This window comes from Achromobacter sp. GbtcB20 (assembly GCF_019091095.1).
GTDB classification, from domain to species: Bacteria; Pseudomonadota; Gammaproteobacteria; order Burkholderiales; family Burkholderiaceae_B; genus Achromobacter; species Achromobacter mucicolens.
Genome location: NZ_JAGXJZ010000009.1, coordinates 1 through 55,184, shown reverse-complemented (window position 1 = coordinate 55,184; position 55,184 = coordinate 1). Strand labels below are relative to the sequence as shown.

The window sequence follows — 55,184 nt, the reverse complement described above, 5'->3', positions numbered from 1 at the left end:
GTACCATCCATACAATACGGCCCCGAATAGTCCGTAATTCAGAAGCAGCTGCAGGATGGAGTTATGCGTCCCCCAGACGTCCTCGATGCCCGGGTTGGCCTCGATGAACGTCCGGAATGTATTGGGGCCAATGCCAAACCAAGGGTGCTGAAGCCAAAGGTCGAAGCTGAACGCCCACAGCAACATGCGATTTACCGCGGAGCTCAGTTCGCTGGCAAACGGCCCACCATAGTCACGAAGCTGGTTTTGACCATCAATCGAAAAAAATAGAATCGCCAACGCGAATCCGATTACTGGCACGACCCACACGAGCCACAGCAGCCGCTTCCTGTCCATCATTAGCGCAACGAGGTACAACGCCAATATGATGGCACCGCCGCGGGACATCGTGCACAAAATGGCGATCGCAAAAAGCCACCGCAGCACGCGCATTCTAGCCGACGCAAGTGCAAACAAAAATACGAGAAAGGCGGCAAGATAATTCGATCTGCCAAGCGGCGTCGCGATGAACAACTTACGCGCGTAATAATCGCCCGGACTATACGCAGCGATGTAGAACAGCACGATGACGGCGAGTGCCAGCACGACGCCTCCGGCCAGCATCATGCGCACGATCCAATCCTGCTTGATGAACTGGTGAAACTGCGCGTAAAAAATCAACGTGCAAATTGCATAGATCATCGGCAAGGCGCCGGCGGCCGCCCGCATATGTGCGCCCTCGGGCGTCATCGCCACGCCAACCGCCCCAAAAACTACCGCTCCCGCCAGCAATATGGCGGGCGCGGGAATCACAATCCGGGGAAGCGCAATTGCGGTGAGCAGCAGCGGAAGGACAATGAATAATCCCATCGGGACGGTCATCGTGCTTACGCCAACGGGCACCTGTATATCGCCGACAAACAACAGAAAGAACGGAAGCAGGATGACAAACAACGCAAGCCGCGTGTCGAAACGGTAAGGCAACGCCATATCCTGAGTCATGCCCTGCTCCCACGGCCGAAACGCGCGCTGCCGCGCATAGCAATCAACAGCACCAATGCGACAACCGCAACCAGCCAGGCGGCACGGACGGATGGACTTGGCACGAGCGCTCCCACGAACCCCACTACTGCCAGGCCTGAAACCGAAAGGAGTCGGAGTTTCGCACTGGTGAACATCGAACGGTTCAGCACAAGCTTGACGCCCCAGAACATCAAAATGGCGTCAACCGCGACACGGAGAAACCACGCGATGGCGGCCCCTGTCAAGCCATAATTCCGCGCGAGAAGAAGCAACGCTCCCAGAAATAGCGGCACCTCGATCATATGAAATATGGCTGTCAAATGCGATTTTCCGGCCCCTTGAATGACGGTGAAGGGTATTTGAGCAATACAGGTAATAAACATGCCAGCCGAGAATATTTGCAGCAGCACATAGCTTTGCGACGCAAAGGATTCACCCACCCACAACGTCAAAAGCTCTTTGGCAAAAATCGCGATGGCCACCGTAATGGGCAACAGGGTCAGGAAAATCCAGCCCACTGCCTTGTTTATCAACGGCATTACCGCTTTGTCTTGCCGGGCAATCTGCGCCGCCAAAGCCGGGAACAACACGGCCGTCAAGGCGCCAGGCAGAATCGACAATTTGGTGATCAACTCTTGCGGCGTAACATAATAAGCAACGGCGGCCGACGAGATAACAGCGCCCACAATGAATCGATCAGCGTAACTCATGACGGGGCTGACGATATTGCTGATTGTCATCCACCCCCCTGAACTGCATAGCGGCCGAATCAGTGACTTGTCGAACTTGAAGGGCCCCACATCGTCCGGCAGGTAGCGCTTCGCGTACCACGCATGCAATGCGCACGTCACCACACGCCCACCGGCCAGAACCATCGTTATCACGTCCAGCCGGGGCGGGCCATAAAGCACCACGGCCAGAGGCCCCAAAAAGGTCAACAGGCCCATCGGCAGCCTGATCAGATTGATGACCGCGAATGCGTGCCTGGCCTCCAGAATCCCTCGAAAGCCCGCAGTCAACACGACAGCGGGCATGGCCAGCGCCATGATCCAGATGGCATTGAGCACTTCCGCCTGGTCCGGCACGGCGCTGATGAATCCCAGCCCCCAGGGGCCCACCGCAGCCATCAAGGCGCCCGCAACGATGCTGAAAAGCGCGATCACTGCGATGGCGGTAACCACCAGGGCGCCCACTCGCCGCCGCTCCTTGCCTTCGAGCATCACCGCAAGATGCTGCGTCAACGCACGGCCGAGTCCCAGGTCAAACAGGCTCAGGTAGCTGACGACTGCCCAGATCAGCGTCAACAACCCAAACCGTGCATCCCCCAATTCGCGGATGAGAACCGGAATGCTGAATACTGCGGTGAGTAGCGGAAGCCCCAGGCCGAGCAGGTTGTAAACGGAATGTCGGATTAATTTCACGGATAGACCAAAGGAAGTTTCCGTAACATAAAGGATGCTCTAGGGCTGACATTCGAAGCCCTTCCAGGCAATCTTCATTGCTACGAACCCACAAGCCGTCAAGGATGCCGCAGGCGCCGCGTCAAGACGTCCACTGCTACTTTAAGAGAACAAAACGCGTCTTGCCTCGAATAACCAAAAAGATGAAGCCGCACAAAATCCCCAGCAACATCGCCGGAGGCAGCAGATTTCTCAGTCTTGGAAATACCGGCTGCACAAGGATTTCGGCCTGGGCGACATCCGCCGAATAGTGCCCTGCCAAAGCAATGCGATCATCCAACTCGTCTATGGATCGGCGCAAAATTCCGATCATCAGTTCGCTCTGGGAAATTTCGGCTCTTAATTGCGGAGCAAGCCAGAGCGACACATCAGGATCACCCCGCACAACGTAGTTGTACTTGCGGCCCAAGCTCTCAAATTTTCTTCCCTCCGCCGCGACCTCGCCATCATATTTATTACGTAAGTCAATCAGCGCTTCCAGGCGCGCGTCCATCACCTTGTCGTGAGACGCGCGTACCTGCTTTTCAATTGCGTTGACATAGACCTGCAGTTGGTGGTGCGAGTATCCCAGGTAATCCACTCTAAGCAGTTGGGTGCCGGGAATCGGCCTTACAGTCAGCGACTCACGAAAGAGTTTAGCGTCGCGCGATGCGCCGCCACCCTGGCCGGGCGACGCAGCATTTGCCGACGACACCACCGCGTCAACGAATTCGTGGCTTTTCATCCACTCCGAAGTCAGCGAGACCTGTTCCAGCAATTCGGGTTTTAGGTCATGTCCTGCTTTGACATCGCCGACACGGACGATAAGAATCGCCGGCCATTTTTTCGGCACAAAAAAATAAGCCGCAACGCCGCAGGCGACTCCAAACACTGCAGCGATTGCCAGTGTTTTCCAGTTGCAGAATAAACGCCCCCAAAAAATTTCCCTTGGATAATCGCCACGCGGCGTCACCGGCGCGTCAGCACCGTTTTCCCGGGCCGCGGCGTTAATCAAGTTATTGTCGCGCACTATCGATGTTCCTTTTTCGCAGCATTTTAGGCCAGTGACGGACCATTTTTTCAGAACAATCGGTTGACCGCCGAAGAGGCTATCAGAGAGTCACGTCCGGGGCAAGCGGCAGCGCCGCTCCGGACACAAGGCAAAGCCCGGAATAGTTAAACAATCGGCGCAATCCATATATAGAATTCACATTGTTACCAATATCCACCAACCATTGCGTAACCCGTGAAATTATTACCTTGCAGCTATAGATGTAATTTAGGTCTGGTAAGCCGTCGTGCGGAGGGTCCGTTCCGCTGGCAGATGCGCACATTTTTGTTCCACCAAAACCGGTGAAGTCCAGACTTGGTGGCAGAACTTAATCGGAATGCGTGAAATTCAACCGCTACACAGCATGGTTGATACCCGAGATGCAGGTAAGCAAGTTCGTAGACCTCTCCGCCCGCCCTTCGAGACGAAAAAAATGGCGGACCCGAAGGTCCGCCATTTTTGGCCGAATTGAAATTCGCTCAGAACGGAATATCGTCGTCCATGTCCGCCAGATTGGCGCCGCTGCTGGCCGGGGCCGCTGCGGGAGCCGCCGGGCGCTGCTGGGGCGCGGGGCGCTGCGCCGGGGCGGCGCGTTGCTGGCGCGGGGCGTCGTCGTAGCCGCCACCGCCACCGTAGCTGCCGCCACCGCCGCCGCCATCTTCGCGGCCACCCAGCATTTGCATCTGGTCAGCGACGATTTCGGTGCTGTAGCGGTCGGCGCCGGTGTCCTTGTCTTGCCACTTGCGCGTCTTGAGGCGGCCTTCGATGTAGACCGAGCGGCCCTTCTTCAGGTATTCGCCGGCGATTTCAGCCAGGCGGTTGTACATGACGACGCGGTGCCATTCGGTTTCTTCGCGCTTTTCGCCGCTGGCCTTGTCCTTCCAGGACGAGGTCGTGGCGATCGACATGTTGCAGATTGCGGCCCCGTCGGGGCTGTAGCGGACTTCCGGGTCGCGACCCAGATTGCCCACGAGTATGACTTTGTTAACCGATGCCATGCCGATGTCCCTCTGTTGTTGACAGCCTGCGATTCGCGTTGCCGCGAGCGCGCCGGCAACAACATAAAAAAGCGATGTTGAAGACCGGCTTCATGAAAGTCGCCGGTCAGCGAAGCGATGACCGGCGATTGCTCAGGTGAAGCCTGTGTTGATGCGTATTATCGACGAAAGCGCTCGCCGCGCCAAACGGGTTCGGTGACAAATCGATCACCGCTGGCAAACCATTTCGACGCTGTTGGACGCCGTTTGCGACCAGATCGGCGACTTTCCTCACGCTGCGGGAAAGTCCCAGCGATCACGCCAGAGGCCGCAGCGCCCAGGTGACCGCCAGCCAGATCGCCGACAGCACCGCCGCGGCCACGAACACCGCGCTGGCGCCCGAATGCGCGGCCAGCCATCCGCCCAGGGCTCCGCCCGCAAACAGCCCTGCCGCCTGCGCCGTGTTGTAAAAGCCCAGCGCCAGCCCCTTGTAGGCCGCCGGCGCCACGCGCGACACGAGCGAGGGCTGCAAAGCCTCCAGCACGTTGAAGGCGACGAAAAAGCCGGTCAGGGCGATGGCCAGCGTGTAGAAGCCGTGACTGGCGGCCGGCAGCAGCGCGCACACCAGCACCAGCCCGGCCACCGACGCCCGCAGCGCGCCGCGGTGCGCGCGCCGCTTTTCCGCGACGAACACCACCGGCACCATCAGAACGAAAGACACCAGGATGACCGGCAGGTAGACCTTCCAGAGGTCGCGCGCGTCCAGCCCCCCGACCTTGGCCAGCAGCGCCGGCACCACGACAAAGAGCGACACCTGGATCAGATGCAGCACGAACACGCCGAAATTCAGCCGGAGCAGGTCACGATGGGTCAGGACCTCGCGCGGCCTGGCCGCCTGCATGGTGCGGGCCTGCGTGCGAGGCACCACCGGCACCACCCAGCGCGCCACGGCCAGGCAGACGACGCCCAGGCAGGCGATCGTCCAGAACAGTCCCGACAGCCCCCACCAGCCCACCAGCACGGGCGAAAGCACCAGCGATACGGCGAACGACAGGCCGATCGATCCGCCCACCATCGCCATGGCGCGCGTGCGCACCTCGTCGCGGGTGGCGTCGGCCAGCCAGGCGGTGACGGCCGCGGAAATGGCCCCCGCCCCCTGGATGGCGCGGCCGATCGTGATCCAGAACACATCGGTCGCCTGCGCACAGACGACGCTGCCGATGACGAATAGCAGCAGCCCGAAAAGCACCACGGGGCGGCGCCCCCACCGGTCGGACGCGAGGCCAAAGGGAATCTGCATGAAAGCCTGGGTCAGCCCGTACATCCCCAAGGCGAGGCCGACGCGGGCGGGATCGTCGCCGCCCGGCATGCCGCTTGCGGCCACTGCAAAGACCGGCAGCAACAGGAACAGTCCCAGCATCCGCGCGGCAAACAGGCCGGCCAAGGCCACGCTGGCGCGGCGCTCGGAAGGGGTCAATTTCAGTTTGGTGTCTGCCGGCATGCGGAAATTTCAACGATGACTAGGGCGGCGCGCATGCATCTGACGTCATACGCTCACGGTCTGATTCTGGCGGTGCGGCGCCGGCCCCGGTTCCGTCCCACCAGATGGAGGACCTTGAACGCGAGGGGATTCGGCGCGCTATAGTACCAAGTTGGCCTTTGAAACCGCTTAAATGCGCCCAAAGGGTGCGCGGGATCAAAGGCGTCTTCGACGCAACTGGACGTTACCCATACAGACGTGAGCATACGCATCCGGGGTGCCCGCACCCACAATCTCAAGAACGTCTCGCTGGACCTGCCGCGCCACAAGCTGGTGGTGGTCACAGGTCTGTCCGGGTCCGGCAAATCCTCGCTGGCGTTCGACACGCTGTACGCGGAGGGCCAACGGCGCTATGTGGAAAGTCTTTCCGCCTACGCCCGCCAGTTCCTGCAACTGATGGACAAGCCTGACGTGGATCTCATCGAGGGGCTGTCGCCGGCCATCTCGATCGAGCAGAAGGCCGCGGGACACAATCCCCGCTCCACGGTCGGCACCATCACCGAGATCCACGACTACCTGCGCCTGCTCTACGCGCGGGTGGGCACGCCCTACTGCCCCGATCACGGCCTGCCGCTGCAGGCCCAGAGCGTCAGCCAGATGGTCGACGCGGTGCTGGGCTGGACGCCCGAGACGCGGCTGGCCGTGCTGGCCCCCATCGCGCGCGGCAAGAAGGGCAGCTTCGAGGACGAATGCGCCAGCCTGCAGGCGCAGGGCTATGTGCGCCTGCGCGTCGACGGCCAGATGTTGGAAATCGACGGCATGGGGCCGCTGAAAAAGACTGAGAAGCACGACATCGACGTCGTCATCGACCGCCTGCGCATCCGGCCCGAGAGCAAGCAGCGCCTGGCCGAGAGCTTCGAAACCGCCCTGCAGCTTGCAGAAGGCCGCGCCCTGGCGCTGGACATGGACAACGAGCGCGAGCAGGTCTTCTCCAGCCGCTACGCCTGCCCGGTGTGCAGCCACAGCCTGCCCGAGCTGGAGCCACGCCTGTTCAGTTTCAACAATCCGATGGGCGCCTGCCCCAGCTGCGACGGCATCGGCCAGGTGGGCTTCTTCGATCCGAAGCGGGTCGTCGCCTTTCCGGAACTGAGCCTGGCCGCCGGCGCGATCCGCGGCTGGGACCGCCGCAATGCGTTCACGCACTCGCTGCTGACCAGCCTGGCCGCCCATTACGAATTCGACATCGAGGCGCCCTTCGAGGAGCTGCCCGAGGCGCTGCGCGACAAGGTCCTGTACGGGTCCGGCGAAGAAGAGATCTCGTTCCTGTACCTGAACGAAAAAGGCCGCAGCACCGTCAAGCGCCATACGTTCGAAGGCGTCATCCCGAACCTGGAGCGCCGGTGGCGCGAAACGGACTCAGCGACGGTGCGCGAGGAACTGGGCAAGTACCGCAACATCAAGACCTGCCCCGACTGCGCGGGCTCGCGGCTGCGCCCCGAAGCGCGCAACGTGCTCATCGGGCACGACCCGCGCGGCGGCGAGCGCCACGGCCAGGCCATCTATGAAGTCGAGTCCATGCCGCTGTCCAGCTGCCTGGAATGGTTCCGCAATCTGAACCTGACCGGCGCCAAACAGGAGATCGCGCAGCGTATCGTGCGCGAGATCGAGGCGCGGCTCAGCTTCCTGAACAACGTGGGCCTGAACTATCTGTCGCTGGACCGCAGCGCGGACACGATCTCCGGCGGCGAAGCGCAGCGCATTCGTCTGGCCAGCCAGATCGGTTCGGGCTTGACGGGCGTGATGTACGTGCTGGACGAGCCCTCCATCGGCCTGCACCAACGCGACAACGACCGCCTGATCGGCACGCTGCAACATCTGCGCGATCTGGGCAACAGCGTCATCGTCGTCGAGCACGACGAAGACATGATCCGCATGGCCGACTGGGTGGTGGACATGGGCCCCGGCGCCGGCGAACACGGCGGCGAAGTCGTCGCCCAGGGCGACCCCGAGACCGTGCAGCGCGATCCCAATTCGCTGACGGGGCAGTACCTGAGCGGCGCGCGCGCCATCGCCATCCCGAAGCGCCGTCCCGTCGACGACGAACTGCCGTGGTTGACGCTGACCGGCGCCACCGGCAACAACCTCAAGAACGTCGAACTGCGTGTGCCGGCTGGCCGTCTCGTGTGCGTGACGGGCGTGTCCGGTTCGGGCAAATCCACGCTCATCAACGATACGCTGGCCGTGGCCGTATCGCGCCAGCTGCACCACGCGCAGAGCGAGCCCGCCCCCTACGTGTCGATGCAGGGGCTGGAGAACTTCGACAAGATCATCAGCGTCGATCAAAGCCCCATCGGGCGCACGCCGCGCAGCAACCCGGCCACCTATACGGGCCTGTTCACACCCATCCGCGAGCTATTCGCGGGTGTGCCGGAAGCGCGCACGCGCGGCTACGATCCGGGCCGTTTCAGCTTCAACGTGAAGGGCGGCCGGTGCGAAGCCTGCCAGGGCGACGGTGTGGTCAAGGTCGAGATGCATTTCCTGCCGGACATGTATGTGCCTTGCGACGTCTGCCACGGCAAGCGCTACAACCGCGAGACGCTCGAAATCCGCTACCGCGGCCGCAACATCAGCGAAGTGCTGGACCTGACCGTGGAGCAGGCGCTCGAGTACTTCGAATCGGTGCCCGCCATCTCGCGCAAGCTGCACACGCTCATCGACGTGGGCCTGTCGTATATCCGCCTGGGGCAAAGCGCGACCACGCTGTCCGGCGGTGAAGCGCAGCGCGTGAAGCTGTCGCAGGAGCTGTCGCGCCGCAGCACCGGCCGCACGCTGTACATCCTGGACGAACCGACCACGGGCCTGCACTTTCGCGACATCGAGCTGCTGCTGCAGGTGCTCAATCAATTGGTGGACGCCGGCAATACCGTGCTCATCATCGAGCACAACCTGGACGTCATCAAGACCGCGGATTGGCTGGTCGACATGGGCCCCGAGGGCGGTGACGGCGGCGGCCGTGTCGTGGCGCAAGGCACGCCGGAGACGGTTGCGGCGGCCAAGGCCAGCCACACCGGCCAGTACCTGGGCAAGCTACTGCGCCGCAAGCCGGCCGACTGAACCTTCCCTATCTGCATAGGAAACGCCAGCATGTACACCCTCATCATCGGCAACAAGAACTACTCTTCCTGGTCCATGCGTCCGTGGATCGCCCTGCGCGCCGCCGGCATCGCATTCGCGGAGCAGAAGGTCGGCCTGTTCACCGAGGCGTTTTCAGAGCGGGTGGCGCAGGTGTCGCCCGCAGGCCTCGTGCCTGTGCTGCTGGACGGCGACTTTGCCGTGTGGGATTCGCTGGCCATCTGCGAGTACGCCGCCGAGCGCCACCCCGAGGCCGCCTTGTGGCCACAGGACGCCAAGGCACGCGCGCGGGCGCGTTCGCTGGCCGCGCAGATGCACAGCGGCTTTGGCGCACTGCGCCAGGCCATGCCAATGAACGTCGAAGCCCACTTGCCGGGCATCGAATTTCCGGAAGCGGCGCGCGCGGACGTGGCGCGCGTGCAGGCCATCTGGCAGGAAACGCGTGGGCAGTTCGGCCAGGGCGGCCCCTTCCTGTTTGGCGCGTTTTCGATTGCCGACGCGTTCTTCGCGCCGGTGGTCTCGCGCTTCACGACCTACGGCATCGCGGCCGCAGGCCCCGTGCGCGAGTACATGGATGCCGTGCTGGCGCTGCCCGCCATGCAGGAGTGGACGCGGGACGCGCTGGCCGAAGCCACCTTCGTCGACGCGGACGAACCCTACCGCAAACACCGCTGACGACGGGCTTGCCCGCGGCGCGGCTACGCCATGTCGAACAGCCGCTTGTGTTCGCGGATGGCGTAGCGGTCGGTCATGCCGGCGATGTAGTCGGCGATGGCGCGGGCCTGATCGTTGAACTGCTCGCGGCGGTAATCGGGCGGCAAGAGGCGCGGATCGTCCAGAAAGGCCGCAAACAGCTCGCGCACGATGCGGCGCGCCTTGCTCGTCATGCGCAGCACGCGGTAGTGCCGGTACAGGTTGTCGAACAGGAATTTCTTCAGCGTGTCCGCTTCGCGGCGGATATCGTCGGAGAAACCCGCCAGCGGTGGCGAGCGCCGCACATCGTCCGCGCTGGCCGGCGCCGCGTCGCGGATGCGCGCCAGCGACGTGCGGGTCAGATCGACGATCAGCGTGTTGATCATTCGGCGTATCGTTTCGGCCACCGCGCGCCGCGGCGCCAGCCCGGGATAGCGGTCCAGCACATACGCATGGTGGCGCTCGAAAATCGACACGTCCTTCAACTGATCCAGCGTGATCAACCCCGAGCGCAAACCGTCGTCGACGTCGTGGTTGTTGTACGCGATCTCGTCGGCCAGATTGGCAAGCTGCGCCTCCAGCGACGGCTGCGTGCGGTTCAGGAACCGTTCGCCGACCTCCCCCAGCATCCGTGCATGGGCGACCGAGCAATGCTTGAGGATGCCCTCGCGCGTCTCGAAGCACAAGTTCAGGCCGTTGAAGTCGGCATAGCGTTCTTCAAGCTCGTCCACCACGCGCAGGCTTTGCAGGTTGTGTTCGAAGCCGCCCGCCTGCGGCGCCAGTTCGCGCATGCAGGCATTGAGCTCGTCCTGCCCGGCGTGGCCGAACGGCGTGTGGCCCAGGTCATGCGCCAGCGAGATGGCTTCGGTCAGGTCTTCGGACAGCCCCATGCTGCGCGCCAGCGTGCGCGCGATCTGGGCCACTTCCAGACTATGCGTCAGGCGTGTGCGAAACAGGTCGCCTTCATGGTTGACGAAGACCTGCGTCTTGTATTCCAGACGCCGGAAGGCGCTGGAATGCACGATGCGATCGCGGTCGCGCTGAAACTCCGTGCGGTTTTCCGGCGGCGGCTCGGCGTGGGTCCGGCCGCGCGATCGGGACGGGTGAGAAGCATAGGAAGCCAGTTCATTCATCTGCAACACCGTCCATCACTGCGTTTACTGGGTAGTTCGGGCCAGCACGGCGCGCACCGCATCGTCCGGCGCCGGCCGCATCACGGCCTCGCCGATGCGCGGCATGAGCACGTAGCGGATCGAGCCACCTTCCGTTTTCTTGTCCACCTGCATCAGGTCCAGCCAGCGGTCCGCACCCAGGTCGGGCGCGACGACCGGGCACCCGATGGCCTGCACCAGCGCACGCACACGCGCCACGTCGGCGCGATCGAAGCCCGCCACATCGGCCGACAGCTCGGCTGCCTGCACCATGCCGCAACCCACTGCCTCGCCGTGCAGCCAGGCGCCGTAGCCCAGACCCGACTCGATGGCGTGGCCAAATGTGTGGCCCAGGTTCAGGATGGCGCGCAACCCGGATTCGCGCTCGTCCTTGCCCACCACCTGCGCCTTCAGTTCGCACGAGCGGCGGATCGCGTAGGCCACGGCGTCGCCGTCCAGCGCACGTAGCTTCTGCGCGTTGTCCTCGCACCAGCTCCAGAACGCCGGATCCAGGATGAGGCCGTACTTGATGACTTCGGCCAGGCCGGCCGAGACCTCGCGCGCGGGCAAGGTGTTCAGCACATCGGTGTCGATTTCCACCGCGATCGGCTGATAGAACGCGCCGATCATGTTCTTGCCCAGCGGGTGGTTCACGGCGGTCTTGCCGCCCACCGACGAGTCCACCTGCGCCAGCAGCGTCGTGGGCACCTGCAGGAAGCGCACGCCGCGCATGTACACGGCCGCGGCAAAGCCGGTCATGTCGCCGATGACGCCGCCGCCCAGCGCAACCAGCACGCACCGGCGGTCCAGGCGGTTGCCGAGCAGCGCGTCGAAGATCAGGTTAAGAGACTGCCAGTCTTTGTAGGCTTCGCCGTCAGGCAGTTCAATGCGCAGCACGCGCTTGCCCGTGCGCGCCAGCGCCGCTTCAGCGCGCTCGCCGTACAGGGCCGCCACCGTGGGGTTGGTGACCACGGCGATCGCGGTCGCATCCGCGGGAATGCATTGATCCAGGGAATCCAGGCGGCCAGGTCCGATGTGGATCGGATAGCTTCCACCCGGGGTGTCGACGTCAACAACGTTCATATGCGCTTCTCGAAAGCTTGTAATTGCGGCAGCAGCGCCTTGACCAGGGTGTGGATGGGCATGGACCCCGTTTCCACCACCAGGTCGGCCACTTCCTTGTATAGCGGCTCGCGCCGGGTCATCAGGTCGCGCAGCGTGCCGCGCGGATCGGCAGTGGCCAACAGGGGCCGGTTACGGTCGCGGCAGGTCCGGCGGAACAATTCATCCACGCTGGCCCTCAGATAGACGACAATCCCGCGCTGACGCAAGAGCTCCCGGTTTTCGGGGGCCAGAATGGCGCCGCCGCCGGTGGCAAGAATTATGTTGCGCCGTTGGGTACACTCTTCCAAGGCGGCGGACTCTCGGCGACGAAAACCGGCTTCGCCCTCGATTTCGAAGATTACCGGCACCCGTACGCCGCAACGCGCCTCGAGCTCATGATCCAGATCCATAAAGTCGCGCCCCAGCGCACGCGCCAGGCTACGGCCTATGGTTGTCTTGCCCGCGCCCATCATTCCGACCAAGAATACCGGCAGGTCGTGCGGCAACGACACGGTCTTGCCCGTGCACTCGACGGCGCAGGGCTGGCTTTCAGGCGCTGCGTCGGCGCGCGCCGGGTCCGGGGCTGCCTCCGGACATGAGTTAGCGGCAAAGTTCATGCCGGCATTATCACATTTGCCGCAGTTGCCCGCGCACCACACTGACCTATTTTGTTACAGAAACCGATCCCCCGCGATAAGGCGGGACCGGAGATACCCGTAAAATCGCCGCGATGAGCAAGCCCCAGAATTCCTCCAAGAAAGACAAGCCCGCCAGCAGCGGCTCCCCGATACTGCGGTTCTTCGTAAAAACCGGCATTCTTTTCGCCGGCCTGTTCCTGTGCGGTGTGTTGCTCGCGGGCATGGCGCTGGCGCTCGCGTGGCCCAACCTGCCCGACCTGAACGCCATGACGGACTACCGGCCGCGGGTGCCGCTGCGCGTGTACACCGCAGACCGCGTCCTGATCGGCGAGTTCGGCGAAGAACGCCGCAACGTGCTGCGCTTTAACGAAATCCCGGACGTCATGAAGTCCGCGGTGCTGGCGGCCGAGGACGACCGCTTCTACCAGCACGGCGGCATCGACTGGATGGGCGTGGTGCGCGCCGGCCTGACCAACCTGATCAGCATGTCCAAGACGCAGGGGGCCAGCACGATCACGATGCAGGTCGCGCGTAACTTCTACCTGTCGTCCGAAAAGACCTACTCGCGCAAGTTCTACGAACTGCTGCTGACATTCAAGATTGAATCCGAGCTCACCAAGGACCAGATCCTCGAGCTCTACATGAACCAGATCTACCTGGGCCACCGTGCCTACGGCTTTGCGGCCGCCTCGCGCACGTATTTCGGCAAGCCGCTGTCGGAAGTCACGCCGGCCGAAGCCGCCATGCTGGCCGGCATTCCGAAGGCGCCCTCGCGCTTCAATCCCATCGCCAACCGCCCCCGCGCCGAACTGCGCCAGCGCTACGTGCTGGGCCGCATGCATTCGCTGGGCTACCTGACCGAACCGGAATACAAGCAGGCGATGGCGCAGCCGATCGTCATGAAGTCCGCGGAAGGCACGCCGGCCGGCGGCTATTCCATCCATGGCGAGTACGTGGCCGAGCTGGCGCGCCAGCTGCTCTACAACGTGTACCAGGACAACGTCTATTCGCGCGGCATCAACATCTACACGACCGTGCAGTCCAAGGACCAGGAAGCCGCCTACCGCGCCGTGCGCGAAGGCGTGCTGGAATACACGCGCCGCGCGCCCTATCCCGGGCCGGAAGAGCAGCTCGACCTGCCCCCGGGCACCGAGAACAACCCCGCCGCGCTGGACGAATTCCTGGATGGCGTGTTCGACAAGTTCTCCGACAGCGGCGACCTGCTGACCGCAGTGGTGCTGTCGGCCAGCCCCACCGAAGTGAAGCTGGCGCGCAGCTCGCGTGAAATCATCACCGTCACGGACAAGAAGGTGCTGGGCGTGGTGGCCCGCGCGCTGAACGACAAGGCCAAACCGGAACAGCGCATCAAGCGCGGTTCCGTGGTCTACATCCGCAAGTTCGGCGACAACTGGGAAATCATCAACATGCCTTCGGTGCAGGCGGCCTTCGTGGCGTTGTCGCCGCAGGACGGCGCCATCCGCGCCATGGTCGGCGGCTTTGATTTCTACCGCGGCAACTTCAACCGTGTGACGCAGGCATGGCGCCAGCCGGGCTCGAACATCAAGCCCTTCATCTACGCCGCCTCGCTGGAACGCGGCCTGACGCCGGGCACGCAGATCTCGGACCAGCCGTTCGAGCTGACCGCCGCGCAAACCGGCTCCAAGGCCTGGAACCCCAAGAACTACGGCAACCAGTACGAGCCCATGCTGACGCTGCGTCAGGGCCTGTACAAGTCCAAGAACATGGTGTCGATCCGCATCCTGCAGGCCATCGGTCCGCAGTACGCGCAGGACTACCTCACCCGCTTCGGCTTTGACAAGGCGCGCCAGCCGGCCGTGCTGCCGCTGGCGCTGGGCGCCGGCTCGGTCACGCCGCTGCAGCTGGCAGGCGCCTTCTCGGTGTTCGCCAATGGCGGCTACCGCGTCACGCCCTACCTGATCGACCGCGTCACCGACAGCAGCGGCAAGGTCATCATGCAGTCCAAGCCGGTTGTCGCTGGCGACGCCGCAGCCCGCGCCATCGACCCGCGCACCGCCTGGGTCATGGACGACATCCTGCGCGGCGTCACCACGTACGGCACTGCGGCGCGTGCGCGTGCATTGCTCAAGCGCGGCGACATCGCCGGCAAGACGGGCACGACCAACGAATCCGTGGACGCCTGGTTCTCGGGCTATACGCCCACGCTGGCCGCGACCGCCTGGCTGGGCTTTGACCAGCCCAAGTCGCTGGGTTCGCGCGAAACCGGCGGCGGCGTGGCCATGCCGATCTGGGTGGATTACATGCAGAGCGTGCTCAAGGGCGTGCCGGAAGAAAAGCAGCGCCCGCGTCCGGACGGCCTGCTCGTGGAAAACGGCGAGTTCTACTTCTCCGAGTTCCCGCCGGGACAAGCAGTGGCCCGTCTGGGACTGCCGGAAGCCGACACGCTGGGTGAATTCCTGAACGGCCTCACCAGCGGCTCCGGCGAAGACACCCGGATCAAGGTCGCGCCGGGCGTGGGCACGCAGACCGCCACGCCCTGGTCGCAGAAGATTCCCTTCTGATGCAGAAAGGCCGGCCCATCGGGCCGGCCTTTTTTTACAGCCGGATCGTCACGGGGACGCCGGCGGCAGCCGAGCAGATCTGGGACAGGGCGTCCGGCAACTGCGGTCCGCCCCGGGTATCGTTCCAGTGCTGGCCATCGTAGCGGTAGTGAAAGCCGCCGCTGCGCGCGGCGACCCACAGCTCCTGCATGGCAGCCTGGCTGTTCACCACGACGTGGGTGTTGTCCTCGAAAACCATGGTCAGCACATTGCCGCTGCGGCTGGTTTCCACATCGACGTCGAGCGAAGCCGCCCAGTCATCGGCCTGGCTTTCGATGCTGTCCAGCACCTGGTCGATCAACGCAAGAAATTCGGTTTCGGTCATAATCGAGCCTGCAAGAATTACGGAGTTCCCAGTGTTCCAATTGGCATACAGCCGCATGGCTCTTCGCATTGTAGCCACGCTCCTGGCGACCGGCATCGTGGCGGCCTGCGGGTACAAGGGGCCGCTCTTCATGCCCCCGCCCCCTGAAGGCAAGGCGCCGGCCCGCACGCAGCAAACACCGCCGCCTGCGCAAATCCCTCCGGCCCCGTCCCTCCCATGACGCCCCCGTTCCCCACCCCGCCAGAATTGGCCGGCCATCCTTACTTCCAGTACCGCAATAATGTGTTGTACGCCGAGGATGTGCCGCTTGACCATCTGGCCGAACGGTTGGGAACGCCCCTTTACGTCTACTCCCGCGCGGCGCTGAAAGCCGCGTGGCAATCCTATTGCAGCGCCATCGGCCAGCGTCCGGTATTAGTCTGCTACGGGATGAAGGCCAATTCCAACCTGGCGGTGCTGGGCGAATTCGCCCGGTTGGGCGCCGGCTTTGACATCGTGTCGGGCGGTGAACTGCATCGCGCGCTCGCTGCGGGCGCGGACGCATGTCGAATCGTGTTCTCGGGCGTCGGCAAGCAGGCCTGGGAAATGCGCGACGCCCTCCTCGCCGGCGTGAAGTGCTTCAACGTCGAATCGGTGGACGAACTGCATCGCCTGTCGGACGTCGCGGCAAACATGGGCGTGCGCGCCCCGGTATCGCTGCGCGTGAATCCGGACGTGGACGCCCGCACACACCCTTATATCTCGACCGGCCTGAAAGAAAACAAGTTCGGCATCGCCATCGGGCAGGCGCTGGCTGCCTACCGCACCGCGCAGTCGCTGCCCGGCCTACGTATCGTCGGCGTGGACTGCCATATCGGCTCGCAGCTGACCGATATCAGTCCCTACTTCGACGCGCTGGAAAAGCTGCTGGACCTGATCGAAAGCCTGGAACAGGCGGGCATCCGCATCGAACACCTGGACTTGGGCGGCGGACTGGGCATCCGCTACCAGGACGAAACGCCCCCATCGCCACGCGCCCTGCTGGACCGCGTCTTCGAGCGGCTGAACGCGCGCGGCCAGGGGCATCTGCATCTGGTCCTGGAACCGGGACGCTCGCTCGTCGGCAATGCCGGCATGCTGCTCACCACCGTCCAATACATCAAGCACGCCGAAGCCCGCAATTTCGCCATCGTCGACGCGGCCATGAACGACCTGCTGCGCCCGGCGCTCTACGAGGCCTTTCACGGCGTGCAGCCCCTGCACCCGCGCGCCGGCGACACCGCCGAGTACGACATCGTCGGCCCCGTCTGCGAAAGCGCCGACTGGCTGGCAAAGCAGCGCCTGCTGGCCATCCGCCAAGGCGACGTGCTGGCGGTGGAATCGGCCGGCGCCTACGGCATGACCATGGCCAGCAACTACAACTCGCGCGGCCGCCCGGCCGAGGTCATGGTCGACGGTGACAAATACTATGTCGTGCGCCAGCGCGAAACGCTGGCCGATCAGCTCCGCGGCGAATCGCTGCTTCCCTGAATCAGCGCGCCGTAAAACACGAAGGCCCCTGCATGCAGGGGCCTTTTTTGTACACCGCGTGGGCGCGGGCCTAGAGCTGGCCGTACGAGTGCAGGCCCGACAGGAACATGTTCACGCCCAGGAAGGCAAAGCCCGTGATCAGCAGGCCCAACAGCGCCCAGTAGGCCGCCATGGCGCCACGCAGGCCCTTGATGAGGCGCATGTGCAGCCATGCCGCGTAGTTCAGCCAGACGATCAGCGCCCAGGTTTCCTTGGGGTCCCACTGCCAATACGCGCCCCACGCATCGGCCGCCCACAGCGCACCCAGGATGGTGGCGACGGTAAAGAAGGCAAACCCGATCGCGATGGCGCGATACATGATGTCGTCCAGCACTTCCAGCGACGGCAGCGCGTCCGCAATACGGCGGCGGCCCAGCAGGATGGCGCCCACGATCACGGCGCCCACGCCGAAGTACAACATCCAGGTCGCGGAAAGCCCATCGGTGCGAAACACCATGGGCTCGGCGCACAGCAACACGCCCAGGATGAACAGCGGCGCAAGCTTGGCCCACGAGGTCGTGTGGCCATGCTGCTTGACCAGGTATGCGAAGCCCACCATCGCCGCCAGCGAGAACGTGCCGTAGCCGATGAAGTTGGCCGGCACGTGCAGTTTCATCCACCAGCTCTTGAGCGCAGGCACCAGCGGCTGGATCTGTCCCGCGTCGCGCGTGAACGAATACCAGAGCAGGAACACGACGGCCGAGGTCACCACCAGCATCACGAAGCCGCCGAGCGCGCGCGTGGCGTACTTACGTTCGTAGTACAGGTAGAAGAGCGCGGTGATGAGCGAAAACAGGACGAAGACTTCGTACAGGTTGCTGACCGGGATATGCCCCAGGTCCGGACCCATCAGATGGCCCTCGCGCCAGCGCACGAGCAAGCCCGTGACACCCGCGAACACCGCGCCCCAGCTCAGCGCCGTGCCCAGCCAGGCGGCGGTCGGGCTGAACAGGCCGATCCAGTAGCACACCATCGACAGCGCAAACAGCGCGCTCATCCACAGGATCGCGGACTGCGAGGAAAACAGGTACTTCAGGAAGAACACCTGCTCGGCGCGAGCCAGATCGTTGCCGTACAGCATCAGCGCGAAGCCCGCGGAGATCGCACAGGCGATCATCAAACGGCGCAGTGGACGCCACAACCAGCCCAGCCAGGCCACCGCCGGCACCGTGCCGCACAGGATGATCTTCTCGTAATAGTCCATCGCGTGCCCGTAGCGGGTCAGCGCGAAACCTGCCCCCACCGCCAGCAGCAGAAAGAAGACGATGTCAGTCCAGTCGGGCTTTCCGCGTTGCGCGCGGCTGTCGCCGGTTTCGGACAAGGCGTCCTGCCAAAGCGATTCAGGCGACGGGGGTGGCGTGGTGGTCGTGGTGGACATAAATAACCTTAAGACCCTTTTTTCTGGCGCAGCAGCGCCTGCTTGAAGCGTTCGAACTCTTGATTGAAGTCAAGTGTACGCTTCTGTGACGTCATGGCCGCCAGGACGCTGCTGCCGCCGTCTTGCGGTTTGACCCAGATCCAGACGCGGCGGTCGCGGATATAGAACATCGAAAACACGCCCAGGACCAGCAACAGGCTGCCCAGATAGACGGTGTTCTTGCCCGGCGTGCGGCTGACCTGGAAGACGCTGGCCTGCACGTGATTGAAGTCGGCCAGCGACAGGAACACGGGTGCGGGATAGACGGTCAGGTCGGACAACGCGGCCACGGCCAGGCGCGACCATACTGCCGCGCGCTCGCCTTCCGGACCATCGACGGCCACCGGCTGCTGACCGGCGCGTTCGCGCGCGATGGCGCGCAATTCGTTCATGCTGGCGCCGATCAGGCGAATCACGACATCGGCGGCGCGCTCCAGATCGGCGGCGGGGGTATTGGCTTGCAGGAACGCCGCGACGGCCTGCAGGCCGCCGGCGGCAAAGGTGTCCAGCGCACGTTCGGCCGCGGTTTCCAGCGGCTGGCGATCGGCGCCCGATGGGCTGTTGCGCTCGGCGAACCGGCGGGCGGCTTCCTTGCGCGCGGCCGGATCGGCCAGCGTGGCGCGCAGACGCATGAATTCGGCGATGGAGCTGTCGTCGTCGGCCGGGATGCGCAGATAGCGGAAGGGCTCGCCGGCGTTGTTGCGCACGCCGGCCAGGAACACGGCCGCGCCGTCCAGTTCGACGGGCAGCATGTAGTTCTGGAACTCATGCGCCTGACCCGCATCGTCGATCAGCTTGTATTCGACGCTGGGCCCCACGTTGCGCAGATTTTCGTTCTTCTTGCCGGCCGCGCTGCCCGCGACCGAGGCCACATGTTCGGCAAAGCTCTGGTCGGCGCCCTTGGGGTCGCCGCGGGTCAGGTCTTCGACGTTGATCGGACGCATGGCCGTGACCTCGATGCCCATGCTGCGCGGGCCCTTGGCCGTTTGCGCCGTCAGCTCGCTGGTCTTGCCCACCGTGCCGTCGACCGAGAAGGTCGCGTCGTTGACGCCCACCAGCGGGTACCCCTTGAGCACGACTGTACTGCCGCCGTCGTCAAAGCTCGACTGATACACCGTCATGCCCTTGAAGCGCAGCGGCTCGTTCACTTCGATGGTCGAGTCGAAGGTCTTGCCCGTGTCCGGATCCGTGACCTCGACTTCGCTGGCAAAGCGGCTGGGCATGCCGGTGGAGTAGTAGTCGACGATGAACTTCTTGAGCTTGAGCGTGAAAGGCATGGGCTGCACCAGCGCGCCATCGCCCACCATCACGACCGCGGTGCTGGCCTGTCCGCCCTCGGGCACCAGGACGCTTGCGCGAAAGCTCGGGTTGTTGACCGACAGGCGCCCGCTTTCAGGCACCTCGGAAATCAGCATGTTTTCGACGATGGGTTGCTTGCCGCCGAACATGACCTGCAGGCGCACCGGCAGTTCGCTGTCGAGCAGGCCGCCGATACAGATGATGACCATGGCGGCGTGGGCGAACACATAGCCCAGCCGGTTGGCACTGCCCTTCTTGGCGGCCAGCAGAACGCCATCCTGGGCCTCGCGCACGCGCACCGCGTAACCCATGCGGCCCAGCAGCGCCTTCAGGCCGGTCACCGTCTGCGGCACGCCGGTGGGCTCGGTGGTCTCTACGCGATGCGGAAAGGCGCGCAGGCTGCCTTCGCGCACGTGCTCGCGAAACGATCGCGCGTCGCGAAGCATCTTGGGGGCATTTCGGATCAGGCACACCGAGGTCGATACGACCAGAAAGCCCATGATCAGCAGGAACCACCAGCTGTTGTAGACGTGCCAGATGGAGAACTTGTCAAAGACCTCGAACCAGAACGGCCCGAACTGGTCGATGTAATTGTTGGACGATCGGTTCTGCTGCAGCACCGTACCCACCAGGCTGGCCACGCAGATGAACATCAGCAGGCTGACGGCAAAACGCATCGAACCCAGAAGTTCAAAGAGATCGCCTGGCAGGCTGCGCAGAGAGGGGCGGGAGTGGGTTCGGGTCGAATTCATGAAAAAAGGGGGGCCGCGCTATCGGCTACCCCCCTCATAGACAGTGCGAGTCGGAACGAGGTTCCGGCGCGCGCAAGTTGCATCAACGCGGACCGGCCGCGCACGTTGCGGCCAATTGCTTACCGAAGGCCAGCCGCGTAATCCGACACCGCCTTGATGTCGGCATCCGACATGCGGTCCGCGATGGCGTGCATGACGTCGTTCTTGCGGTCGCCGCTGCGGAAAAGCTTCAGCTGCTCTTCGATATATACGGGGAACTGCCCCGACAAACGGGGGTACTGGCCAGGGATGCCCGCGCCATTGGCAGAATGGCACGCCGCGCAAGCCGGGACGTTGCGGTCAGGCAAACCGCCACGCCAGATCTTTTGACCTAGCTCAACCAAGTTCTCATGGCCGGCGGTGGCGGGTTCCTTCAGGGGCTGCTGCGCCAGATACAGCGCAATGTTCTGCATGTCTGCCGGCGTCAGGTTCTGCACCATGGCGGTCATGGGGCTGGGATTGCCGTCGGGACCATTGCGCACGGGGGTCTTGGCGCCTTCCTTCACCTTGAAGTCGGCAAGCTGCTTGGCCAGGTACTCGTGCGGCTGCGCGGCAAGGTTCGGGTTCACCGGAATGGTGCTGTTACCCGCCGCGCCGTGACAGGAAGCACAGGCAATGATGCCGCGGGACGCGTCGCCCTGGTCAAACAGCTGACCGCCCTTGGCGGCGTCTGGTTTGGCCGGGCCCGCAGCGCCATTGGCGGCGAAACTCGTAGCAGAGAAGGCGGAGGCGCCGAGCAACAGCCCGCTCGCAACCAACATCCGGGACAGCACACGCTTCATGAAGACCTCGACGATCACATCGATCAAGGCGCAAAAAGGCGCCCACGCCTGCCCGCACTTGCAGTAAACCGTATCGAACCTGTTTTGCTTGTCCTGCTTTGCGATCTTGCTGCGGTGCTGCATCCATCGGCCCAAGAAGGGCTACAAAACGTCTGGATGGCAGCTAAACAGTAAGCAAAAAAGACGGCTCCGCACACGCGGACCACTGTAGCAAACGCCGGATTATACAATAGGGCTCGAAACCAACCGTATCGAAAGCCATCCGTGTCCCTCCTACATCGCGCCTCCTTCCTCACCTCCGCGGCTCGCCTCGACCAGTTGCCGCCCGCCGGCGCTCCCGAGGTCTGCTTCGTTGGCCGCTCCAACGCCGGCAAATCCACGGCCATCAACGTGCTGTGCAACCAGCGCCGTCTTGCGTTCTCCAGCAAGACGCCGGGCCGCACGCGCCTGATCAACATGTTCAGCCTGCCCGACCCGCTGGACCCGGAAGCCCACATCGGCTATCTGGTCGACCTGCCCGGCTACGGCTATGCGTCCGTGGCCCGCAACGAAAAGGAAAAGTGGGCAGACATCCTGGGCGGCTATCTGCGCGACCGTGAATCGCTGGTCGGCATCGTCCTGCTCATCGACATCCGCCGCGGCGTGACCGAACTGGACCGGCGCCTGGCCAACTTCATCGCGCCCACCGGCCGCCCGGTCCTGGCCCTGCTGACCAAGGCCGACAAGCTGCCGTACGGCCAGCGCATGCGCACCGTCTTCTCGGTCCGCAAGGACCTCGCCGACATCGGCGCGCTGCATACGGTCCCCTTCTCGGCGCCCGAGCGCATCGGGCTCGAAGAGGCCGGCGCTCACATCGAAAATTGGATTTCCCCGAAGGTCGTACCATGAACCCGCAGATCATCACCCCTGAGTTTCCGGTTTCCCGCCCCCGCCGCCTGCGTCGCGACGACTTCACCCGCCGTCTGGTGCGCGAGAACGCCCTGACGGTCAATGACCTGATCTACCCGGTCTTCGTGGCCGAAGGCTCCGGCCTGCGCCAGCCGGTGGCGTCTCTGCCCGGCGTGGTCCGCTATTCGCTGGACACCCTGCTGCCCGTGGCCGAGGAATGCGTGGCGCTGGGCATTCCGGTGCTGTCGCTGTTTCCCGCCATCGACCCGGCGCTCAAGACCCCGGACGGCATCGAAGCCACCAATCCCGACGGCCTCATCCCGCGCGTGGTCCGCGAACTGAAGTCGCGTTTCCCGGAACTGGGCGTCCTGTGCGATGTGGCGCTGGACCCGTACACCAGCCACGGCCAGGACGGCGTCATCGACGCGGACGGCTACGTGGTCAACGAGCCCACCGTCGAAATCCTGGTCAAGCAGGCGCTCACGCAGGCCGAAGCCGGCGTGGACATGGTCGCCCCCAGCGACATGATGGACGGCCGCATCGGCGCTGTGCGCCGCGCCCTCGAGGCCAATGGCCACATCCACACGCGCATCATGGCCTATTCGGCCAAGTACGCCAGCGCGTTCTACGGTCCGTTCCGCGACGCCGTGGGCTCGGCCACCAATCTGGGCAAATCCAACAAGATGGCCTACCAGATGGATCCGGGCAACCTCGACGAGGCGCTGCGCGAAGTGGCCGGCGACCTGCAGGAAGGCGCCGACATGGTCATGGTCAAGCCGGGCATGCCTTACCTGGACGTGCTGCGCCGGGTCAAGGACACGTTCCGCGTGCCGACCTTCGCCTATCAGGTGAGCGGCGAATACGCCATGATCAAGGCCGCCGCCGCCAATGGCTGGCTCGACCACGACAAGGTCATGATGGAGGCGCTGCTGGCCTTCAAGCGCGCCGGCGCCGACGGCATCCTGACGTACTTCGCCATCGAAGCGGCAAAGCTGCTGAAAAGCCAGCGCTAAAGCCGGCGGGCGCGGCGGACTGCCGTCTGCGCCCTTTTTCGTGCTTTGCCTGCCTGCGCGCCGGCACCCCCCATCGAATCAGGCCTTTGCAGCGGCAGCGCGTGCCGGCTGCGCGCCGCGGCGCAGGCCAAGCCACGTTCCGCCCAGCACACACCCCAGTCCGACGACATGGGTCAGGGTGACGTGCTCATCAAGGAACAGGGCCGCGAACAGCAGCCCGAAAATCGGCAACCAATTCACGAACAGCGCGGCGCGGCTGATCCCCAGCCGCGCGATGCCCGCGTTCCAGACGATGTTGCTGACACCCGAGGCGATCACCGCCGAAAACATCAGCACGGCCCAGGGCCACCATGCCATCTGCCACGTGCCCGCCTGGTATGAAGACGGCGTCAGCGCGGCATGCCCGACCAACATCAATCCGCCGGCCAGATACATGTACCAAAGCATGCCCAGCGGATCCATCATCCGCGACATCCGCTGAATCACCAGGCCGCCAAACACAAAGACGAGCACGGCCACGAACACCACCGCGTCGCCCCAGCCCGTCAGTCCGAGTTGCGCGCCGCTGCCCACCACCACCATGCCCACACCCAACAGGCCCAGCAGCGCGCCGGCGATGCGGGTGGTCGTGAGCTTTTCGCGGTAGAAGATGGCGGCCAGGAAGGCGGACAGCAACGGGCTGGTGGCCATGATCAGCGTGCCGTTGGCTGCCGATGAAAAGCGCAGCCCCGACACCAGTGCCACCTGGTGCGCGTACACCACCAGGAACCCGGCCAGCGCCACCCAGCCCAACTGCGCGCCGCCCAGCTTCGGGATGCGGCCGCGGCGCGCCTTGATGATGAGTGTGACGGTGACAAACGCAATGACGATCCGAACGGCGGCCAGCGCCTGGATGTCCATGTGCTGCGTCAGATACTTGATGGAGACGATGTTCAGGCCCCAGGTGGCCATGACGAACATCAATTGAAGATAGATCAGACCATGCCGGTCCTGACTTGCATCAACGGTGGGGGACGTCACGGCGTGAGCCTGGAGGGAGATGGATGCGCCGCGCGGGCAGCGAAGCGATCATGGTATATCGCCCCTTCCCTCGATTCAATGCGCGGCGGGCTGCGTTGCGCGCATCAGACGATGGCGCGCCCAGCCCGGCCCCCGTGCGCCGCGCCCTCAACGGACCAGGACGCGGTCCAGCGACTCGGTAAAGCGCTTGGCGTCCTGGAATCCCACGACGCGAGCTTCCGCGATCTCCTTGCCGCCGGGCTCGAAGAACATGATGCCCGGCGGACCGAACAGACGGAATCGCTTGAGCAGCGCACGGTCGTCGGCATTGTTCGCCGTCACGTCTGCCTGCACCAGCACCATTCCAGCCATGCGCTGCGCGACCCCCGCATCGGTAAAGGTGAATCGCTCCATCTCGCGGCACGACACGCACCAGTCCGCATAGAAGTCCAGCATCACCGGCCGGGTGCTCTGCGCCAGCACCGCGTCCAGTTCGGCGTTGCTGCGGACCCGGGTGAACTGGACCTCGCCCGCCGCGGCCCCGCCAGCTGCCGGCGCTTCACCGCGCGCGGCCAGGTGCGAGAGCGGCTGCAGGACATCGCGGCCCCCGCTGGCGGCCCCCACCAGCCACGCCGCGGCCGCCAGGGCGAGCAGCAGGCCCAGCCCCTTGCCAAACATGCGACCGGCGCCTGCGCCCGGCGGAAGGGCATCAAAGGCGCGCAGCATCACGGCCGACACGACGGCCAGGAATGCCCAGCCCGTCATCTGCACCCACGTCGGCACGACGGGGATGAGCATCCACCACGCCGTCGCCAGCAACAGCATGCCGAACAGCCGCTTGACGCCGTCCATCCAGGGACCGGCCTTGGGCAGCAATGCCGAAGACGACGCGCCGACAATCAACAGCGGCACGCCCATGCCCCAGGCCATTGCAAAGAGCGCCGATCCCCCCAAGACCACGTCGCCTGTCTGCGAGATGTACAGCAAGGCGCCAGCAAGCGGAGCTGCAACGCAGGGCCCGACGATCAGGGCCGACAGCGCGCCCATCACCAGCGCCCCGGTATATCGCCCGCCCGGCATGCGCGAGGACCGGTCCGACAGCATGGCCTGGATGCCGGAAGGCATCTGGAACGTGAACACGTCGAACATGGCCAACGCCAGCACGGCCAGCAGGATGGCGAAAAGCGACAGGATCCACGGCGTCTGCAGCCAGGCGGCGAGCCCCGCGCCGCTCAGCCCGGCCGCCACGCCCAGCGCGGTGTACACGACCGACATGCCCAGCACGTACGTCGCGGCCAGCGCCAGACCGCGACTGCGGCTCGGCCGGTGGTGCTGCGCCCCGCCCAGCACGATCGACGACAGGATGGGAATCATGGGCAGCACACATGGCGTGAAAGCCAGCAGCAGGCCCAGCACCAAAAAGACGCCCGCCGTCTTGATCCAGCCCAGACCGCCCAAGGCATCGGCCAGGCCCGTGTCGCCCGCGTTCACCAACGCGGACAATCCGCCGGAAGTTGCCGGTGCCGCAGACGCGGCCCCGCCAATTCCCGTGCCCGCCACCGCATAACCGCCGGCCACGGGCGTGAGTTTGACGGTGCTGTCCATTGGCGGATAGCACAGCCCGGCATCCGCGCAGCCTTGGCCCGTCAACGTCAGCGTGAAGGGCTGTCCTCCCGCGCCGACGGGGACGCGGATCGTCACGTCCTTGTGAAAGACCTCCATGTCTTTTTCGAAGGTCGGGTCGTATTTGACTTCGCCCTTGGGATAAACGGCTTGCCCGAGCTTGGTGGCGTCGGCCGGGGTGATCGCAATCCCGAAGCGCTCGCGGTACATGTAATAGCCGGGCGCCACGCGATAGTGCAATTCGAGCGTATCCGGCGACGCCATCTGCGCGCTGAACACAAAGGCTTTTTCCGGTTCGAGGAATTCGGCTTGCGCACGCGCGACGGTCTGCCATCCCAGCAGCAGAAGCATCACTGCCAGCAATGCCAGGCAGTGCCTCAGGATCGAAGGGGTCACGCTGAGGGCGCGCCCGCGCGCGCCAACCGTACCGGCAAGTTGCAACATCAGTTTCTCTTGTTCTGCGTAATGGCCGTCTGCTCGCGCACCCAGTCCAGGTATGGCGCCGCGCCGCCGATGACTGGCAGCACGATGATCTCGGGAACGTCGTAGGGGTGCATCTGCGACAGGGCCTGTACGACGGCGGCATGCCGCGCGTAGGTCGTCTTGATGTGGATGGGAATTTCCTCCGTCCCTTCGACCTCTCCGTTCCACAGGTAGATGGACAACCCCGGCGCGCCAAGGTTCACGCAGGCTGCCAGCCCGTCCTCGACGAGCACGTGCGCGATACGCTTGGCCAGAAGCAGATCCGGCGCATTGCTGATGACCAGCACGACGTCGTCATCGCGCAACATGGAACCTCCTTGGGATACCCGCGTGGGATGTAACTCGAGGTATTTTATCGATATTGCGGCCAACTCCCCGGCGCTGCCGGTCGCGCGGCCGCCGCGCCATCCCTTTTCACGCCGAGGCAAGCATGTCCGACAACTGCCTGTTCTGCCGCATCGCCCGTCACGAAATCCCCGCGCACGTCGTCCACGAAGACGACCGCCTCCTGGCCTTCCTGGATATCCACCCCGTGCGCGCCGGCCACACGCTCATCATCCCCAAGCAGCACTATCCCTACTACGAGGACATGCCGGCCGACCTGGCGGCCAGCATCGTCAACCTGGGTCAGCGGCTGGGGCGCCAGATGAAGCGCCTGTACGGCGTTGAGCGCGTGGGTTTTGCCTTCACGGGGATCCACGTTGCGCACGCGCATGCGCACGTCATCCCGATGCACCACCCGCAGGACGTGACATCGACGCAGTACATCGAGCAGCAGGATCTGACTTTCAAGATGCCGCCTCAGTCGCCGCCGGAAGCGCTCGCGGCCACGGCGGCGCAATTGCGCGGGCAACTGCGCGGCGGCCCCGAACGTGGAGAATGAGCACGGCAAATGCGCGCAGTAAGCGAAGGAAGGCGAAAAAAACAAGGGCGGGTCCGAAGACCCGCCCTTGTCGCTTATCTAGCTGCCGAAATTACTCGGCGCTGTCCTCAGCGGCTTCATCGACTTCCGGACGGTCAACCAGTTCCATGAAAGCCATGGGAGCGTTGTCGCCTTGACGGAAGCCCATCTTCAGCACGCGGGTGTAGCCGCCGTTACGGGCCGCGTAGCGCGGGCCGATTTCGGCAAACAGCTTCACAACCGCATCGCGATCGCGCAGACGGGCAAAGGCCAGACGCTTGTTCGCGAGGGTGGGCTCCTTGCCCAGCGTGATCAGGGGTTCGATGACGCGGCGCAATTCTTTCGCCTTCGGCAGCGTGGTCTTGATTGCTTCGTGAGTGATCAGCGAAACAGCCATGTTGCGGAACATGGCAAGACGGTGACTGCTGGTGCGGTTGAGCTTACGCAAGCCATTACCGTGACGCATGATAAGTTTCCTTTGAATCTAAAGACGGCGTTTCCGCCATCGGGTTGCCGGCTCTTCTATCAGCCTGCAATCAGGCTGCGGTCCGGTAGAAAACGGGGCATTTTACGACGATTTCGCAAATCGCCCGGCAACTAAGGCCGGGCGCTGCGGGAGACGCCCCTTCGCAGGGGCGGCACCCTTTCAAGACTTAGGGACGCTCCAGGCCCAGGGGCGGCCAGTTCTCGAGCTTCATGCCGAGAGTCAGGCCACGTGCAGCCAGCACTTCCTTGATCTCGTTGAGCGACTTGCGACCCAGGTTCGGGGTCTTGAGCAGCTCGTTTTCGGTACGCTGGATCAGGTCGCCGATGTAGTAGATGTTTTCGGCCTTCAGGCAGTTGGCCGAACGCACCGTCAGCTCCAGGTCGTCGACCGGGCGCAGCAGCACCGGATCGATCTGCGGCGTGCCGCGGACCGGGGCTTCGTACGAATCGCCGGCGCCTTCCAGGGCGGCGAACACCGAGATCTGGTCCATCAGGATGCGGGCCGATTGGCGCACCGCTTCCTCGGGCGAGATCACGCCGTTGGTTTCGATGTCCAGAACCAGCTTGTCCAGGTCGGTGCGTTGTTCCACGCGGGCGCTTTCAACCGCGTAGCTCACGCGGCGAACCGGGCTGAAAGAGGCGTCCAGAACGATGCGGCCGATGGTGTGCGTGCGGTCTTCCGACAGCGCGCGCACGTTGCCCGGCACATAGCCGCGGCCTTTCTCGACCTTGATCTGCATTTCCAGCTTGCCCGCTTCCGTCAGGTTGCAGATGGCATGGCCGGGGTTGATGATCTCGACGTCGTGCGGCAGCTCGATGTCGCTGGCCAGCACGGTGCCGGCGCCGGACTTGCGCAGAACCAGCGTCACTTCGTCGCGGTTGTGCAGCTTGAAGACCACGCCCTTCAGGTTCAGCAGGATGTCGACGACATCTTCGCGAACGCCCGGGATGGTCGAGTATTCGTGCACCACACCGGTCATCTGGACTTCGGTCGGCGCGTAGCCGGTCATCGAAGACAAGAGGATGCGGCGCAGGGCGTTGCCCAGCGTGTGACCGTAGCCACGCTCGAACGGCTCCATCACGATCTTGGCATGGTGCGTGCCGACCGGTTCGACTTCAATGGAGCGCGGCTTCAGGAAAGCTTGAGTGGACATGTACTGAATTCCTTTTCAATACCCTCGGCTCGTTACACCGATAAGGCTGATGGACAGGGTGAGACGGTAAAGCTTGAAACACGGGCTGCGAAAAGCCGCCCGATACTTACCGCAAAGCCCGCTCCACCAAAACGGCGAAAGCGGGCTGCTGCGGGACGTGCAAACGGGTCGACCGGGTCGCGGGACCAGCTTGCCAGCACCTTGCGAAGGAGGCGCCGGCAGGCGTGATTAACGCGAGTACAGTTCGACGACCATCGATTCGTTGATGTCGCGAGCGACGTCAGCGCGATCGGGAGCCGACTTGAACGTGCCGGTCAGCTTGGCCGCGTCGACTTCCACCCACTGGGGGATGCCGATGCTGGTGGCCAGGTCGAGCGATTCCTTGATACGGCCTTGCTTCTTGGCCTTTTCACGAACCGAGATGACGTCGCCAGCCTTGACCAGCATCGAAGCGATGTCAGCCGTGTGGCCGTTCAGTTCGATGGCGCGGTGGCTCACCAGCTGGCGAGCTTCGGCGCGCGTCGAGCCGAAGCCCATGCGGTAGACGACGTTGTCCAGGCGCGATTCCAGCAGCTGGATCAGCGTTTCGCCGGTGTTGCCACGGCGACGCTCGGCTTCAGCGAAGTACTTGCGGAATTGCTTTTCCAGCACGCCGTACATACGCTTGAGCTTTTGCTTTTCGCGCAGCTGCAGGCCGTAGTCGGAAGTGCGGGCACCCGAAGTGCGGCCGTGTTGGCCAGGCTTGGAATCCAGCTTGCACTTGGAATCCAGCGAGCGGCGGGCGCTCTTCAGGAACAGGTCAGTACCCTCGCGGCGCGAGAGCTTGCATTTGGGTCCAATATAACGTGCCATGTGGATTCCCTTTAGATACGACGACGCTTCGGCGGACGGCAGCCGTTGTGCGGAACGGGCGTGATGTCGGCGATGGACGAGATCTTGATGCCCAGCGCGTTCAGTGCGCGAACCGACGACTCGCGGCCAGGACCGGGGCCCTTGATGCGGACTTCCAGCGTCTTGATGCCGTACTCGAGCGCAACGCGGCCGGCCGTTTCAGCGGCAACCTGCGCGGCAAACGGGGTCGACTTACGCGAACCCTTGAAGCCAGCACCGCCCGACGTGGCCCACGACAACGCGTTGCCCTGACGGTCGGTGATGGTGATGATGGTGTTGTTGAACGAAGCGTGAACGTGCGCGATGCCGTCCGAGACGTTCTTCTTGACCTTTTTGCGCACGCGCGAAGCGCCGCTGGTGGAAGCTTTCGCCATAATCCTGTTCCTCGATTATTTCTTCAGGGACGCAGCAGCACGACGCGGGCCCTTGCGGGTCCGGGCGTTGGTGCGAGTGCGCTGGCCGCGCACGGGCAAACCGCGCTTGTGACGCATACCGCGGTAGGTTCCCAGGTCGATCAAACGCTTGATCGAGAGCTGTACTTCACGACGCAGGTCGCCTTCAACCGTGAACAAACCAACATGTTCGCGGACGCGTTCCAATTCAGCGTCGCTCAGATCCTTGACCTTTTTGTCAAAGGGTACGTTTGCCGCTTCGCAAATCTTGCGAGCGCGCGTACGACCGATGCCAAAAATGGCGGTCAGGCCGATCTCGGCGTGCTGTTGCGGCGGAATGTTAATGCCAGCAATACGGGCCATGACTGTTCCTTGAATAAATCCGTTGCGTAGTCGCTAACCCGAGTTAGCCTTGACGCTGCTTGTGACGCGGGTCGGTGCAGATAACGCGCACCACGCCGTGACGTTTGATAACTTTGCAGTTGCGGCAGATCCGCTTAACCGATGCCATTACTTTCATGGTTGACTCCTAATTTTCCGTAATCCGGTTTCGCTCACTTGGAGCGGAAAACAATCCTGGCTCGCGTCAGATCATAGGGCGTGAGCTCCACTGTGACCTTGTCACCCGGCAGGATCCGGATGTAATGCATACGCATCTTGCCGGAAATATGGCCCAACACCACGTGGCCGTTTTCGAGCTTGACGCGAAATGTCGCGTTCGGGAGGTTCTCAAGAACCTCACCTTGCATCTGAATGACGTCGTCCTTGGACATTCTTTTGCTTACCGCATCGGCAAACCCGCGCCCTTGAAGTTGGCCTTCTTGAGCAACGAGTCGTACTGGTGAGACATCATGTAGGCCTGAACCTGCGCCATGAAATCCATCGTCACCACCACAATGATCAACAGAGACGTACCACCGAAGTAGAAAGGAACGTTCCAGCGCATCACCAAGAATTCCGGCAACAGGCACACCAACGTGATGTAGATGGCACCTGCGAGCGTCAAACGCATCAGGATCTTGTCGATGTAGCGCGCCGTTTGCTCGCCCGGACGGATGCCCGGAACAAACGCACCACTCTTCTTCAGGTTGTCCGCCGTTTCGCGGCTGTTGAAAACCAGAGCCGTGTAGAAAAAGCAGAAGAAAATAATCGCGACCGAGTACAGCGTGATGTAGAGCGGTTGACGAGGCGACAGGGCCGCAGCCAGGTCGCTAAGCCAGCGCATGTTCTCGCTGCTGGAGAACCAGCTCGTGATCGTGGCCGGGAACAGAATGATCGACGACGCGAAGATCGGCGGAATCACCCCTGCCATGTTCAGCTTCAGCGGCAGATGCGAGCTCTGACCACCGTAGACCTTGTTGCCGACCTGACGCTTGGCGTAGTTCACCGTGATCTTGCGCTGTCCGCGTTCCACGAACACCACAAAAGCGGTAACCAGCACCACCAGAGCCACGATGAACAGCGCCGAAAGCACAGACATCGCGTTGGTGCGGACCAGGTCCAGCAGTGCAGCCAGCGCCGCGGGCAGACCCGCAACGATACCTGCGAAGATCAGGATGGAGATCCCGTTGCCCAGACCGCGCTCCGTGATTTGCTCACCCAGCCACATGACGAACATGGTGCCGGTGACCAAGGTCACGACGGTCGTGAAGCGGAACAGCATGCCCGGATCGATCACCAGTCCCTGTTGGGACTCCAACGCCACCGAAATGCCCACTGCTTGCACCAGCGCCAGCACGACCGTGCCGTAGCGGGTGTATTGGGTAATCTTCCGACGACCGGACTCGCCCTCTTTCTTGAGCGCTTCCAGCGACGGCACCACCACCGACATCAACTGCATGATGATGGATGCCGAAATGTACGGCATGATCCCCAGGGCAAAAATCGAGAAACGCGAGAGCGCCCCGCCCGAGAACATGTTGAACAGGCCCAGGATCCCGCCCTGGTTCTGACGGAACAAGTCCGCCAGCGCGTCCGGGTTGATACCCGGAACCGGGATGTGTGTACCCAAACGGTAAACCACCAGGGCGAGCACCAGGAACACCAGACGGCGCTTCAAATCGCCGTATCGTGCTCCGGATTTGCCCAATGCCTGCGCGTTAGCCACTCGTCACCTCTGATCAAGCAAGCGAGCCGCCCGCGGCTTCGATGGCGGCGCGAGCGCCGGCCGTCGCGGTAATGCCCTTGAGCACGACCTTGCGCGAGAGTTCACCAGACTTGATGACCTTGGCGTAACGAACCGCCTGGCCAATCACGCCGGCCGCCTTCAGCGCTTGCACATCGATTTCGTCGATGGGCAGGGCTTCGAGGTCCGACAAGAGAACTTGTGCATACAGGTGTTGACCCAGCGGGGTGAAACCACGCTTGGGCAGGCGACGTTGCAGCGGCATTTGACCGCCTTCGAAGCCAACCTTGTGGAAACCGCCCGAGCGCGACTTCTGACCCTTGTGGCCACGGCCGGCGGTCTTACCCAGACCCGAACCGATGCCACGGCCGACGCGGCGCTTGGCGTGCTTGCTGCCCTCGGCGGGCTTCAGCGTATTAAGTTGCATATCCGACATGGTGATTCCTTAGGCTTCCGAGACGGAAACGAGATAATCCACCTTACGGATCATCCCACGCACCTCGGGCGTATCGACCAGCACGCGGCTGCTGTTGATGCGACCCAAGCCCAAACCGCGAACCGTATCACGGTGCGATTGCTTGGTACCGATCACCGAGCGCACGAGGGTCACTTTGATCTGCTTCTGAGCCATGATTTACCCCAGGATTTCTTCGACCGTCTTGCCGCGCTTGGCAGCAACATCGGCCGGGGTCAGGGAGGCGCGCAGGCCGTTCAACGTGGCGCGAACCATGTTGTAGGGGTTGCTCGAGCCCAAGCTCTTGGCAACCACGTTACGCACACCCATCACTTCGAAAATAGCGCGCATCGGGCCGCCGGCGATAACGCCAGTACCTTCAGCAGCGGGCGAAATCAGCACGGTAGCGGCGCCATGCTTGCCAACCACGGTGTGGTGCAGCGTGCCGTTCTTCAGAGCGACCTTGAACATGCCGCGACGGGCTTGTTCCATGGCCTTCTGAACGGACACCGGCACTTCACGCGCCTTGCCCTTACCCATGCCGATGCGGCCATCGCCATCGCCAACCACGGTCAGCGCGGCAAAGCTCATGGTGCGACCACCCTTGACAACTTTGCTCACGCGGTTGACCGCGATCATCTTTTCGCGGAGGCCGTCATCGTTCTCTTTTTCCGCGGCGTTCTTGCCTTGTACTTTAGCCATTTGACAGATCCTCGCTTAGAACTTCAGGCCGGCTTCACGCGCGGCATCGGCCAGCGCCTTGACGCGGCCATGGTAACGAAAGCCCGAGCGATCGAAAGCGACCAGTTCGATACCGGCAGCCTTGGCCTTTTCGGCCACGCGCTTGCCAACCAGCGTCGCAGCGGCTTTGTTGCCACCCTGACCGGTTTGGCCGGCCAGTTGCGCACGCACTTCGGCTTCCACCGTCGAGGCGCTGACCAGAACGCGATCGCCTTCCGGCGAAATGATGTTGGCGTAGATGTGCTGGTTCGAGCGGAAAATCGAGAGGCGATGAACGCGCAGCTCGTTGATCTTCCGGCGAGTCGGAACCGCACGACGCAAACGGGAAACTTTTTTGTCCATGATTCGTCCTTGCGTGCGCCGTTATTTCTTCTTGGTTTCTTTGATGACGACGCGTTCGTCCGAGTAACGCACGCCCTTGCCCTTGTAGGGTTCGGGTTCGCGGTACGCGCGGATTTCAGCGGCCACCTGACCGACGACTTGCTTGTTGGAGCCCTTGATGACGATTTCCGTCTGGGTGGGGCATTCGGCCTTGATACCGGCCGGCAACTGATGCAAAACGTCGTGCGAGAAACCGAGCTGCAGCTTAACGGCGTCGCCTTGAACCGAGGCGCGGTAACCCACGCCAACCAGGTTCAGCTTGCGCTCGAATCCCTTGCTCACGCCGTTGACCATGTTGGCCACCAGCGCGCGCACGGTACCCGACATGGCATTGGCGTGACGGGAATCGTTGGCAGCGGCAAACGTGAGCTTGCCACCGTCCAGCGAAATCGTGACGTCGCCAGTCAGGGGTTGGGTCAAGGAACCCAGCGGGCCCTTGACGGTGATCTGATCCTGCTTGATGTCAGCTTCGACACCCTTGGGCAGTTCGACCGGATACTTAGCGATACGTGACATTCGAATTTCTCCTTAGGCCACGTAGCACAGCACTTCGCCGCCGACGCCGTTGGCGCGAGCCTTACGGTCGGTCATGACGCCGCGCGAGGTCGAAACGATAGCCACGCCCAGGCCGTTCATGACCTGAGGAATGCTGGTACGGCCCTTGTAGATACGCAGACCAGGACGCGAGACGCGTTCGATGCGCTCGATGACCGGACGGCCAGCGTAGTACTTCAGGGTGATCTCGAGCTCAGGCTTGGCCTGGGTGCCCTTGATTTCAAAGCTGTCGATGTAGCCTTCGTCTTTCAGCACAGCGGCAATAGCCGCCTTCAGCTTCGAGGAGGGCATGCTCACCGTAACTTTGTCCACTTGCTGCGCATTGCGAATGCGGGTCAGCATATCGGCGATGGGATCGCTCATGCTCATATTGTTTCTCCTACCAGCTGGCCTTGGTGATGCCGGGGATTTCACCCTTCATCGCCATTTCACGCAGTTTGTGGCGCGTCAGACCGAACTTGCGGAACACACCGCGAGGACGACCGGTGACCACGCAACGGTTGCGTTGACGCGTCGGGTTGGCATTGCGCGGCAGCTGTTGCAGCTTGAGCCGAGCTTGGTAACGTTCTTCGTCGGTCTTCGACTGGTCGTCGATGATCGCCTTCAACTCAGCGCGCTTGGCAGCGAACTTGTCAGCCAGCTTGGCGCGCTTGATGTCGCGATTGATGAGGGAAAGTTTAGCCACGTCATCAGCCCCTTAGTTACGGAACGGGAAGCTGAAGGCCGTCAACAGCGCCTTGGCTTCTTCGTCGGTCTTCGCGGAGGTGGTGATGCTGATGTTCAGCCCACGCAGCGCGTCGATCTTGTCGTACTCGATTTCGGGGAAAATGATTTGCTCTTTCACCCCGATGTTGTAGTTGCCACGGCCGTCGAACGCACGACCCGAGATACCGCGGAAGTCGCGCACGCGAGGCAGCGCAACCGCCACCAGGCGATCCAGGAATTCGTACATGCGTTGACCACGCAGCGTGACCATGCAACCAATCGGGTAGTTTTCGCGGATCTTGAAACCGGCGATAGCCTTCTTGGTCTTCGTCACGACAGGCTTTTGGCCGGCGATCTTGGTCAGATCCGACACAGCGTGTTCAATGACTTTCTTGTCGGAGACCGCTTCCGAGACACCCATGTTCAGGGTGATCTTGGTGATGCGCGGCACTTCCATGACGCTCTTGTAGCCAAACTTGGCCTGCAGGTCGCCAGCGACCTTGCTCTTGTAGAAATCTTGCAAACGAGACATGTCTATCGCCCCTTACGCCTTGGCGCCGACAACGGCACCATTGGAACGGAACACGCGGACCTTGCGACCTTCGACTTCTTGAACGCCCACGCGGTCGCCACGACCGGTTGCGGGGTTGAAGAGCGCCACATTCGAGATGTGGATCGGCATGGTCTTTTCGACAATCCCGCCCGGGTTGTTAGCCATCGGGTTGGCTTTCACGTGCTTCTTGGCAACATTGACGCCTTCGACCAGGACGTGGTCGGCGCCAACGCGGGCCAGCACGGTACCGCGACGCTTCTTGTCGCGACCGGTCAGGACGATGACTTCGTCGCCTTTACGAATGTTGTTCATCGTAGGGCTCCTTACAGCACTTCCGGGGCCAGCGACACGATCTTCATGAACTTCTCGGTACGCAGTTCACGCGTAACGGGTCCGAAGATGCGGGTGCCGATAGGCTCCAGCTTGGCGTTGAGCAACACGGCGGCATTGCCACCGAAACGAATCAGCGAACCGTCTTTACGGCGCACGCCCTTGGCGGTACGAACCACCACGGCATTGTAAATTTCGCCTTTCTTGACGCGTCCGCGCGGAGCCGCATCTTTGACGCTCACCTTGATGATGTCGCCGATACCGGCATAACGGCGCTTGGAGCCACCGAGCACCTTAATGCACATGACATGACGCGCACCAGTGTTATCGGCCACGTCCAGCGTGGTCTGCATTTGGATCATGATTTTTCCTGTTCCAACTTAACTGGAAATACGGTTTTCCCAACAAGGGAACACTGCAATTCCTGCCAGTTTTGGTCCCGTCAGGTCAGCCGCCCTGCTTTTATGTCGGCAAGTCCGTAACTACTTGGACCAGCAACCGGTTGGCAACGCAACGACCCTGGGTTGAAATCCTGCGGGTATTCCCCCCGACGCGCTCATCTAGCCTTCGGCTTCGATGAATCGACAATCTGGGAAAGCTGATAATTCTAACGTGGTTAATTTTTGAGCGCAAGCACTTTGTTGGGATTGCGCACAAAAGACCACGCCCCCTGTCAAGGGGGTCGGTTTGGCGGGCCATCCGCCCCTATTTCTGGCGGTAGTAGCCCTTCTCCCAGGCGTCATGATTGGCCTTGCCGCGACGGATTTCGTCCGTGAACGGCGCAGCCATGAGCACCAGGCGATTCATCCATTTTACAGGAGCGCGGCAAGGACGCTCGAAGTCCACGAAAAGCACGGCCCGCAAACCGTCGGTGTCGTTGTGCACCTGATGGGGATACAGGTCGTCGAAGACAACAGCCTGGCCTTCGCGCCAGCTATAGCGTTCCCCGCCCACCTCGATCCAGCACTGCTCGGGCGGCTCGGGGACGACCAGGCCCAGGTGCAGGCGCAACACACCGTTGTACGGCCCCGTGTGCAGCGGAATGCGCTTGCCGGCCTCGAGGATGGAGAAGAAGGCGGTGCGGATGCCCGGAATGTCCTGCAGCGCGCGGGCAGTATCCGGGCAGCGCGCAAGATTGCGTTCGGAGCGCAGGCCGTAGCCCATGAAGACGAAGGTCTTCCATTGGTCGTCGGACGTGATCATGCCCACGTCCGGTGAAATCTGATGGAAGGCAGGCAAGGCCTGGCGGTCGGCCAAGAGGCCGGTCAGTTCGGCGCGGATGGCGGGCGCCCGCGCTTCGAGGGCCGCAATCCAGGGGAACTGGCTGTTCTGGAATATGGGTTTGTCGCCCACCAGCGAGGCCTGCGCGATGCGCTGGCGCAGCCAGTCGATGAAACCGAAAAACACCCGGGAGTACAGGCTGGGATGGGTGGCCGGGCGCGCATCGACGGGTTGCACCATAGGTAAACGAAAAGACAGCCGAAGATTCCCTATTTTTGCCTCTGGCGATGCGCGCGCGCAAGCGTGCGATGAGCCCAATGGCCCCAAGCTCACATCGGGGATTGGCTCCGTTTGACCGGGACAAGCTGGTTTAGACTGCCGTGGGCAGCAGCAGCCGCTGCTCCTTTCCGCTACCCATTCCTATTTCGCAAGGAACGACAGGCATGTATGAACAGTTGGCGCTGTATATCGACGGCGAATTCGTCGCCGGCGAGGGCAGGCGCACCCAGGACGTCATCAACCCGGCCACGCTCGAGGTGCTCGGTCAGCTGCCCCACGCCACGCAAGCGGATCTGGATCGCGCCCTTGCCGCCGCCCAGCGCGCTTTCGAATCGTGGAAGAAATCCTCGCCCATGGACCGCTCGGCGATCCTGCGCAAGGTCGCCACGCTGTCGCGAGAGCGCGCCCAGGAGATCGGCCGCAACATGACGCTGGATCAGGGCAAGCCGCTGGCCGAAGCCGTGGGCGAAGTCACCTCCTGCGCCGAACACGCCGATTGGCACGCCGAGGAATGCCGGCGCATCTACGGCCGCGTTATCCAGCCGCGCAATCCCGACGTCCGCCAGATCGTGGTGCGCGAGCCCATCGGCGTCTGCGCCGCCTTCACGCCCTGGAACTTCCCGTACAACCAGGCCATCCGCAAGATCGCCGCCGCCATCGGCGCCGGCTGCACGGTCGTGCTCAAGGGGCCCGAGGATTCGCCCAGCGCGGTCATGGCCATTGCGCGCATGTTCCACGACGCCGGTCTGCCCAAGGGCTGCCTGAACATCGTCTGGGGCGAGCCCGCCATGATCTCGGACTACCTGATCCGTTCGCCGATCGTGCGCAAGGTGTCGTTCACTGGCTCCGTGCCGGTAGGCAAGCAGCTTGCGGCGCTGGCCGGCGCGCACATGAAACGCGTCACCATGGAACTGGGCGGCCATTCGCCCGTGCTCGTGTTCGACGACGCGGACATCGACCGCGCGGCCGAGATGCTGGCCAAGTTCAAGGTGCGCAACGCCGGCCAGGTCTGCGTGTCGCCCACCCGCTTCTATGTGCAGGACGGTGCGTACGAGCAGTTCCTTGCACGGTTCTCGGAAGTGCTCAAGAACATCAAGGTGGGCGACGGCCTGGAAGCCGGCACCGAGATGGGGCCGCTCGCCCATGAGCGCCGCGTGCCCGCCATGAGCGCCTTCATCGACGACGCCAAGAAGCACGGCGCGAAGGTGGTGGTCGGCGGCGGTCCGCTGGATCGCAAGGGTTTCTTCTTTGCGCCCACCGTGGTCACGGACCTGCCCGACAACGCCATGCTGATGACCGAGGAGCCCTTCGGTCCGGTCGCACCCGTGGTTCGTTTCAGCGACACCGATGAGGTGCTGCGCCGCGCCAACAGCCTGCCGTTCGGCCTGTCTTCGTATGTGTTCACGAACTCGCTGAAGACCGCGACCAAGGTCTCCAACGGCCTGGAAGCCGGCATGGTCAACATCAACCACTTCGGCAGCGCCCTGGCCGAGACGCCCTTCGGCGGCATCAAGGACAGCGGCATCGGCAGCGAAGGCGGCACGGAAACCTTCGAAGGCTACCTGGTCACGAAGTTCATCACGCACGTCTGATCCTGCGACTGCCGCATCGCAAAGCCCCGCACCTGATGTGCGGGGCTTTCTTTTGCCTGTCGCGTGACGCGGACCGGTTCGGCATTCATGACGTTGTCATGCGGGTCAGTGAGCATTGGGCCCGCTTACAAGTCGCTGACCCAAAAAACCGACCCAGGCAGCTGACCTGCGGCTGCCGGCCCGGCATGACCAACACCCCTGCCCGAACGCCGCCGCACCGAACTATCCAGGATATCCAAGCCCGATGACGCTTCGCCCTTACCGCCCCGTCCGCACCGCAGCCTCGCTGCTGCTCGTTGCCCTACTCGCCGCATGCGGCGGCGACAAGGACGACGACAACACGATGCCGCCCGTTGCGGAGACGCCGCCCCCGACCGAAACGCCCGCGCAGCCGCCCGCCCCCGTGCAGGTTGCATTCATGCCCGACATCCACTTCCATGACGTCTACGCGGACTTCAAGGATGGCTCGTTCCCCGGCATTCCAAACCCGAAGGCCGGCGACAACGCGACCATCCGCACGATGTACGCGCAACTGACGTCCACGCGTCTGTTCAACGAGAACTACTTTGCGTTCCTGGCCGCGCTGGACGATGCCGCAAAGCGCGGCGTGAAGTACATCGCGCTGCCGGGCGACTTCTCGGACGACGGCCAGCCTGTGCACATGCGCGGCCTGGTCAAGATCATGGATGACTATTCGAAGAAGCACGGCATCCAGTTCTTCGCCGCACCAGGCAACCACGATCCCAACCGCCCCTTCAACCAGCCGGCCGGCAAGAGCGACTATCTTGGCCTGGATCCCGTGACGGGCGCGATCGGTTTCTCGCAACCGATCTACAGCCGCGGCGCCAATGTGTGCAACACGGCCTACAGCGGCGACTGGACGCGGATCGGCAATACGTACTGCACCGAGGAAGTGCTGCACATGGGCTACTCGGGCATCACGGCCGCGCTCGAGCAGCACGGCTTCATGCCCCAGCCGCAGAACGTGTACTACGAGACGCCTTACAGCACCTACAAGTACGAAGACTACGACTACGCGACCGCGGCGGCGCAAGCCAACTGGATCAACCGCCAGTACGAGATCTGTGCCGAAGGCACGGGCGGCCCGAACAAGCCGCAGAACTACACGCTGTGCAAGATGGTGCCCGACACGTCCTACGTGGTCGAACCCGTCAAGGGCGTGTGGCTGGTGGGCCTGGACGCCAACGTCTATGTGCCCACGGGCCCCGGCGCAAACGACTTCACCGGTTCGGGCGACCAGGGCTACAACAAGATGCTGACCCACAAGACCCACGTCATCAAGTGGCTGGCCGACGTGGTCGCGCGCGGCAAGGCGCAGGGCAAGCAGGTCATCGCCTTCAGCCACTTCCCGATGTCCGAGTTCTTCAATGGCGCCTCCGACGACATCGAGGCGCTGCTGGGCGCCAACAAGATGCAGATGATCCGCCGCCCCGCGGAGAACACCACCCGCGCGCTGGCCGAGACCGGCTTGAAGGTGCACGTGGGCGGCCACATGCACTTCAATGACATGGCCTTGCGCAACTACGGCGGCGAACACGCGCTCTTCAACATCCAGGCGCCCTCCATGGCGGCCTACGTGCCCGCGTACAAACTCATGACGCTGCAAAGCGCCGACGAGATCGAAGTGCAGACCATCCGTCTGGATGAGGTGCCGCGCTTTGATGAACTGTTCGACCTCTACCGCGCCGAAAACGCCTACACCGTGCCGCCGCGATGGGACGTGTCGATCCTGGACGCCAAGGACTACGGCGACTTCACGTATCGCTACATGAGCGAGCTGGTGCGCCTGCGTCTGCTCAACGACGACTGGCGCTGCGAAATGCGCGAACTGGTCAAGAGCCCGTTGACCGGCGCAGACCTGCTGGCGTTGTCCCAGTTGCAGACGACGGTGACACTGAAGGAACTGGCAAACACCGGCAACCAGAACAACCTGACGCCCGCGTTCTTCGCGTGCCTGTCTGATGGCGGCGGCAGTGGCGCGAGCAATGCGGCCTATGCCACGGATGCGGCCAACGCCCAGACGCGCGCACAAGCCCTGGCCCAGGCCAACGGCATGCAGCTGTCGGACTTCGCGCAGTGGACGGCGCTGGAAATGGCAGGCGACTTCGTGCGCCTTGCCAATGCGGGCGATCTGGCGTTCACGGACATTCCGGCGCAGCGCGCCAGCCAGTACAAACTGCTGGCCCAGGCGCTTGACCAGACCAACGCCGCCGTGCAGATGAACGGCAACAACGTCAGCAACGCCAACACGCCGGCCGATCTGTTCAAGGCGCGCTTCAAGCCGTTGATGGCGATCATGCTGAAGCTGGCAAACGGCTCCCCGTCCGAGCACATCCGCCTGGACCTGACCACCAACAGCATCGTCAACCTGTCCAACCAGCCTTCGCCGTTCTAAGCGGGTTTCACCTGCCCTGAAAGGCCAACGGCCCGCTGATCCAGCGGGCCGTTGTGCATTGGCGATTCGTGCTCAATCCTGGGTGGCACGGCCGCCTGCCCGCAGATCCCGGGGCGTCACGCCAAAGCGCTGCTTGAACAGCCGGCTGAAATGCGAAGGGTGGGAAAATCCCACCTGATACGCCAGCTCGGCGATGCCGCGATGACGATGCCGCGCGTCCAGGAGCAGTTCGCGGCATCGGTCCAGCCGCTGCTCGAAGATGAATGACTCCACGGACAGTCCACCCGCGCGCAGGATGCGGTGCAGATAGGCGACGGAAACGCCGCAGCCCTGCGCCACCCGCGAGGGCGACAGATCCGGATCGGCGAGGTGCTGGCGGATGTAAGCCAGCACGCGCGCGCGATGCGCCACCGTGACGCTGCTGTCCGCCTCCGACACCTGCCCGTGTCCGGGCTGCACCAGAAAGAGCACGATGAGATCGATCAACCGCTCGCCCAGTTCGGCCGCTTCGGTATCGGACCAGCCTTCCATGCCCTTGAACAGGTGATCCATGTAGCCGGCCAGGAGCGCACCGCGCGGCGATCCGTCGTCGGTGCGCAGCTTGTAGAAGGCGCCGATGCGCGAATCCCGCTGCGACAAGGCGCTACGGGGAAACGAGACGCTCAGGCTTCGATAGCCCGTCGCGCCGTTGGCGGTGGCCTGGTAGGGCAGGCTCTGGTTCATCAGGTATACGCAACCCGGTTCCACCTGGAATTCCCGGCCCTGCTGACGCACCGCCAGCGGACCGGCCAGCGGCAGGCCAAACGTGTAGAACTCCTGGTTCAGCCGCGACACATTGCCCGCGGTGCGTTCCAACCGCTGGCCCTGGTAATGCAGGTCGTTGAATTGCAGGCTGGCGCGGCGCGCGTAGCGGACGTGGCCCGCAAACTGACCGGCTTTGCCGCCGTGCACCTCGAACGGCCCGAAGGCATCGGCCAGCGCGGCGCGCCACTGATCGCGCCGGTCGGCGCCGGCGCTGGCCGAAATGGCGAATTCCGTATCTGGCATGGCACGTCTCCTGGTGCACGGGCGCGCAATTTGATCTTGCGTCTACATATTGTTGACTCACCCTGCTGTGGGGTGGACGGCGCATTGTGGGCGCGCGTGTCGCAAGTCTATATTCAGCCCGATAAGCACACAACCTGGCCAACCCGGGAGGAGACCCATGGACGAGGCAGGGACGGCGGGCGCGCCCCCCACGCCGGCGTCGCGCTATCTGCGCTGCGCGGGGCGCGAGCTGCACTACACCGAATGGGGCCATGCCGAAGCGCCCCCCATCATCATGTGGCACGGCCTGGCCCGCACGGGCCGCGACTTCGACGAACTGGCGCGGGCCCTTGCCGGCGACTACCGCGTCATCTGTCCCGATGCGATCGGCCGAGGCCTGTCGCAATGGAGTCCCGATCCGGTGGCCGAATACCGGCTCGACTTCTACGCCACGCTGGCGCGCGCATTGGTGGACGGTCTGTCGCTCACGCGTGTGCGCTGGGTGGGAACCTCCATGGGCGGCGCCACGGGCATGCACGCCGCAGCAACCACATTGCGCGATCGCATTTCGCACCTGGTCGTCAACGACATCGGACCGGAACTGCCACAGCCAGCCATCGAGCGCATCCTGGCGTATGCCGGCAACCCGCCCGCCTTCGACACGGTGACGGAACTGGAAGCCTGGCTGCGCGCCGCCTACAAGCCCTACGGCTGGCAGAGCGACGAACAATGGCGCCGCATGACCGAGACCTCCGTGCGCCGTCTGCCCGATGGCAAGGTCACCGCCCACTACGACCCGGCCATCGTCGGCCAATTCAGCCATCATCCCCATGACTACGACCGGTGGGCGGGATACGACACGCTGCGCATGCCGACCCTGCTGCTGCGCGGCGCCGATTCGGACCTGCTGCTGCCGGAGGTCGCGCACGCCATGACGCAGCGCGGTCCCCGCGCGCACCGCATCGACTTTCCCGGCTGCGGTCACGCCCCCGCCCTGAATGTGGCATCCCAGATAGACCCCATCCGCCAATTCCTTGCCGCACCGGACGACACGGCCACGCGCGCCCACTGATACCAGGAGACTTCCATGAAACGCATTTTGCTCGCCGCAATGGCCAGCCTGTGCATGAGTTCCGCGCTAGCGGCAAAGGACTTCGTTGTCGCGCATGTCTATGACAAGACCGGCCCGCTGGAGGCCTACGCCAAGCAGACGCAGAACGGGCTGATGCTGGGACTCGAGTACGCCACGCAGGGCACCATGACGGTGGCCGGGCGCAAGATCCGCGTCATCGAGAAGGACAACCAGGGCAAGCCCGACGTCGCCCGCGCGCAGCTGGCGTCCGCCTATGCCGACGACAACGCCGACATCGCCGTGGGTCCCACGTCGTCAGGCGTGGCGCTGGCCATGCTGCCCATCGCCGAGGAATACGAAAAGATCCTGCTCGTGGAGCCGGCGGTGGCGGACTCGATCACCGGCGAAAAATGGAACAGGTACATCTTCCGCACCGGCCGCAATTCCTCGCAGGACGCCATCGCGAACGCCGTGGCATTCGACCAGGAAGGCACGTCGATCGCGATGCTGGCGCAGGACTACGCCTTTGGCCGCGACGGTGTGAAGGCATTCAAGGGCGCGCTCAAGAATGCCAAGATCGTGCACGAGGAATACCTGCCCGCCAACGCGACGGACTTCACCGCAGGCGCGCAGCGGCTGTTCGATGCGCTCAAGGACAAGCCCGGCCGCAAGATCATCTTCATCCTGTGGGCCGGCGCCGGCAACCCGTTCAAGATCGCCGATCTGGATCCCAAGCGTTACGGCATCGAGATCGCGACGGGCGGCAACACGCTGACAGCCATGACGCCGCTCAAGTCGCTGGCGGGCATGGAAGGCGCCACCTATTACTACTACGGCATCCCCAAGAACCCGGTCAACGACTGGCTAGTGGCCGAGCACCAGAAACGATTCGGCCAGCCGCCCGACTTCTTCACGGCCGGCGGCATGGCATCGGGCATCGCCATCGTCGCCGCCTTGAACAAGACAGGCGGCAAGTCGGACACCGACACGCTGATCAAGGCGATGGAGGGCATGAGCTTTGACACGCCCAAGGGCAAGATGACCTTCCGGCCGGAGGACCATCAGGCCATGCAGTCGATGTACCACTTCCGGATCAAGAACGACCCGTCGGTGCCGTGGGCGGTACAGGACCTGGTCAAGGAAATCACGCCGGACCAGATGGCCGTTCCCATCCAGAACAAGCGCTGATGCCCCGCACTCATGCTTGAGACCCAATCGCTAACGGTGCGGTTCGGCGGCCACGTGGCGGTCAACGATGTCAGCTGCGCCTACGCGCCCGGAACCTTGACCGCCATCGTCGGCCCGAACGGCGCTGGCAAGACGACGTACTTCAACCTGATCTCGGGCCAGCTACGCGCCAGCGCCGGAACCGTAGCATTGAACGGACGAGACCTGACCACGCTGTCGGCCCCGGCGCGCATGCACGCGGGGCTGGGACGCGCGTTTCAGCTCACACAGCTCTTCCCCCGGCTGAGCGTTCACGAGAACGTGCGGCTGGCGCAGCAGTCGCGGCAGCAGGGCATGGGGTGGCGCCACATCCGGTTCTGGCGCACGTGGCGCGACGATCGCGGCCTCATGGATCGCGCCGACGCGCTGCTCGAGCGAACGCGGCTCGCGGCGCGCCGCGACCAGCCCGCCGCCGACCTGCCGCATGGCGATCAGCGCAAGCTTGAAATCGCCATGCTCATCGCACTGGAACCGGCGGTGTTCATGTTCGACGAACCCACCGCCGGCATGAGCGTGGATGATGTGCCCATCGTGCTGGACCTCATCCGCGAACTGAAGGCTGACGCGTCCAAGACGATCCTGCTCGTCGAACACAAGATGGACGTCGTGCGCGAACTGGCCGACCGGATCGTCGTGCTGCACAACGGCCGGCTGATGGCCGATGGCGACCCGGCCACCGTGATCGCATCGCCGATCGTGCAGCAGGCCTACCTCGGCATCAGCGCGCCGGAGGCATCATGACCGTGCAGCCGCTTCTGGAACTGAAGGACGTCCATACGCACATCGGCGCGTATCACATCCTGCACGGCGTAAACCTGTCGGTGCCGGCGTCTGCCGTGACAATGCTGCTCGGGCGCAATGGAGCGGGCAAGACAACGACGCTGCGCACCATCATGGGACTGTGGCGCGCGACGCAGGGCCAGGTCTGCCTGGACGGCACACCAATCGGCGGTCCTGGCACGCGCACCTCTCCGCCCGACATGGCCCGCATGGGCATGGCGTACGTGCCCGAAAACATGGGCATTTTCGGCGACCTGTCCGTGAAGGAGAACGTCCTTCTGGCCGCGCGCATGGCCAGGAATGCCGCGCAACTGGACACCGCGCGGCTGGAATGGATCTTCGGGTTCTTTCCCGCGCTGAAGAAGTTCTGGCTGCATCCGGCCGGCAAGCTGTCGGGCGGACAAAAGCAGATGCTGGCAATGGCGCGCGCGATCATCGAACCCCGGCGCCTGCTGCTGGTCGACGAACCCAGCAAGGGCCTGGCGCCCGCCATCATCCAGAACATGATCGACGCGTGCATCGAACTCAAGCAGTCCAGCACCACCATCCTGCTGGTCGAACAGAACTTCAACTTCGCCCGCCGCGTTGGCGACTTCGCGGCGATCATGGACAACGGCCAGGTCGTGCACGCGGGCACGATGGCCGAGTTGGCCGACGACGAGGCGCTGCAGACGCGCCTCTTGGGCCTGTCATTGGGAAGCCATCAATGAGCACGCTGGACATCGAAGCTCCCCTGCCCCGCGCGCGCGCGGATCTCATGCCCGTGCTGCTGGTGCTGGCGCTGGCCGCGATCGCGCTGCCGCTGGTCGGTTCGTTTTCCACCTGGGTGACGCTCACCTTCGCCGGCCTGGCAATGGGCATGATCATCTTCATCGTGGCGTCGGGCATGACGCTCGTCTTCGGGCTGATGGACGTGCTGAACTTCGGGCATGGCCTTTTCATCGCGATCGGCGCCTACATGGCGGCCACCGTGCTCGGTTCCATGGCGGATTGGACGCAGTCGGGCAGCCTGTGGACCAATCTGGCCGCGGTGCTGCCGGCCATGATCGTGGGCATGCTGGTGGCGGGCGCGGTCGGCTTTGCCTTCGAGCGCGTGATCGTGCGCCCGGTTTACGGTCAGCACCTCAAGCAGATCCTCATCACCATGGGCGGCATGATCATCGGCGAAGAGATCATCAAGATGATGTGGGGACCGCAGGCGATCACGCTGCCCCTGCCGGAATCGTTGCGCGGCGCATTCCTGCTGGGCGACGCCGCCATCGAGAAATACCGCGTCGTCGCGCTGGCGGTGGGCCTCATCGTGCTGGGCGGCATGCTGTGGGTGCTTAACCGCACCAAGCTTGGCCTGCTGATCCGCGCCGGCGTCGAGGACCGCGAAATGGTCGAAAGCCTGGGTTACCGGATCCGGCATCTGTTTGTCGGCGTGTTCGTCGCCGGCTCGATGCTGGCCGGCCTGGGCGGCGTGCTGTGGGGGATGTATCAGCAGTCGATCGTGCCGCAGCTGGGCGCACAGGTGAACGTGCTGATCTTCATCGTCATCATGATCGGCGGCCTGGGTTCCACCGTGGGTTGCCTGATCGGCGCGTTGCTGGTCGGGTTGATGGCCAACTACACGGGCTTTCTGATGCCCAAGGCCGCCCTGTTCTCGAACATCGCGCTGATGGTCGCCATTTTGTTGTGGCGGCCGCAAGGCGTGTATCCCGTCACCAACCGCTAGGAGCCGCCGACATGTCGTTTCGTCTGCTTTCCGGCGATCCTCCGCGCAGCGCGATCCTGGCGCTGCTGCTTGTTGCAATCGTGGCCGCGCTGGCCGCAGCGCCCTTCCTGTTCCCCGGTCCCAAGGCGCTGGCGGTCGCGGCGAAGGTCCTGGTCTTCATCGTCCTGGTTGCGAGCTACGACCTGTTATTGGGTTACACCGGCATCGTCAGCTTCGCGCACACCATGTTCTTCGGCATCGGCGCGTATGGCGTGGCGATCGCCAGCATACGCATGGAACCGGGATGGACCGCGGTGCTTGCCGGCACCGCCGCCGGCCTGGCGGTGTCGCTCGCCTTTGCGTTGGTGATCGGTCTGGCCAGCCTGCGCGTGCGCGCCATCTTTTACGCGATGATCACCCTGGCGGTTGCCGCGGCGTTTCAAACGCTGGTATCGCAGCTATCTGAACTGACGGGCGGCGAGGACGGCTTGAACTTCAAGGTCCCGCATATGCTGCGGCCCGCGTTTCGCCCGTTGTCCGAGCCCCTGTTCGGCGTCACCGTGGACGGGCGGATCATCACCTACTACCTGATTGCAGCGGTCTGCGTGGTGCTGTTCCTGATGCTGCTGCGCATCGTGAACTCGCCCTTTGGCCGCGTGCTGCAAGCCATCCGCGAAAACCCCTTTCGCGCCGAGGCGATCGGCTATCGCACCGTGCTCTACCGCAGCCTCTCGAACCTGCTTGCGGCCGCGTTCGCGACGCTGGCGGGCGCGTTGTACGCGCTCTGGCTGCGCTACAACGGCCCTGATACGACGCTGTCGTTCGAGATCATGCTCAACATCCTGCTGATGGTGGTGATTGGCGGGATGGGCACGATGTACGGCGCGGTGGTCGGCGCCACCCTGTTCGTGTTCGCCCAGAGCTACCTGCAGGACGGCCTGCACGCCGTGCACGAGGTCGTCTCCGGCATCCCGCCGCTGGCGCTCTTGTTCGAGCCGGATCGCTGGCTGCTGTGGCTTGGGATTCTGTTCGTGCTGTCGGTGTACTACTTTCCGACCGGTGTCGCCGGAAGGCTCAGGGAGCTTGCAAGACGCACGTAGCGCGCAGGTGATCGCGCGCTTGCGGTACGACTTACTTGCGGTACCCCGGCGCTTGTCCTGACCCAGGCCCAGGCTATTTGCCCCCCTGCCTCAGCGCGTCGGCCTCCCGTCTCAGTCCGTCGACGCGCCGCTGCATGTCGTCGACGCTGCGTCGGGTCTCGCTGCGCTGCTGATCCAGTTGCGAACCGGAAGGCGCGGGTAGCAACTGCGGCACATTCATGGGACGCCCGGAAGTCAGGGGAATCATCGCGGGCGGATGGGAATCGGCGCCCGGCGGCGGCGCGTTCAGCACGCGTTCCAGAACCTTGAGCTGGTCGCGCTGCGCCTGCAGCCCGCGTTCCTGATCCAGCAAGGCCCGCTCATCAGGGTCATCGGTGCCAAAGATGGCAGCATGGTCGCGGGATCTGCCGTCCAGTTCCACCCGAGGGTCCGGTCCGGCGTTCAGCAGCTGCTGGCCGAGCGTCGTGGCGTCCGTCGGGGATGGCGACGGCTTCGGAGACGGTGTCGGCGGCGGCAGGTCGGGCTGCACGGGCGCGGCGAGCTCCTGCGCCATCGCCGCGTCGGCGGTCATGACCATCCAGCACAGGGCCGCACCGGCAAGCCGGGCTGATTTGCTGACGCTGAGCATGCTTACTTTCAGGTTTCCCAGATGCGAGACATAAAAAAACGGCAAGGGTTTTGGCCCTTGCCGTTTTATATCAGAACGGCGAACCGTTCCGAGGTGCAGCTTTCACTTAGATGATACGTGCAGCTTCAACCAGACGCACCACGCGCCACGACTTCGAGCGCGAGATGGGACGGCCTTCAGCGATTTCAACCGTATCGCCTTCGTTGTACTGGTTCGATTCATCGTGCGCCTTGTACTTCGCGGAACGCATGATGATCTTGCCGAAGATGGGGTGCTTGACGCGGCGCTCAACCAGAACGACGACAGTCTTGTCCATCTTGTTGCTGACGACCTTGCCAACCAGCGTGCGCTGGCGCTTGGCCACTTGGGTGTTTTGAGTTTCGCTCATCTTTATTTCCCTGCCTTCTCGGTCAGCAAGGTGCGGACGCGAGCGATGTCGCGGCGCACGTTGCGCAGCTGGCTGGTGTTGGCCAGTTGCTGCGTGGCTTTCTGCATGCGCAGACCGAATTGTGCCTTCAGCAGGCTTTCGAGCTCTTTGCCGAGCTCGGCGGCGTCTTTCGAACGGAGTTCGCTAGCTTTCATGTTAGTACTCCTTAAGCACCGATATGACGCGCGACGAACGTGGTCGAAATCGGCAGCTTGGCAGCGGCCAGGCGGAAAGCTTCACGCGCGAGCTCTTCGCTAACCCCTTCCATTTCGTAGAGCACCTTGCCGGGCTGGATTTCAGCAACCCAGTACTCCGGGTTGCCCTTACCGTTACCCATACGGACTTCGGCAGGCTTCTGCGAGATGGGCTTATCCGGGAAAATGCGAATCCAGATACGGCCGCCACGCTTGATATGACGATTGATGGCGCGACGAGCAGCTTCGATCTGACGAGCGGTCAGACGGCCACGGCCGGTAGCCTTCAGGCCGAACTCGCCGAACGACACGTGGGTACCACGGGTCGCCAGACCGGTGTTGCGGCCCTTCTGCTCTTTGCGATACTTTCTGCGGGAGGGTTGCAGCATGGTTATTCTCCTTCAGGCGCCGGAGCAGCATCCGCCTTGCGGGGAGCGCGGCCACGACCACCCGGACGACCGGTGCGAGCACCGTCCGGACGATCGCCACGCGGAGCGCGGCGCGGACGACGTTCTTCTTCACGCGGGGCTGCGGTTTCCGGCGGCAATTCGCCGTTAGCCAGCATGTCGCCCTTGTAGACCCAGACCTTGATGCCGATCACGCCGTACGTGGTGTGGGCTTCGGAGGTGCCGTAGTCAATGTTGGCCTTGAGGGTGTGCAGCGGCACACGGCCTTCGCGATACCACTCGGTGCGAGCAATTTCGATACCGTTCAGACGGCCCGAGCTCATGATCTTGATGCCTTGGGCACCCAGACGCATGGCGTTCTGCATCGCGCGCTTCATGGCGCGGCGGAACATGATGCGCTTCTCGAGCTGTTGCGAGATCGAGTCGGCGATCAGTTGAGCATCGGTTTCCGGCTTGCGGATTTCTTCGATGTTGACGTGCACGGGCACGCCCATCAGACGCTGCAGATCAGCCTTCAGGCTTTCGATGTCTTCGCCGCGCTTGCCGATCACCACGCCCGGACGAGCCGAGTAGACGGTGATGCGGGCATTCTTGGCGGGACGCTCGATGATCACGCGACCAACGGAGGCGCTCTTGAGCTTCTTCTTCAGGTACTCGCGAACGCGAATGTCTTCGGCCAGCATCGAGCCGAAGGCCTTGTCGTCGGCGAACCAACGCGAGGACCAATTACGGGTGACCGCGAGACGGAACCCAGTGGGGTGAATTTTCTGACCCATCGTGACTCCTTAAGCTCCGACCTTGACCGTGATGTGGCAGGTCTGCTTCTCGATACGGTTGCCGCGGCCCTTGGCGCGAGCGGAGAAGCGCTTCATCGACTGAGCCTTGTCCACAAAAATCGTGGTGACTTTCAGTTCGTCGATGTCGGCGCCGTCGTTGTGCTCGGCGTTGGCGATGGCGGACTCGACAGCCTTCTTCAGGATGACGGCAGCCTTCTTCGGCGAGAAGGTGAGGATTTCCAGGGCACGGCCGACCTTCTGGCCACGGATCAGGTCCGCAACCAAACGGGTCTTCTGTGCGGAGATGTGAACCCCACGGATAATGGCAGTAGTTTCCATCGCTTACCTCTTCGCCTTCTTGTCCGCGGCGTGACCCTTGAACGTACGGGTCAGCGCGAACTCGCCCAGCTTGTGACCGACCATGTTCTCGTTGATGTACACGGGAACATGCTGCTTGCCGTTGTGCACAGCGATCGTCAGACCGATGAACTCGGGCAGGATCGTGGAACGACGCGACCAGGTCTTGATCGGCTTCTTGTCTTTGCCCGCGACGGCCGTGTCCACCTTTTTGATCAGGTGAGCATCGACAAACGGGCCTTTCTTGATCGAACGTGACATAGTGTTCGCCTCTTACTTGCGCTTGCGCCGTTGGACGATCATATTGTTCGTCCGCTTGTTGCGACGGGTCTTGTAACCCTTCGACGGAGTGCCCCACGGGCTGACCGGCTCGCGTGCTTCACCGGTACGGCCTTCACCGCCACCGTGCGGGTGATCCACCGGGTTCATGGCAACGCCACGAACGGTCGGGCGGACACCGCGCCAACGCATTGCACCGGCCTTGCCGATTTGGCGCAGGCTGTGTTCTTCGTTACCGACTTCACCGATGGTGGCGCGGCATTCGATGTGCACACGGCGGACTTCACCCGAGCGCAGACGCACCTGAGCGTAGATGCCTTCGCGAGCCAGCAGGACGGCGGAAGCGCCGGCCGAGCGGACCATCTGGGCACCCTTGCCGGGGAGCATTTCGACGCAGTGGATCGTCGTACCGACCGGGATATTGCGGATCGGCAGCGTGTTGCCAGCGCGGATCGGAGCATCGGTGCCCGACAGCACGGTCGCACCGACTTCCAGGCCACGGGGAGCGATGATGTAACGACGTTCGCCGTCGGCGTAGCACAGCAGAGCGATGTGCGCCGTACGGTTGGGGTCATATTCCAGACGCTCGACCTTTGCCGGGATGCCGTCCTTATCGCGACGGAAGTCGACGATACGGTAGTGCTGCTTGTGACCACCGCCACGATGACGGATCGTGATGTGACCGTTGTTGTTACGGCCAGAACCACGAGTCTTCTTTTCGAGCAGCGGCGCGTAGGGCTCACCCTTGTGCAGGTTCGGGCTGACAACCTTCACCATGCCACGGCGGCCAGCCGAAGTCGGCTTAACTTTTACGAGGGCCATTTACTTCACCTCCGCAAAGTCGATTTCCTGGCCGTCCTTGAGCGAGACGTAGGCCTTGCGCTCATTGCGGCGGCGGCCAACGAATCGGCCAAAGCGCTTGACTTTGCCCTTACGGTTGAGGACCTGCACGGACTCGACCTGCACCTTGAAGAGCAGTTCGACGGCAGCCTTGATTTCCGGCTTGGTAGCGTCAGCCACGACACGGAAAGCGACTTGCTGATTCTTCTCAGCGACGAACGTGGCCTTTTCGGTCACGATCGGAGCCAGAATGACTTGCATCAAGCGTTCAGCGTTCATCCCAGCATCTCCTCGAGTTGAGCGATGGCCGGCTTGGTGATCAGCACTTTCTTGTAGTGGACCAGCGACAACGGATCGGCATAACGGGGCTCGACAACGGCAACGTGCGGCAGGTTGCGGGTGGCGAGGTAAACATTTTCATCGACGCTGTCGGTGATGATCAGGACCGAGTCCAGACCCAGGCTCTTCAGCTTTGCAGCGGCTGCCTTGGTCTTGGGCGATTCCAGATCAAACGATTCAACGACGGCGATGCGGTCTTCGCGAGCGAGCTGCGACAGGATCGAACGGATCCCGGCGCGGTACATCTTCTTGTTGACCTTCTGGCTGAAGTTCTCTTCGGGCGAGTTCGGGAAAGTCCGACCACCGCCACGCCACAGCGGCGACGAAGTCATACCGGCGCGAGCGCGGCCGGTACCCTTTTGACGCCAGGGCTTCTTGGTGGAGTGCTTGACTTCCGTACGGTCCTTCTGAGCACGATTGCCGGAGCGCGCGTTGGCTTGGAAAGCCACGACGATCTGGTGAATCAGCGCTTCGTTGAAGTCACGGCCGAAGATCGTGTCGGGCGCGCTGAACGTAGCAGCGGCCTGACCTTGGTCGTTCAGGAGCTTGAGATCCATTTACTTACGCTCCCTTCTTGGCCGGGGCCTTGATGGCCGGGCGCACAACGATGTCGGCGCCAGCGTGGCCGGGGACAGCGCCCTTGACCAGCAGCAGGCCGCGCTCAACGTCAACGCGAACGACGTCGAGGTTTTGAACGGTGCGGGTGACGTCACCCAGGTGACCAGCCATGCGCTTACCCGGGAAAATACGACCCGGATCCTGAGCTTGACCAATCGAGCCGGGAACGCGGTGCGAACGGGAGTTACCGTGCGACGCGCGCTGCGAACCGAAGTTGTGACGCTTGATGGTACCGGCAAAGCCCTTACCAATCGTCGTGCCCGTGACGTCGACCTGTTGGCCGGCTTCGAACACGGATTCCACGGCGATCACGGAACCGGCCGAAAATTCAGCGGCGCGAGCGGGATCAAGGCGGAATTCTTTGAGGATGCTACCGGCTTCAGCGCCGGCTTTGGCGTAGTGGCCCGTTTGCGGCTGAGCCACACGCGAGGCGCGACGAGTGCCATAAGCCACCTGGATAGCGGCGTAGCCGTCGGTTTCCAGCGACTTAACTTGGGTCACGCGGTTGTTGGACACGTCCAGCACGGTCACCGGGATGGATTCACCTTCCTCGGTAAAAATGCGGGTCATGCCGACCTTGCGACCCACCAGCCCCAGCCGGTGAGCGGCGGGCGTGGGTGTCGAATTCGACATCGTTTTCTCCATTCCCGACTGCGATTGGTCGGGGCTAATCAGGCAAAAGGTAACGGCCTTTGCCCTACGACTATGTTCAACCTGGACTTGGCGCGCCGTCCTCGAACTGCAGGGCGGTTTTCGCTTTATCCATAGTTAGACTTGCCACAAAATGGCAAGCTTCGCATATTAGCATGTTTTTTCTAAGCGGCACAAGCACTTAGCGGATTCAAGGCATGCCGCGGTGGGCATTTTTGCGACGGTTTGCGCGCCCGGAGCTGCGGCCAGGTACGCGCATGGCCTGGGGGCGCACATTGCACGAGAGTGAGCGCCTGCTCACTTGGACCTCAGGAGCCGCAAAACAAAATGGCCGCATTCCCGAAGGAGTGCGGCCATTTTTGACGAACCTGCCGGCGAAGGTAGCAGGCTCGGAGCGTCTTACTGCAACGCGATTTCGACGTCGACGCCGGCCGGCAGGTCCAGACGCATCAGGGCGTCAACGGTCTTGTCGGTGGGATCAACGATGTCCATCAGGCGCTGATGGGTACGGATTTCGAACTGGTCACGCGACGTCTTGTTGACGTGCGGCGAACGCAGGACGTCATAGCGACGGATACGCGTGGGCAGCGGCACCGGACCGCGGACGACAGCGCCCGTGCGCTTGGCGGTGTCGACGATTTCGGCGGCCGATTGATCGATCAGCTTGTAATCGAAGGCTTTCAAGCGGATGCGGATCTTTTGGTTTTTCATGGCGTTTCCTAAAGAACGAGATGCGAGGGCGGGATCACGCCCTCGCTGGTTGGGTGCTGCTCAGTAGATCCGATTACTTCAGGATCTTGGCGACGACGCCGGCGCCGACGGTACGACCGCCTTCACGGATGGCGAAACGCAGACCTTCTTCCATGGCGATCGGGGCCAGCAGCTTGACGGTCATCGTCACGTTGTCGCCCGGCAGAACCATTTCCTTGTCGGCCGGCAGGTCGATCGTGCCCGTCACGTCCGTCGTGCGGAAGTAGAACTGGGGACGATAGCCGTTGAAGAACGGGGTGTGGCGGCCGCCTTCTTCCTTGGACAGGATGTACACCTCGGACGTGAAGTCCGTGTGCGGGGTGATCGAGCCCGGCTTGGCCAGAACCTGACCGCGCTGGACGTCTTCACGCTTGGTGCCGCGCAGCAGGATGCCCACGTTGTCGCCAGCTTGACCTTGGTCCAGCAG

Annotated in this window: 64 protein-coding genes (1 of these 64 running past the window's edge); 16 read left to right on the top strand and 48 right to left on the bottom strand. The window is 63.3% G+C overall.

Going from position 1 to position 55,184, the window contains the following annotated elements:
- From KVT32_RS13770 to KVT32_RS13750, 5 genes are all read right to left on the bottom strand, one after another.
- On the bottom strand, nt 1–981 hold the 5' portion of the coding sequence (locus KVT32_RS13770; protein ID WP_217618374.1) for an O-antigen ligase family protein. The gene continues 342 nt to the left of window position 1, outside the view; the window shows 981 of its 1,323 coding nt (coding positions 1–981); it begins with the start codon at nt 979–981; the stop codon falls past the left edge of the window.
- A complete protein-coding gene (locus KVT32_RS13765) occupies nt 978–2,423 on the bottom strand; it encodes a flippase (RefSeq protein ID WP_152382991.1) in 1,446 nt (481 codons plus the stop codon). Before KVT32_RS13765 ends, KVT32_RS13770 begins: the two co-directional genes overlap by 4 nt.
- Before the next feature lie 136 nt (nt 2,424–2,559).
- Nucleotides 2,560–3,471: a hypothetical protein gene (locus KVT32_RS13760; RefSeq protein WP_193725341.1), complete on the bottom strand. Its 912-nt coding sequence runs from the start codon at nt 3,469–3,471 to the stop codon at nt 2,560–2,562.
- 500 nt (nt 3,472–3,971) lie between these two features.
- On the bottom strand, nt 3,972–4,490 hold the full coding sequence (gene ssb / locus KVT32_RS13755; RefSeq protein WP_062838810.1) for a single-stranded DNA-binding protein: 519 nt from the start codon (nt 4,488–4,490) through the stop codon (nt 3,972–3,974).
- 295 nt (nt 4,491–4,785) lie between these two features.
- Nucleotides 4,786–5,970 (bottom strand): MFS transporter, encoded by a 1,185-nt coding sequence (locus tag KVT32_RS13750; RefSeq protein ID WP_056327097.1) that lies wholly within the window; start codon nt 5,968–5,970, stop codon nt 4,786–4,788.
- A 237-nt stretch (nt 5,971–6,207) separates the two neighbouring features.
- Here KVT32_RS13750 and uvrA point away from each other — a divergent pair, with 237 nt between their 5' ends.
- Complete coding sequence (gene uvrA, locus KVT32_RS13745; RefSeq protein WP_152382993.1) at nt 6,208–9,063, top strand: excinuclease ABC subunit UvrA; 2,856 nt, start codon at nt 6,208–6,210, stop codon at nt 9,061–9,063.
- A 30-nt stretch (nt 9,064–9,093) separates the two neighbouring features.
- Complete coding sequence (locus tag KVT32_RS13740; RefSeq protein WP_152382994.1) at nt 9,094–9,756, top strand: glutathione S-transferase family protein; 663 nt, start codon at nt 9,094–9,096, stop codon at nt 9,754–9,756.
- A 23-nt stretch (nt 9,757–9,779) separates the two neighbouring features.
- Here KVT32_RS13740 and KVT32_RS13735 read toward each other — a convergent pair whose 3' ends face one another.
- Genes KVT32_RS13735 through KVT32_RS13725 form a run of 3 tightly spaced genes read right to left on the bottom strand, consistent with a single transcriptional unit; the run spans nt 9,780 to nt 12,646 of the window.
- Nucleotides 9,780–10,907: a deoxyguanosinetriphosphate triphosphohydrolase gene (locus tag KVT32_RS13735; RefSeq protein WP_152382995.1), complete on the bottom strand. Its 1,128-nt coding sequence runs from the start codon at nt 10,905–10,907 to the stop codon at nt 9,780–9,782.
- Nucleotides 10,908–10,931: 24 nt separating this feature from the next.
- A complete protein-coding gene (gene aroB / locus KVT32_RS13730) occupies nt 10,932–12,008 on the bottom strand; it encodes a 3-dehydroquinate synthase (RefSeq protein WP_152382996.1) in 1,077 nt (358 codons plus the stop codon).
- Nucleotides 12,005–12,646, bottom strand: a complete 642-nt coding sequence (locus KVT32_RS13725) for a shikimate kinase (protein WP_062838805.1) — start codon at nt 12,644–12,646, stop codon at nt 12,005–12,007. Before KVT32_RS13725 ends, aroB begins: the two co-directional genes overlap by 4 nt.
- Nucleotides 12,647–12,759: 113 nt before the next feature.
- Between KVT32_RS13725 and KVT32_RS13720 the strand changes: the two genes are divergently transcribed.
- Nucleotides 12,760–15,207 (top strand): penicillin-binding protein 1A, encoded by a 2,448-nt coding sequence (locus KVT32_RS13720; protein WP_056327085.1) that lies wholly within the window; start codon nt 12,760–12,762, stop codon nt 15,205–15,207.
- Nucleotides 15,208–15,241: 34 nt separating this feature from the next.
- Here KVT32_RS13720 and cyaY read toward each other — a convergent pair whose 3' ends face one another.
- Nucleotides 15,242–15,571, bottom strand: a complete 330-nt coding sequence (gene cyaY / locus KVT32_RS13715) for an iron donor protein CyaY (protein ID WP_056327082.1) — start codon at nt 15,569–15,571, stop codon at nt 15,242–15,244.
- Here cyaY and KVT32_RS32610 point away from each other — a divergent pair.
- Nucleotides 15,522–15,791, top strand: a complete 270-nt coding sequence (locus KVT32_RS32610; protein ID WP_371825585.1) for a lipoprotein — start codon at nt 15,522–15,524, stop codon at nt 15,789–15,791. The two genes, cyaY and KVT32_RS32610, sit on opposite strands and share 50 nt — an antisense overlap.
- Entirely contained in the window at nt 15,788–17,080 is a 1,293-nt protein-coding gene (gene lysA / locus KVT32_RS13710) for a diaminopimelate decarboxylase (RefSeq protein WP_217618373.1), read from the top strand. Before KVT32_RS32610 ends, lysA begins: the two co-directional genes overlap by 4 nt.
- 70 nt (nt 17,081–17,150) lie before the next feature.
- Here lysA and ccsB read toward each other — a convergent pair whose 3' ends face one another.
- The 3 genes from ccsB to KVT32_RS13695 form a co-directional block, all read right to left on the bottom strand.
- On the bottom strand, nt 17,151–18,497 hold the full coding sequence (gene ccsB, locus KVT32_RS13705) for a c-type cytochrome biogenesis protein CcsB (protein WP_056327078.1): 1,347 nt from the start codon (nt 18,495–18,497) through the stop codon (nt 17,151–17,153).
- A gap of 8 nt (nt 18,498–18,505) precedes the next feature.
- Nucleotides 18,506–20,587 carry a cytochrome c biogenesis protein ResB gene (locus KVT32_RS13700; protein ID WP_180097057.1) on the bottom strand — a complete coding sequence of 694 codons (2,082 nt, stop codon included), beginning with the start codon at nt 20,585–20,587 and terminating at the stop codon, nt 18,506–18,508.
- A gap of 119 nt (nt 20,588–20,706) precedes the next feature.
- The gene (locus KVT32_RS13695; protein ID WP_108006863.1) at nt 20,707–21,408 is read right to left on the bottom strand and encodes a cytochrome c; all 702 of its coding nucleotides are present in this window, start codon (nt 21,406–21,408) and stop codon (nt 20,707–20,709) included.
- Between the two features lie 264 nt (nt 21,409–21,672).
- Here KVT32_RS13695 and yihA point away from each other — a divergent pair, with 264 nt between their 5' ends.
- Nucleotides 21,673–22,296 (top strand): ribosome biogenesis GTP-binding protein YihA/YsxC, encoded by a 624-nt coding sequence (gene yihA / locus KVT32_RS13690; protein ID WP_056327074.1) that lies wholly within the window; start codon nt 21,673–21,675, stop codon nt 22,294–22,296.
- A complete protein-coding gene (gene hemB, locus KVT32_RS13685) occupies nt 22,293–23,309 on the top strand; it encodes a porphobilinogen synthase (protein ID WP_056327072.1) in 1,017 nt (338 codons plus the stop codon). The genes yihA and hemB overlap by 4 nt, the downstream gene beginning before the upstream one ends.
- A 78-nt stretch (nt 23,310–23,387) precedes the next feature.
- On the opposite strand, the gene KVT32_RS13680 is transcribed toward hemB, so the two are convergent.
- From KVT32_RS13680 to cutA, 3 genes are all read right to left on the bottom strand, one after another.
- Nucleotides 23,388–24,269, bottom strand: a complete 882-nt coding sequence (locus KVT32_RS13680; protein WP_152385387.1) for a DMT family transporter — start codon at nt 24,267–24,269, stop codon at nt 23,388–23,390.
- A 207-nt stretch (nt 24,270–24,476) separates the two neighbouring features.
- A complete protein-coding gene (dsbD, locus tag KVT32_RS13675) occupies nt 24,477–26,282 on the bottom strand; it encodes a protein-disulfide reductase DsbD (protein ID WP_227741369.1) in 1,806 nt (601 codons plus the stop codon).
- 92 nt (nt 26,283–26,374) lie between these two features.
- On the bottom strand, nt 26,375–26,722 hold the full coding sequence (cutA, locus tag KVT32_RS13670; RefSeq protein ID WP_056327070.1) for a divalent-cation tolerance protein CutA: 348 nt from the start codon (nt 26,720–26,722) through the stop codon (nt 26,375–26,377).
- A gap of 122 nt (nt 26,723–26,844) precedes the next feature.
- Here cutA and KVT32_RS13665 point away from each other — a divergent pair, with 122 nt between their 5' ends.
- Nucleotides 26,845–27,297: an HIT family protein gene (locus KVT32_RS13665; RefSeq protein ID WP_056327068.1), complete on the top strand. Its 453-nt coding sequence runs from the start codon at nt 26,845–26,847 to the stop codon at nt 27,295–27,297.
- A 91-nt stretch (nt 27,298–27,388) separates the two neighbouring features.
- Here KVT32_RS13665 and rplQ read toward each other — a convergent pair whose 3' ends face one another.
- From rplQ to KVT32_RS13570, 19 genes are all read right to left on the bottom strand, one after another.
- Nucleotides 27,389–27,781 (bottom strand): 50S ribosomal protein L17, encoded by a 393-nt coding sequence (gene rplQ, locus KVT32_RS13660; protein WP_006389635.1) that lies wholly within the window; start codon nt 27,779–27,781, stop codon nt 27,389–27,391.
- A gap of 187 nt (nt 27,782–27,968) precedes the next feature.
- Nucleotides 27,969–28,955, bottom strand: a complete 987-nt coding sequence (rpoA, locus tag KVT32_RS13655; RefSeq protein WP_217618372.1) for a DNA-directed RNA polymerase subunit alpha — start codon at nt 28,953–28,955, stop codon at nt 27,969–27,971.
- Nucleotides 28,956–29,183: 228 nt separating this feature from the next.
- Nucleotides 29,184–29,807 carry a 30S ribosomal protein S4 gene (gene rpsD / locus KVT32_RS13650; protein WP_056327065.1) on the bottom strand — a complete coding sequence of 208 codons (624 nt, stop codon included), beginning with the start codon at nt 29,805–29,807 and terminating at the stop codon, nt 29,184–29,186.
- Nucleotides 29,808–29,818: 11 nt separating this feature from the next.
- Nucleotides 29,819–30,220: a 30S ribosomal protein S11 gene (gene rpsK / locus KVT32_RS13645; protein WP_006216516.1), complete on the bottom strand. Its 402-nt coding sequence runs from the start codon at nt 30,218–30,220 to the stop codon at nt 29,819–29,821.
- 15 nt (nt 30,221–30,235) lie between these two features.
- Nucleotides 30,236–30,601, bottom strand: a complete 366-nt coding sequence (gene rpsM / locus KVT32_RS13640; protein ID WP_008168996.1) for a 30S ribosomal protein S13 — start codon at nt 30,599–30,601, stop codon at nt 30,236–30,238.
- A 43-nt stretch (nt 30,602–30,644) separates the two neighbouring features.
- Nucleotides 30,645–30,758: a 50S ribosomal protein L36 gene (gene rpmJ, locus KVT32_RS13635; protein ID WP_003806928.1), complete on the bottom strand. Its 114-nt coding sequence runs from the start codon at nt 30,756–30,758 to the stop codon at nt 30,645–30,647.
- Nucleotides 30,759–30,792: 34 nt separating this feature from the next.
- Nucleotides 30,793–31,011, bottom strand: a complete 219-nt coding sequence (gene infA / locus KVT32_RS13630) for a translation initiation factor IF-1 (RefSeq protein WP_003806927.1) — start codon at nt 31,009–31,011, stop codon at nt 30,793–30,795.
- 8 nt (nt 31,012–31,019) lie between these two features.
- On the bottom strand, nt 31,020–32,345 hold the full coding sequence (secY, locus tag KVT32_RS13625) for a preprotein translocase subunit SecY (RefSeq protein ID WP_056327063.1): 1,326 nt from the start codon (nt 32,343–32,345) through the stop codon (nt 31,020–31,022).
- Between the two features lie 13 nt (nt 32,346–32,358).
- On the bottom strand, nt 32,359–32,799 hold the full coding sequence (gene rplO / locus KVT32_RS13620; RefSeq protein ID WP_056327061.1) for a 50S ribosomal protein L15: 441 nt from the start codon (nt 32,797–32,799) through the stop codon (nt 32,359–32,361).
- Nucleotides 32,800–32,808: 9 nt separating this feature from the next.
- Nucleotides 32,809–32,994 carry a 50S ribosomal protein L30 gene (rpmD, locus tag KVT32_RS13615; RefSeq protein WP_006216520.1) on the bottom strand — a complete coding sequence of 62 codons (186 nt, stop codon included), beginning with the start codon at nt 32,992–32,994 and terminating at the stop codon, nt 32,809–32,811.
- A 3-nt stretch (nt 32,995–32,997) separates the two neighbouring features.
- Nucleotides 32,998–33,519 carry a 30S ribosomal protein S5 gene (gene rpsE / locus KVT32_RS13610; protein ID WP_008168987.1) on the bottom strand — a complete coding sequence of 174 codons (522 nt, stop codon included), beginning with the start codon at nt 33,517–33,519 and terminating at the stop codon, nt 32,998–33,000.
- 15 nt (nt 33,520–33,534) lie between these two features.
- Complete coding sequence (rplR, locus tag KVT32_RS13605; RefSeq protein ID WP_008168985.1) at nt 33,535–33,900, bottom strand: 50S ribosomal protein L18; 366 nt, start codon at nt 33,898–33,900, stop codon at nt 33,535–33,537.
- A 21-nt stretch (nt 33,901–33,921) separates the two neighbouring features.
- Nucleotides 33,922–34,455, bottom strand: coding sequence for a 50S ribosomal protein L6 (gene rplF, locus KVT32_RS13600; RefSeq protein WP_062838799.1), 534 nt, complete (start codon nt 34,453–34,455; stop codon nt 33,922–33,924).
- 12 nt (nt 34,456–34,467) lie between these two features.
- Nucleotides 34,468–34,863 carry a 30S ribosomal protein S8 gene (gene rpsH / locus KVT32_RS13595; RefSeq protein ID WP_006216525.1) on the bottom strand — a complete coding sequence of 132 codons (396 nt, stop codon included), beginning with the start codon at nt 34,861–34,863 and terminating at the stop codon, nt 34,468–34,470.
- Nucleotides 34,864–34,873: 10 nt separating this feature from the next.
- Nucleotides 34,874–35,179, bottom strand: coding sequence for a 30S ribosomal protein S14 (gene rpsN / locus KVT32_RS13590; protein WP_006216527.1), 306 nt, complete (start codon nt 35,177–35,179; stop codon nt 34,874–34,876).
- A gap of 12 nt (nt 35,180–35,191) precedes the next feature.
- Entirely contained in the window at nt 35,192–35,731 is a 540-nt protein-coding gene (gene rplE, locus KVT32_RS13585) for a 50S ribosomal protein L5 (protein WP_006216529.1), read from the bottom strand.
- Between the two features lie 12 nt (nt 35,732–35,743).
- Entirely contained in the window at nt 35,744–36,064 is a 321-nt protein-coding gene (gene rplX, locus KVT32_RS13580) for a 50S ribosomal protein L24 (RefSeq protein WP_008168975.1), read from the bottom strand.
- 11 nt (nt 36,065–36,075) lie between these two features.
- On the bottom strand, nt 36,076–36,444 hold the full coding sequence (gene rplN / locus KVT32_RS13575; protein WP_006216531.1) for a 50S ribosomal protein L14: 369 nt from the start codon (nt 36,442–36,444) through the stop codon (nt 36,076–36,078).
- A gap of 343 nt (nt 36,445–36,787) precedes the next feature.
- A complete protein-coding gene (locus KVT32_RS13570; protein ID WP_227741323.1) occupies nt 36,788–37,543 on the bottom strand; it encodes an aspartyl/asparaginyl beta-hydroxylase domain-containing protein in 756 nt (251 codons plus the stop codon).
- 203 nt (nt 37,544–37,746) lie between these two features.
- Here KVT32_RS13570 and KVT32_RS13565 point away from each other — a divergent pair, with 203 nt between their 5' ends.
- Entirely contained in the window at nt 37,747–39,174 is a 1,428-nt protein-coding gene (locus tag KVT32_RS13565) for an NAD-dependent succinate-semialdehyde dehydrogenase (RefSeq protein ID WP_056327056.1), read from the top strand.
- Between the two features lie 244 nt (nt 39,175–39,418).
- Nucleotides 39,419–41,590, top strand: a complete 2,172-nt coding sequence (locus tag KVT32_RS13560; RefSeq protein ID WP_217618371.1) for a metallophosphoesterase — start codon at nt 39,419–39,421, stop codon at nt 41,588–41,590.
- A 72-nt stretch (nt 41,591–41,662) separates the two neighbouring features.
- Here KVT32_RS13560 and KVT32_RS13555 read toward each other — a convergent pair whose 3' ends face one another.
- A complete protein-coding gene (locus KVT32_RS13555; protein WP_152383004.1) occupies nt 41,663–42,637 on the bottom strand; it encodes a helix-turn-helix domain-containing protein in 975 nt (324 codons plus the stop codon).
- Nucleotides 42,638–42,794: 157 nt separating this feature from the next.
- Here KVT32_RS13555 and KVT32_RS13550 point away from each other — a divergent pair, with 157 nt between their 5' ends.
- From KVT32_RS13550 to KVT32_RS13525, 6 genes are read left to right on the top strand one after another with little or no spacing between them, the layout of a single operon-like run.
- Nucleotides 42,795–43,688, top strand: a complete 894-nt coding sequence (locus KVT32_RS13550) for an alpha/beta fold hydrolase (protein WP_152383005.1) — start codon at nt 42,795–42,797, stop codon at nt 43,686–43,688.
- Between the two features lie 15 nt (nt 43,689–43,703).
- Nucleotides 43,704–44,876, top strand: a complete 1,173-nt coding sequence (locus KVT32_RS13545; protein WP_152383006.1) for a substrate-binding domain-containing protein — start codon at nt 43,704–43,706, stop codon at nt 44,874–44,876.
- 12 nt (nt 44,877–44,888) lie between these two features.
- Nucleotides 44,889–45,656: an ABC transporter ATP-binding protein gene (locus KVT32_RS13540; RefSeq protein ID WP_152383007.1), complete on the top strand. Its 768-nt coding sequence runs from the start codon at nt 44,889–44,891 to the stop codon at nt 45,654–45,656.
- Complete coding sequence (locus tag KVT32_RS13535) at nt 45,653–46,405, top strand: ABC transporter ATP-binding protein (protein ID WP_152383008.1); 753 nt, start codon at nt 45,653–45,655, stop codon at nt 46,403–46,405. The genes KVT32_RS13540 and KVT32_RS13535 overlap by 4 nt, the downstream gene beginning before the upstream one ends.
- On the top strand, nt 46,402–47,412 hold the full coding sequence (locus KVT32_RS13530; RefSeq protein WP_152383009.1) for a branched-chain amino acid ABC transporter permease: 1,011 nt from the start codon (nt 46,402–46,404) through the stop codon (nt 47,410–47,412). The genes KVT32_RS13535 and KVT32_RS13530 overlap by 4 nt, the downstream gene beginning before the upstream one ends.
- Nucleotides 47,413–47,423: 11 nt before the next feature.
- The gene (locus KVT32_RS13525) at nt 47,424–48,491 is read left to right on the top strand and encodes a branched-chain amino acid ABC transporter permease (protein WP_152383010.1); all 1,068 of its coding nucleotides are present in this window, start codon (nt 47,424–47,426) and stop codon (nt 48,489–48,491) included.
- 73 nt (nt 48,492–48,564) lie between these two features.
- Here the strand turns inward: KVT32_RS13525 and KVT32_RS13520 are convergent, their stop codons facing one another.
- The 13 genes from KVT32_RS13520 to KVT32_RS13460 form a co-directional block, all read right to left on the bottom strand.
- Complete coding sequence (locus tag KVT32_RS13520; RefSeq protein ID WP_227741324.1) at nt 48,565–49,119, bottom strand: hypothetical protein; 555 nt, start codon at nt 49,117–49,119, stop codon at nt 48,565–48,567.
- Nucleotides 49,120–49,225: 106 nt separating this feature from the next.
- Entirely contained in the window at nt 49,226–49,507 is a 282-nt protein-coding gene (gene rpsQ, locus KVT32_RS13515; protein ID WP_006216549.1) for a 30S ribosomal protein S17, read from the bottom strand.
- 2 nt (nt 49,508–49,509) lie between these two features.
- Nucleotides 49,510–49,701: a 50S ribosomal protein L29 gene (rpmC, locus tag KVT32_RS13510; protein WP_003806912.1), complete on the bottom strand. Its 192-nt coding sequence runs from the start codon at nt 49,699–49,701 to the stop codon at nt 49,510–49,512.
- An 11-nt stretch (nt 49,702–49,712) separates the two neighbouring features.
- On the bottom strand, nt 49,713–50,129 hold the full coding sequence (rplP, locus tag KVT32_RS13505; protein WP_006389610.1) for a 50S ribosomal protein L16: 417 nt from the start codon (nt 50,127–50,129) through the stop codon (nt 49,713–49,715).
- Between the two features lie 2 nt (nt 50,130–50,131).
- Nucleotides 50,132–50,923: a 30S ribosomal protein S3 gene (gene rpsC / locus KVT32_RS13500; RefSeq protein ID WP_008168950.1), complete on the bottom strand. Its 792-nt coding sequence runs from the start codon at nt 50,921–50,923 to the stop codon at nt 50,132–50,134.
- A 9-nt stretch (nt 50,924–50,932) separates the two neighbouring features.
- Complete coding sequence (gene rplV, locus KVT32_RS13495; RefSeq protein ID WP_006227021.1) at nt 50,933–51,262, bottom strand: 50S ribosomal protein L22; 330 nt, start codon at nt 51,260–51,262, stop codon at nt 50,933–50,935.
- A 3-nt stretch (nt 51,263–51,265) separates the two neighbouring features.
- Entirely contained in the window at nt 51,266–51,541 is a 276-nt protein-coding gene (gene rpsS / locus KVT32_RS13490; RefSeq protein WP_006216555.1) for a 30S ribosomal protein S19, read from the bottom strand.
- 12 nt (nt 51,542–51,553) lie between these two features.
- Nucleotides 51,554–52,381 carry a 50S ribosomal protein L2 gene (gene rplB, locus KVT32_RS13485; RefSeq protein ID WP_056327037.1) on the bottom strand — a complete coding sequence of 276 codons (828 nt, stop codon included), beginning with the start codon at nt 52,379–52,381 and terminating at the stop codon, nt 51,554–51,556.
- Nucleotides 52,382–52,678 carry a 50S ribosomal protein L23 gene (rplW, locus tag KVT32_RS13480; RefSeq protein WP_006216557.1) on the bottom strand — a complete coding sequence of 99 codons (297 nt, stop codon included), beginning with the start codon at nt 52,676–52,678 and terminating at the stop codon, nt 52,382–52,384. It lies immediately after the preceding gene.
- Nucleotides 52,675–53,295 carry a 50S ribosomal protein L4 gene (gene rplD, locus KVT32_RS13475; protein ID WP_008168948.1) on the bottom strand — a complete coding sequence of 207 codons (621 nt, stop codon included), beginning with the start codon at nt 53,293–53,295 and terminating at the stop codon, nt 52,675–52,677. The genes rplW and rplD overlap by 4 nt, the downstream gene beginning before the upstream one ends.
- A 4-nt stretch (nt 53,296–53,299) precedes the next feature.
- Nucleotides 53,300–53,989 (bottom strand): 50S ribosomal protein L3, encoded by a 690-nt coding sequence (rplC, locus tag KVT32_RS13470; RefSeq protein ID WP_056327035.1) that lies wholly within the window; start codon nt 53,987–53,989, stop codon nt 53,300–53,302.
- A 417-nt stretch (nt 53,990–54,406) separates the two neighbouring features.
- The gene (gene rpsJ / locus KVT32_RS13465; protein ID WP_003806903.1) at nt 54,407–54,718 is read right to left on the bottom strand and encodes a 30S ribosomal protein S10; all 312 of its coding nucleotides are present in this window, start codon (nt 54,716–54,718) and stop codon (nt 54,407–54,409) included.
- Nucleotides 54,719–54,791: 73 nt separating this feature from the next.
- On the bottom strand, nt 54,792–55,184 hold a 393-nt coding region (locus KVT32_RS13460; RefSeq protein WP_217618370.1), incomplete at its 5' end, for an elongation factor Tu.

Coding starts and splice junctions, on each gene's coding strand:
- ssb (WP_062838810.1), bottom strand. CDS start 4,490: ATGGCATCGGTTAACAAAGTCATACTCGTGGGCAATCTGGGTCGCGAC.
- KVT32_RS13750 (WP_056327097.1), bottom strand. CDS start 5,970: ATGCCGGCAGACACCAAACTGAAATTGACCCCTTCCGAGCGCCGCGCC.
- KVT32_RS13740 (WP_152382994.1), top strand. CDS start 9,094: ATGTACACCCTCATCATCGGCAACAAGAACTACTCTTCCTGGTCCATG.
- KVT32_RS13735 (WP_152382995.1), bottom strand. CDS start 10,907: ATGAATGAACTGGCTTCCTATGCTTCTCACCCGTCCCGATCGCGCGGC.
- aroB (WP_152382996.1), bottom strand. CDS start 12,008: ATGAACGTTGTTGACGTCGACACCCCGGGTGGAAGCTATCCGATCCAC.
- KVT32_RS13725 (WP_062838805.1), bottom strand. CDS start 12,646: ATGAACTTTGCCGCTAACTCATGTCCGGAGGCAGCCCCGGACCCGGCG.
- KVT32_RS13720 (WP_056327085.1), top strand. CDS start 12,760: ATGAGCAAGCCCCAGAATTCCTCCAAGAAAGACAAGCCCGCCAGCAGC.
- KVT32_RS32610 (WP_371825585.1), top strand. CDS start 15,522: ATGCTGTCCAGCACCTGGTCGATCAACGCAAGAAATTCGGTTTCGGTC.
- cyaY (WP_056327082.1), bottom strand. CDS start 15,571: ATGACCGAAACCGAATTTCTTGCGTTGATCGACCAGGTGCTGGACAGC.
- lysA (WP_217618373.1), top strand. CDS start 15,788: ATGACGCCCCCGTTCCCCACCCCGCCAGAATTGGCCGGCCATCCTTAC.
- ccsB (WP_056327078.1), bottom strand. CDS start 18,497: ATGTCCACCACGACCACCACGCCACCCCCGTCGCCTGAATCGCTTTGG.
- KVT32_RS13700 (WP_180097057.1), bottom strand. CDS start 20,587: ATGAATTCGACCCGAACCCACTCCCGCCCCTCTCTGCGCAGCCTGCCA.
- KVT32_RS13695 (WP_108006863.1), bottom strand. CDS start 21,408: ATGAAGCGTGTGCTGTCCCGGATGTTGGTTGCGAGCGGGCTGTTGCTC.
- hemB (WP_056327072.1), top strand. CDS start 22,293: ATGAACCCGCAGATCATCACCCCTGAGTTTCCGGTTTCCCGCCCCCGC.
- KVT32_RS13680 (WP_152385387.1), bottom strand. CDS start 24,269: ATGTTCGTCATGGCCACCTGGGGCCTGAACATCGTCTCCATCAAGTAT.
- dsbD (WP_227741369.1), bottom strand. CDS start 26,282: ATGCTTCTGCTGCTGGGATGGCAGACCGTCGCGCGTGCGCAAGCCGAA.
- cutA (WP_056327070.1), bottom strand. CDS start 26,722: ATGTTGCGCGATGACGACGTCGTGCTGGTCATCAGCAATGCGCCGGAT.
- KVT32_RS13665 (WP_056327068.1), top strand. CDS start 26,845: ATGTCCGACAACTGCCTGTTCTGCCGCATCGCCCGTCACGAAATCCCC.
- rplQ (WP_006389635.1), bottom strand. CDS start 27,781: ATGCGTCACGGTAATGGCTTGCGTAAGCTCAACCGCACCAGCAGTCAC.
- rpoA (WP_217618372.1), bottom strand. CDS start 28,955: ATGTCCACTCAAGCTTTCCTGAAGCCGCGCTCCATTGAAGTCGAACCG.
- rpsD (WP_056327065.1), bottom strand. CDS start 29,807: ATGGCACGTTATATTGGACCCAAATGCAAGCTCTCGCGCCGCGAGGGT.
- rpsK (WP_006216516.1), bottom strand. CDS start 30,220: ATGGCGAAAGCTTCCACCAGCGGCGCTTCGCGCGTGCGCAAAAAGGTC.
- rpsM (WP_008168996.1), bottom strand. CDS start 30,601: ATGGCCCGTATTGCTGGCATTAACATTCCGCCGCAACAGCACGCCGAG.
- rpmJ (WP_003806928.1), bottom strand. CDS start 30,758: ATGAAAGTAATGGCATCGGTTAAGCGGATCTGCCGCAACTGCAAAGTT.
- infA (WP_003806927.1), bottom strand. CDS start 31,011: ATGTCCAAGGACGACGTCATTCAGATGCAAGGTGAGGTTCTTGAGAAC.
- rplO (WP_056327061.1), bottom strand. CDS start 32,799: ATGTCGGATATGCAACTTAATACGCTGAAGCCCGCCGAGGGCAGCAAG.
- rpmD (WP_006216520.1), bottom strand. CDS start 32,994: ATGGCTCAGAAGCAGATCAAAGTGACCCTCGTGCGCTCGGTGATCGGT.
- rpsE (WP_008168987.1), bottom strand. CDS start 33,519: ATGGCTAAAGTACAAGGCAAGAACGCCGCGGAAAAAGAGAACGATGAC.
- rplR (WP_008168985.1), bottom strand. CDS start 33,900: ATGGACAAAAAAGTTTCCCGTTTGCGTCGTGCGGTTCCGACTCGCCGG.
- rplF (WP_062838799.1), bottom strand. CDS start 34,455: ATGTCACGTATCGCTAAGTATCCGGTCGAACTGCCCAAGGGTGTCGAA.
- rpsH (WP_006216525.1), bottom strand. CDS start 34,863: ATGAGCATGAGCGATCCCATCGCCGATATGCTGACCCGCATTCGCAAT.
- rplE (WP_006216529.1), bottom strand. CDS start 35,731: ATGTCTCGTTTGCAAGATTTCTACAAGAGCAAGGTCGCTGGCGACCTG.
- rplX (WP_008168975.1), bottom strand. CDS start 36,064: ATGAACAACATTCGTAAAGGCGACGAAGTCATCGTCCTGACCGGTCGC.
- rplN (WP_006216531.1), bottom strand. CDS start 36,444: ATGATCCAAATGCAGACCACGCTGGACGTGGCCGATAACACTGGTGCG.
- KVT32_RS13570 (WP_227741323.1), bottom strand. CDS start 37,543: ATGGTGCAACCCGTCGATGCGCGCCCGGCCACCCATCCCAGCCTGTAC.
- KVT32_RS13565 (WP_056327056.1), top strand. CDS start 37,747: ATGTATGAACAGTTGGCGCTGTATATCGACGGCGAATTCGTCGCCGGC.
- KVT32_RS13560 (WP_217618371.1), top strand. CDS start 39,419: ATGACGCTTCGCCCTTACCGCCCCGTCCGCACCGCAGCCTCGCTGCTG.
- KVT32_RS13555 (WP_152383004.1), bottom strand. CDS start 42,637: ATGCCAGATACGGAATTCGCCATTTCGGCCAGCGCCGGCGCCGACCGG.
- KVT32_RS13550 (WP_152383005.1), top strand. CDS start 42,795: ATGGACGAGGCAGGGACGGCGGGCGCGCCCCCCACGCCGGCGTCGCGC.
- KVT32_RS13545 (WP_152383006.1), top strand. CDS start 43,704: ATGAAACGCATTTTGCTCGCCGCAATGGCCAGCCTGTGCATGAGTTCC.
- KVT32_RS13540 (WP_152383007.1), top strand. CDS start 44,889: ATGCTTGAGACCCAATCGCTAACGGTGCGGTTCGGCGGCCACGTGGCG.
- KVT32_RS13535 (WP_152383008.1), top strand. CDS start 45,653: ATGACCGTGCAGCCGCTTCTGGAACTGAAGGACGTCCATACGCACATC.
- KVT32_RS13530 (WP_152383009.1), top strand. CDS start 46,402: ATGAGCACGCTGGACATCGAAGCTCCCCTGCCCCGCGCGCGCGCGGAT.
- KVT32_RS13525 (WP_152383010.1), top strand. CDS start 47,424: ATGTCGTTTCGTCTGCTTTCCGGCGATCCTCCGCGCAGCGCGATCCTG.
- KVT32_RS13520 (WP_227741324.1), bottom strand. CDS start 49,119: ATGCTCAGCGTCAGCAAATCAGCCCGGCTTGCCGGTGCGGCCCTGTGC.
- rpsQ (WP_006216549.1), bottom strand. CDS start 49,507: ATGAGCGAAACTCAAAACACCCAAGTGGCCAAGCGCCAGCGCACGCTG.
- rpmC (WP_003806912.1), bottom strand. CDS start 49,701: ATGAAAGCTAGCGAACTCCGTTCGAAAGACGCCGCCGAGCTCGGCAAA.
- rplP (WP_006389610.1), bottom strand. CDS start 50,129: ATGCTGCAACCCTCCCGCAGAAAGTATCGCAAAGAGCAGAAGGGCCGC.
- rpsC (WP_008168950.1), bottom strand. CDS start 50,923: ATGGGTCAGAAAATTCACCCCACTGGGTTCCGTCTCGCGGTCACCCGT.
- rplV (WP_006227021.1), bottom strand. CDS start 51,262: ATGGAAACTACTGCCATTATCCGTGGGGTTCACATCTCCGCACAGAAG.
- rpsS (WP_006216555.1), bottom strand. CDS start 51,541: ATGTCACGTTCGATCAAGAAAGGCCCGTTTGTCGATGCTCACCTGATC.
- rplB (WP_056327037.1), bottom strand. CDS start 52,381: ATGGCCCTCGTAAAAGTTAAGCCGACTTCGGCTGGCCGCCGTGGCATG.
- rplW (WP_006216557.1), bottom strand. CDS start 52,678: ATGAACGCTGAACGCTTGATGCAAGTCATTCTGGCTCCGATCGTGACC.
- rplD (WP_008168948.1), bottom strand. CDS start 53,295: ATGGATCTCAAGCTCCTGAACGACCAAGGTCAGGCCGCTGCTACGTTC.
- rplC (WP_056327035.1), bottom strand. CDS start 53,989: ATGTCGAATTCGACACCCACGCCCGCCGCTCACCGGCTGGGGCTGGTG.
- rpsJ (WP_003806903.1), bottom strand. CDS start 54,718: ATGAAAAACCAAAAGATCCGCATCCGCTTGAAAGCCTTCGATTACAAG.